A 56,651-nucleotide genomic window follows, 5' to 3' on the forward strand; every position below is an offset into this window, starting at 1 on the left:
CCGCACTCCTGTCGCAACGAGCCGGTCGGATCTGTTTCCGAAGCTCGTCGCCATGCAGAAGCTGGTCGGCGCGCGAAATTTCGTGGTGACGAAGGCCGCCGCTTCCGGTTTCCCCAACAAGAAGAAGATGACCTGCGAGCTGGAAAACTGGGGCATGAATGCCGCAGAGCAGAGCACGCAGTTCATCCGCGCGGTCGGTGATATTCTTCTCGATCATATCGAGACGTCGCTGTTGCCGGTTATCTGGCGCAACAAGAACGCCGGCGGCTTTGCCGATCTTCCGGATGTTCCGGCGTTGCTGCGCCGGATCGAAAACGACACGTTGCCCTATGCGGGGCTGGCCATGCCGGTGCGGCTCGGCACCATCGGCAATGGTTACATCGTTTTCTGCGGCACCAATCTCGTCCTCGACAACGAGGTCGTCATCGAGCAGCACATCAAATGCTGCGAGATCATGGTGGACATGCTGGCGCTCGACGAGCGCAAGGCGGCACCCTCGGAAGCACTGAGCGAGAGGGAAATCGCCTGCCTGCAACTGGCGGGTGACGGCCGTATCAGTGAAGAGATCGCGGTCAAGCTCGGGCTTTCCGTGCACACGGTCAATGCCTATCTCGGTTCCGCGACGATCAAGCTCGATTCCGTCAACCGTATTCAGGCAATCGCCAAGGCTATCCGGCTCGGCTATATCCATTGATTGCGGACGGGGTTTTCCCGTCCTGCAAATCCGGCCATCTCAAGGGTCGTTGACCGTGGTATTCCTGCCGACGGGGCATGATTCATGTGCCTTATTTCGCGTTTTTTAACAGTTGCCAACTAGAACTGTCGCAGGTTTGGCTTTGGGGAACTGTTTCATGCACAACCGGCTCTTTAAGACCGTTGCGAGTAAGGTCGTCGCACTGACGATTGGCTTGATCATGCTCAGCGTGGCGGCAGTTGGTTTTTCCACCTACATGCGCCTGAAGGACAATATCATCACCACCGCGCTGCGCGATACCAACAGTGCGATGCGCGGCATGGCGATCCTCTACGAGATGAAGGTCGGTGGCGTCACCCTCGACATGGGTGATGGACCGCTGAAGAGCGTCAGCCGCGCCAGTATCGGGACGCTGCGCGATAACGACCTTGTTGACCGCACCGCGGCTGGAAACGGCGGCATCGCCACAATTTTTGAAACCAAGGCCGGTGAATATGTCCGTATCACCACCAATCTGAAAAACGAGAAGGGCGAACGGGCGGCAGGCACCAAGCTTGCCACCGATCATCCAGCTTTCGAAAAAGTCAGCAAGGGCGAAGCATATTTCGGCCCGGCCACGCTTTTCGGCGTCAATTACATGACCGGTTACATGCCGGTTACCAACAAGACCGGAGCCACCGTCGGCATTCTTTTCGTCGGCGTTCCCATGGCCGTCTACGAAGCCCAGATATTCGGCCTGCGCGACCTGATGTTGATCTGCGGCGCGCTGGCCATGGTCGGTGTCGGGCTGCTCGCCTATTTCGTTATCAGGCGCACGCTGCAGCCGCTGGGTAAGCTGACCGATGCGGTGAAGTCTCTTTCTGAGGGTGATCTCGAAACGCCAATCCCCTATGCCACCAACACCAACGAATTCGGCAACATCGCCCGCGCGCTGGTGATCTTCCGCGAGAACGCGCTTGAGAAACTCGCCATCGAAGGACGAAGCGCCGATGAACGCTCCGTGGCGGAATCCGAACGTCATCGTAACGACGCTGAAAAGCAGGAGCTGGACAGCCAGATCGAATTCGCGGTCAGCGAGATCGCATCCGGTCTCGGCAGGCTCTCGCGTGGCGATCTGAGCCGTACGATCGAGACACCTTTCGCCGGCCGTCTGGACCGTCTGCGCACGGATTTCAACGGTTCCCTGCTCAATCTGCGCGATGCGCTGGGACAGATCCGTGAGCGGACGCTGATCATCCAGCATAGCGGCTTTGAAATCGAGCAGTCCTCGGTTGACCTGTCGAAGCGCACCGAAAATCAGGCAGCCTCGCTGGAAGAGACCGCCGCCGCCGTCGAGGAAATCACCGCGACGGTCAGATCGTCGGCCGAGCGGGCGCGGGAGGCCAATGAGGCCGTCCGCATTACCAAGCAGAGCGCCGACAGTTCCGGCTCTGTTGTCAGCAATGCCGTTGATGCCATGGGACGCATCGAAGGCGCTTCCCGCAAGATCGAGCAGATCATTGAGGTCATCGACGATATCGCCTTCCAGACCAATCTCCTCGCCTTGAATGCCGGCATCGAGGCGGCGCGTGCGGGTGAGGCGGGCAAGGGTTTTGCCGTGGTGGCGCAGGAAGTGCGTGAACTGGCGCAACGTTCCGCCGATGCAGCGCGTGAAATCAAGCAGCTCATCAACCAGTCGACGCACGAAGTCAGCACCGGCTCGAAACTGGTTCAGGAGGCGGGCACGGTTCTTTCCGCCATCAGCCAGCAGATCGTCACCGTCAGCCAGCATGTCGAAACCATCGCAACGGCAACGCAGGACCAGTCTTCCGCGCTTCACAACGTCAACGGTTCCGTCAACCAGATGGACCAGATGACGCAGCAGAATGCGGCCCTTGCCGAACAATCGAGTGCGGCGAGCCGGGTGCTGTCCGGCGAGGTGGAGGCCTTGCTCGATCTCGTCCAGCGTTTCCAGATGGAGCAGGGTTCGGTGGCGGGCAGGGATCGATTGAACCGGGCCGCCTGATATCCCCAATTTGCAAAATCAAAAACTCCCGGATCGCAAGGTCCGGGAGTTTTTTATTCCGCGGCTGCCCGTGCCGTGCTGGAGACCTGGTTGATATAGGCGCGCAGCGCCGCCGGTTTGACCGGTTTGTGTTGAACGGAAATACCGTATTTTTCGGCATCGCTGCGAACTTCGGGACTGCGATCCGCTGTCACCAGCAGGGCAGGGATCGACTTGCCGTAGAAAGTCCGGATGAGGCGGATGGCGCTGATGCCGTCACCATCATCGAGATGGTAGTCGGCGATGATGACATCAGGCGCTGCGGTGAGTTTCAGGAAGGGCTCTTCCAGAGTTGCCACCGAACCTGCGGGCAGAACCTCACAGCCCCATCCCGTCAGCAACAGTGTCATGCCCTCAAGGATTTTCGGCTCATTGTCGATGCACAGGACCCGCACCCCCTGAAGGCGGTCGCTCGCCGCCGCATTGCTGACCGCGCCACCCGATTTGGCCGGCGCAACGCGGTCTGATTCACGCGGCAGATGAATGCGGAAGGTCGTACCCTTGCCGGGCGTCGAAATCAGCTGCACGGGATGGTGCAGCATGCGCGACAGCCGGTCGACGATGGAAAGGCCGAGCCCGAGGCCGGAGGCCGTTTTTGCTCCCTCGTCCAGCCGGGCGAATTCCTTGAAGACGGTGCGGAATTTGGATGCGGGAATGCCGATGCCGGAATCCGTCACCTGAATGACGACTTCGCCGCCCCGGCGGCGGGCACCGACCACCACCTTGCCTTTCAGCGTATATTTGATGGCGTTCGACACCAGATTTTGCACCAGCCGCCGCAGGAGATTGGGGTCGGAACGGACCGTGAGCGAGGTGGGCATGACCACGAGGTCGAGGTTCTTTTCCTGCGCCATCGGTGCGAAATCGGTTTCGATGCGTTTCAGCAGCTCATTCAGCGGCACCGATGTCATGCGCGCCTTCATCGAACCCGTGTCGAGGCGGGAAATATCGAGAACAGCGCCGAGAATGGTTTCGACCGATTCCAGCGCTGAATCAATATTGTGGACGAGGTCGCTTTCTCCCGAAGCGCCAAGCCGTTCGACAAGCGAGGAGGAATAGAGGCGCGCGGCATTGAGCGGCTGGAGAATGTCGTGACCGGCGGCGGCGAAAAACCGTGTCTTGCCGATATTCGCCTCGTCGGCGGATGCCCTTGCCTCCGCCAGTTCGCGGTTGACGCGGGTAAGCTCGACGGTTCGTTCCGCCACTCGCTGCTCCAGCGTCTCGTTGGCCTGCTTCAGCGCCTGATCGCTCGCTACCCGCTGCGTAATGTCGGTGAAGGTGGCGACGATGCCTTTGTCCGGCATGGTGTTGGACCGCACCTCGATAATGCGCTCACCGCCGGCCAGCACCAACGAGAAGGGCAGGTCCATGGTCAGGAAACTGGTGATCAGCTCGTCCGTATCTCCGGCCGGCATGTCGCCGCGCTCCTGCAGCATGGAGACGATATCCGTCAGCGGCACGCCCACCTGGCCGAATTGTTCCGGCAGATCCAGCAGGGTGCGGAAGCGCCGGTTCCAGATGGTCAGCTGCTGCGAGCTGTCGAAAACGGCGATGCCCTGATCCATCTGCGCCAGCGCCGTTTGCAGCATGTCCTGATTATATTGCAGAGCTTCGCTCGCCTGATCGAGCAGCCAGGCGGTGTCTGCGCTGGTATCCTCCGCCTTCTGGAGAATGATCGACAGCACAAGGCGGGCCGAGGAGGAGCCGATGGCGCTGCCCAGCAATTGTTCGGAAAAATGGATCAGCGCCATATCCGCCGGCTGGTCGTCATTGAGCTTCCGGCCCGCCGTCTTCTCATAGGTCGCGAGCGAACGCAGCATGCGCTCTTCGCCGAGATAACGGGCGATTGCGCTTTTGAGGTCGCCGACGCTGACACGGGTTTTCCAGCCGCGCGTGGCGAATTGTGATTTCGAGTGACGCTTGACGAAAATGCCCGACTGGATGCGCTCCACCGGACGCGGGTTGCGCGACAGCGAGCCGAGCACGAAGGCCATGCTGTTGACGAGGAGGCTGAGGATGACCGCATTTACGAAAGGATCGGCTTCGGGACCGTTGAAGACGGTGCTGCCGGAAAACAGGAAACCGAGAATATTCGCAGCTACCTCGGAATTATCAGGCCCGCCGAAGCTCGGCAAAAACAGCAGATAGGCCCAGACAATAAAGCCTGAACTGAGGCCGGCAATTGCGCCGCGGGCATTGGCGCGCCGCCAGAACAGGCCGCCGAAAAGGGCAGGGGCCATCTGGGCGATGGCGGCGAATGCCAGGAAGCCGATGGAGGCAAGCCCCGTCGCGCTGTCGGCGGCGCGATAATAAAAATAACCCAGCAGCATCACCGCGAAGATCGCCGTCCTGCGGATATTGAGCAGCGTTTTGGCGAAATTGTCCCGGTGCGGCGAGCGGTTCAACAGCTTCTGCCGCAGAAAGATCGGCATGACGATGTCGTTGGAAATCATGATCGACAGCGCCACCGAAGCAACGATAACCATTGCGGTCGCCGCCGAAAATCCGCCGATGAAGGTGATAAGGGATACGACCGGCATCTGATGCGTAAGCGGCAGTTGCAGGACGTAGAGATCGGCGCTGCCGTTTGCGCCGAGCGTCAGAATGCCGGCGAGCGCGATCGGCAGCACAAAGATGTTGATGGCGATGAGATAGAGCGGCAGCAGGAAACCTGCCATGCGCAACTCTTCCGGCGTGCGGTTTTCCACCACGGTGACGTGGAACTGGCGCGGCAGCAGGATGATGGCGAAGCCGGACAGCAGGGTCATGACGATCCAGCGGCTGACGGGCGTGTGATAGGATATGGCCCGCATGGCCTGTTCATTCTCCGTGGCGAGCCGCCACAGATGCACAGGCCCGTCGAAAAGGACGAACAGCACGTAAAAGCCGACGGTGCACATGGCGACCAGCTTGACCAGCGATTCCATCGAAATCGCCAGAATGAGCCCGTCCTGATGTTCTGTCGCGTCGGTGTGGCGGGTCCCGAACATGACGGCGAAACCGGCCATGACGATGGTGACGACCAGCGGTAGATCGAGGAAATAGAGATTGCCGCTGCCGATGCCGTAGTCACCGGGATCGACCATCGTCGCCACCGAATTGGAAACGGCTTTCAGCTGCAGGGCGATATAGGGAATGGCGCCAACGAGCGCGATGATGGCGACGATCATCGCCACGGTGGAGTTCTTGCCGTAACGGGCGGCGATGAAATCCGCAACCGATGTCAGCTTCTCGGTTTTGGCGAGCTCGACGATGCGGCGAATGATCGGCATGCCGATGGTGAAGGCAAGGATCGGCCCGGTATAGATGCCCAGGAACTCCAGCCCCTTGTCCGCCGCAAGCCCGACGCCGCCGAAATAGGTCCAGGAGGTGCAATAGATCGCCAGGCTGAGCGCATAAACGAACGGCCGCCCCTTTTTCGGGGCGTTTCTTTTCCGGCTGTTTCTATCCCCGAAGCTTGCAACCGCAAACAGCAGCAGGACATAAGCGAAGGCCGAACCGAATATGATCCACCCAGGAAGCACGCATCCTCCCCATGCAAGAATTCCCTGATATGAGCATAGGCGAATTCCATGCCGTTGAGAATGAGTGCGGTCTGATCATAAAGTTCAAGACGAGCGTGCAAAAAAGCTAACAAATGCAATCTTGACGAATTCCAAATGCGAAGGGGAATCTGTATGGTTGAGCGCGTAGGGACAGTCACATAGCTTCAGCTTTCGAAGCAGGAGAGAGGGACAATCTGGATGCTAAACGAATTTAAAACCTTCATTGCCCGCGGCAATGTCATGGATCTGGCCGTCGGTGTCATCATCGGTGCGGCTTTCAGCAAGATCGTCGATTCCGTCGTCAACGATCTCATCATGCCGATCGTCGGCGCAATTTTCGGCGGCTTCGATTTCTCGAACTACTTCCTGCCGCTGAGTTCGGGCGTCACCGCCCCCTCGCTTGCCGCTGCCCGTGATCAGGGTGCCGTCTTTGCTTATGGCAACTTTCTGACCGTTCTCATCAACTTCCTCATCCTCGCCTGGATTATTTTCCTGATGGTCAAGGGCGTCAACAGGCTTCGTGCCTCGGTCGAAACAAAGAAGGCCGAGGAAAAGACGGAAGCGGCTCCGCCGCCGGAAGATGTCAAGCTTCTCACCGAAATCCGCGATCTGCTCAAGACTCGCTGAGACCGAGATTATCCCCGGCCCGATTTTGCTGGCTCACGCGGACAGCAATCTCCTGCCGGGGATCGATCCATAAAGAAAATCCATCTTCGCCTCACGGAATATCATGCATATGGCCCGTTCGATGCGCTAGAAAGCACCAAACGGAGTGTCTTTAATGTCCATCTTGAACAGTCTGAGTGCACGCTCTCTGGCGGCCCCGCAGAGCGGCATCGTCGAACTCGTCAACTATGCCCGGGGACGGGACAATCTCCTGCCGCTCTGGGTTGGCGAAGGCGATCTACCCAGCCCGGGCTTCATCAATCAGGGTGCGATTGATGGGCTGAACAACGGTGAGACTTTCTACACATGGCAGCGCGGCATTCCAGAACTGCGTCAGGCGCTCAGCCGTTACTATGAGCGGCACTTCTCAGCGTCGCTGCCGCCGGAGCATTTTTATGCTACTGGTTCCGGCATGCAGGCGATTGTGCTTGCCGTGCAGGCGCTGACCTCGCCCGGCGACGAGATGGTGTATCTCTCGCCAACCTGGCCCAACATCGTCGCCGCCATCGGTGTGGCGGGTGCAAAGGCGGTTCCGGTCGGCATCGATTTCCGCGACGGTCGCTGGGATCTTGATATCGGCAGACTGGAAAGCGCCATCACCGGCAAGACGAAGGCGCTTTTCATCAACACGCCTTCCAACCCGACCGGCTGGACAGCAACACTCGACAATCTCCGCGATGTTCTCGCGCTTGCCCGCAAACACGATCTGTGGATCGTCGCGGACGAGATTTACGCGCTTTACCACTATGCCGGCACCCGTGCCCCGTCGTTCCTCGACATCATGGAGCCGGACGACAAGATCGTCTTCGCCAATTCCTTCTCGAAGAACTGGTCCATGACCGGCTGGCGTGTCGGCTGGCTTGTCGTGCCGCCGGCCATCGGTCAGGTCATCGAAAACCTCATTCAATATTCCACGTCAGGCGTGGCGCCATTCATGCAGCGCGGCGCAGTTGCGGCTCTCGACCACGGCGACGGTTTCATCCGGCAAAACTACGAACGCGCTTTGGCATCGCGCGATATTCTCTGCGATGCGCTGATCGCGACGAACCGGGTGGAAACGCTTAAACCCGACGGCGCTCTTTATGCCTTCCTCAAGATTGACGGTGTGACGGACAGCCGCGCTACCGCGTTTGATATTGTCGATAAAACCGGTGTCGGCCTCGCACCCGGCACGGCCTTCGGCCCGGGGGGCGAACTGTTTCTGCGCGCCTGCTTCCTGCGCAACCCAAAGCAGATTGAAGATGCGGCCGACCGGCTGGCATCTTACATCCTCAGCAGATAGGTTTCGATCTTCCTGCAGTGTTTGCCTGTCGCGTTGCTATTCCACCACGACAGGCGCATTGCTCAAAAAATCACAGTGAAGCTCCAAAACTACAACCCCACGGCGTAACCATCGACGTGCGGGCTTTTCTGTGATATGCGCCTTCTGTTCCTTTTATGAGAACATTTTCATCTAATAAATAAAAAGCACTTCATTGCGCTAACCAATCGTAAGCCACCTTTTCAGAGGGCTGAGGGCTGGGTCGCGTATTTGCTGTGCAAGTAATCAATGATGAAGAATTATTGGCTTTGATGGGCTCAAGAAAAGCAAACAGGGAAGTAAAGTCATGGCTGTTCTGGTCACGGGTGGAGCAGGTTACATAGGAAGCCACATGGTGTGGGCGCTGCTCGATGCCGGGGAAGAGGTCGTTGTTGTCGACCGGCTTTCCACGGGGTCGCGCTGGGCCGTTGCACCGGCTGCGCGCTTCTATCTGGGGGATGCGGCCGATCGCGCCTTGCTCGACCAGATTTTCGAAGAAAACCAGATTGAGACCATTTTCCACTTTGCCGGCTCCCTGAGCGTTCCTGAATCGATCAGCCGGCCGCTGGAATATTACGAAAACAACACCGGCACGACCCGCGCCCTTGTCGCGGCAGCGGTCGCCCATGGCGTTCGCAATTTCATCTTTTCGTCGACAGCCGCGGTCTATGGAAACCAGCCCTTTGACGGCCCGGTGCCTGAAACGGCGATCCTGAGCCCCGAAAACCCCTATGGCCTGTCGAAACTCGCCTCTGAAATCATGCTGCGCGACGTCGTGCAGGCACATGATTTCAACTATGTGGCGCTGCGTTACTTCAATGTCGCCGGAGCCGACCCGCAGGGCCGCGCCGGACCTTCGCCGACGGGCGTGGCAAACCTCATCAAGGTCGCCTGCGAGGCCGCAACCGGCCGGCGTGATCGGGTGGAGGTCTACGGAACGGACTATCCGACCGCCGATGGCACGGGTGTTCGCGACTATATCCACGTCAGCGATCTCATCGACGCGCATATGCTGGCCATGGCGCATCTGCGCGCTGGTGGCGGCACCCGAACCCTGAATTGTGGTTATGGCGTCGGTTATTCGGTGCTGGACGTGCTGCACGCGGTGCAGCAGGAATCGGAGCACGATTTCCCGGTTATCCATTGTCCGCGCCGGCCGGGTGATATTGCGGCCATGGTAGCGGATTCCACCCGTATTCAGTCGGAGCTGGGTTGGCGTCCGCGTTTCAACGATCTGGCGATCATCGTTCGCACTGCTCTTCAGTGGGAAGCAAAGCGCCAGGCGCAGCAAAGCGGCAGAATCCCCCCGGTCCGGCGCAAGCTGGCGGCGATAGGCTGAGCAGGTTCCGCGTCAGCGGACACTGTTTTTCTTGGCGGAAGGATAGACGACAGGCCGATCCGAAGCGCTGGCGACGGGCAGCCATCGCTCCCTGTCAAAAAAACGGCGCGTTAGCTTCAGCCCCGGCGACTGTTGGTTCGCGAGCAAAATCACGTTCATGCGATGCGGCGCGGTCGGCTCCGGCTTGACGGAGACCGAAATGCCGAAATGTTGCGCCTGATAGGCCTGCATCCCGCGTGCCGGCTCAAGCATGGCGGCAAGGTCAGCCCAGCGGGTTTGCCCGATAATCAGGGCCAATGCCTCGTCAAGCTTCACCCTGACGGCGGCACCGTCAGGCGTCTCAGGCGCTACGGCCTTCATTCGGATGGATTTGATCTCGCCAGAAGCCTCCCCCCTGATCTCAAGGAACAGCGATGCCCGCTCTGCAGGCGTTGCCGCATTCCCTTCGGCAAGATCGGCCATGCATTCGAAATTGCGGATATTCACTGGGCTGGCGTGCCAGCCTTGTCGGTTGGAAAAACCCTCTGTGGTGAAACGGTCACAGAGGTCCTTGCCTGAAAGTACGAAATCGCGTGCGAAGGATGCCCTGTCGCCAGCTTTCTCGAATTTCAGTAGATGAGGCGGCAGATAGACCTTCCTGGCGGCGAGCTTTTGCCGTTTGACGGGCTTCACTTTGGGCGGCGGCTCGGCGGAATAGATGGCAGGCGCCAGATTGAAATAGGTCAGCAGGCTCCTGAGGTGTTTTTTGTCATTGGCAAGCAGCACCGTCGCCAATATGGCCAGACAGACGGCCAGCACTGTAAACAGCAACGCGCCATGGCTTACTCTTTTTTGCAGGCTTGCGTCCATCGCAGGACCCTATGGCTACCGGGGCAGGGCGGCAGCCTTTTTTGATATGGATTTTCGGGCCGTTTTCAGCCCTGTGAATATGGATGTAAGCGGAAGCTCAAAAATAATATCATGCAATCCACCGCCGGAATCTCCGGCGGTGCGTAACGTTATTCAGATGTATTTTTACCTGTGTCCTGCCCGCCGGCGCTGCTTTCATCGTCTGCGACCGGAATGGCGTAGGAGCCATTCAGCCAGCGGGCGAGATCGAGCGAGCGGCAGCGATCCGAACAAAACGGATAATCGTCGCGCGTCGAGGGCCGCCCGCATTCCGGGCAAGGCTGGGATTTGCGAAGCGGCGTGACGTTTCCGGCGCCTTCGGTGGAGGATTTTGCCATGGTCTATCCCTCGAGCCAGCCCGACGTCACCTCAAATCCTTCACCGGACAAAAGTGACATGGTCTCGTAAAGCGGCAGGCCCACGACGTTGGTGTAGGAACCGGTCAGTTTCTGCACGAATGCGCCGGCAATGCCCTGAATGCCATAGGCGCCCGCTTTGCCGCGCCATTGCCCCGACGCGATATAGGCGTCGATTTCTCGCGTCGAGAGCCGTTTGAAGCGCACCTTGGTTTCCACCACCTTCTGGCGAATTTTGCCGCCGGGGATCACGAGGCAGATGCCGGTATAGACCCAATGGCTGCGTCCGGAGAGAAGATGCAGCGATGCGGAGGCGTCTTCGGTATATTCCGCCTTACCGACGATACGACGGCCCACGGCCACGACGGTGTCGGACCCGAGAACATACGCGTCCTTCCACGTCTGCTCGCCCTTGAGCGCGGCATACGCCGCTTCAGCCTTCTGCAGCGACAGACGACGACACAGCGTGCGCGGATGCTCGAGCTTGGCGGGCGTCTCGTCGATATCCATCGGCATCAGGCGTGCCGGCTCGATGCCGATCTGATGCAACAGTTCCAGACGCCGCGGTGAGCCGGAAGCCAGAACGAGCTTTTGTTTCGAGTTTGTCATTGCGCTGCCCGGGCGTCCGATGCCGAAAACGGATTACTTGAAGCGATAGGTGATGCGGCCCTTGGTCAGGTCGTAAGGCGTCATTTCAACCAGCACCTTGTCGCCTGCCAGAACGCGGATACGGTTCTTGCGCATGCGGCCGGCGGTATGGGCGATGATTTCGTGTTCGTTCTCAAGCTTCACGCGGAATGTTGCGTTCGGCAGCAATTCGGTTACGATGCCCGGGAATTCAAGGACTTCTTCTTTTGTCATGTAAGGGTTTTCTTCCTGTTGATAGTGCCGGACATGTCCTGTCCGGGAAAATTGCGCGGAAACTACACAATCCCGGCACATTTGTGAACCTCTAAAGCATCGGCTTGAAAATCAGTACCGATTTTCACGAAGCAGGGGCGTTTTTCACTCTTTTGAAACCGTATCCGCCACCGGCTGCGGCCTTCCCGGCAGTCGTTCCGCAATCAGCCTGGCAAGATGGTCCCGCACCTCGCGATAGGCATTGAGGATTTGTTCGCGGGTGCCTGTTATCACCGTTGGGTCCATGGTCGGCCAATAGACCACATCGAGCGAATTCGAGCGCGTCAGTTCCAGCGCGGCATGATGGGCTTCGGGTGTCAATGTAATGATCAGATCGAAAAAATCATCCTCGATCTCGTCCAGCGTGCGCGGCCTGTGCTTGCCGAGCGAAAATCCCTGTTCCTCCAGCACCGCATCCACGAAGGGGTCGCGCTCTCCAGCCTTGACCCCGGCCGACTGTATATAGATGCCGGGCGCCACCAGCCGTTTGGCGATGACTTCCGCCATGGGGGAACGGATGGAGTTCATGCCGCACATGAAGAGGACCGATTTCGGCGCTCGTCCCTCATTTGGCGCTGCGGCAGGATTGCTCATTTCTAACCCCGCCAATAAAGCACGCAGACAAGGGTGAAGAGCCGGCGCGCCGTGTCGAAATCCACCTTGATCTTGCCGGAAAGCCGGTCCATCAGGGTTTGCGAACCGTCATTGTGGATGCCGCGCCGGCCCATGTCGATCGCCTCGATCTGGCTCGGCGTAGAGGAGCGTATCGCCTCGTAATAGCTCTCGCAGATCAGGAAATAATCCTTGATGATGCGGCGAAACGGCGTCAGCGACAGTATATGGGTCGAGACATCCTTCTCGTCTTCCGTCTTGATCGAAAAAACCAGCTTGGCATCAACAAGCGAAATATGCAGCCGGTATGGCCCGCCCTCATGGCCAAACGGCTCGAAGGTATTTTCCTCGATCAGGTCGAAAATGGCCACGGCGCGTTCATGCTCCACATCAGGCGTGGACCGGCCGATGCTGTCGTCCAGAACCACGTCGCAGAGCCGGAAATCGCCTGAAGCCATCTGTTAACTTTCCGGGTTGAGGCGAATGGCGACCGAACGCGCATGCGCATCCAGCCCTTCCGAGCGGGCAAGGGTGATTGCCGCCGGGGCAAGCTGGCGCAACTGCTCGGGGCCGAGACGCAGGATCGAGGTGCGCTTGACGAAGTCCAGCACCGAAAGCCCGGAGGAGAAACGCGCCGAGCGTGCTGTCGGCAGAACATGGTTGGAGCCGCCGACATAATCGCCGATCACTTCCGGGGTATGACGCCCGACGAAGATCGCGCCCGCATTGCGGATGTGGGCCATCAACGCGTCCGGATCGTCAACGGCCAGTTCGAGGTGTTCGGCGGCGATGCGGTTGGCAAGCGGAATGGCGTCGGTGAGCTTTTCAACCAGAATGATCGCGCCGAAATCGGCCCAGCTTGCTGCCGCCGTCTCGGCGCGCGACAGGCGTTTCAGCTGCCGCTCGACGGCCGCTTCCACCGCCTTGCCGAGTTCGGCATGGTCAGTGATGAGGATGGATTGCGCGCCGCGATCATGCTCCGCCTGTGCCAGAAGATCGGCTGCCAGCCAGTCCGGATCATTGTCCCTGTCGGCAATGACGAGCACTTCGGAAGGTCCGGCGATCATGTCGATACCAACAGTGCCGAAGACCTGTCGTTTGGCGGCCGCCACATAGGCATTGCCGGGGCCGACGATCTTGGCGACCGGCGCGATGGTTTCCGTGCCATAGGCAAGGGCTGCGACGGCCTGCGCGCCGCCGATGCGATAGATTTCCTCGACACCGGCGATACGCGCCGCAGCAAGAACCGCGGGGTTTATCACCCCGCCATTCGCCGGCACGACCATGACGATGCGCTCGACGCCGGCAACCTTTGCCGGTACGGCATTCATCAGGACGGAGCTAGGATAGCTGGCGGTACCACCAGGCACATAGAGACCAACAGCCTCGATGGCCGTCCAGCGCGAGCCGAGACCCACGCCAATATCGTCTTCGTAAATGTCGTCCTTCGGCATCTGCCGCGCATGGTGTTTTTCGATACGCCGGGCCGCGAGATCGAGGGCTTCGATAACGCTTTTGTCGACCGCCGAATAGGCGGCATCGATTTCGTCCGCCGTCACCCGCATCGAGACCTTGGTAAAATCGATGCCGTCGAATTTCTGGGAATAATGGGCAAGGGCCGCATCGCCACGCTGGCGGACATCGTTGATGATGTCGCGAACCGTCGCGTTGACGTCTTCGGAAACTTCTCTCTTGGTCGTCAGGAAGGCAGCGAATTTCTGTTCGAAATCAGCCGATGCCTGCTCCAGCCAGATTGCCACGCCACTACCCTTTCATTGTCCCCGCGGACGATCCCCGCGAGGTGCACGAACTCGCCGCGCAATAATCGCGGCTCTGGTATGTGGCATAAATCGAAACGGTCACGAAAGGCAACCGTTGCGACGGCGTGAAGCGCTTATTCGCTATCGGGATGATGTGGTTTGGCGGCGGTTTCCCAGGCGCCGCTCACATCGGTCAACTGCGCCTCGATGCATTCGACGTCGAGCGCAATCGCCCCACCGCCCGACAGCGTCAGTTCAACGGCTCCATCGGGTCCTTCGCCATTCTGCACGAAGCGGATGGCGAGAAGCGACAGAACCTGTTCCTTATCGGTGCGGTTGATACCATACGAGCGGACGGCCGAGACCCGCTTCAGGAAAACGACGCTGCGGCAGCGCTCCGGCGGCAGGTTCTTCTTGTCGGCGCTTTCCCACACGAAACGATTGGCGGAAAGCGTGAATTGGCCATGCTTCGGCTCGAAGGCAACGTCTTTCAGTTTAAAGACGCTGTCTTGCATATGCGTCGAGATGACGGAGAGATCTTCAGTATCCAGCGCGAGCAATTTCAGGCCGCTCATCTTTTTCTTCCTTTTCCGCGGGCCACGGGCCGCAATGTCTATTTCTTGTACAGGAAATAGGCAGTCGAGGCCCGCTGTGCAACGGGTAGGAAACGGATGAGCGGCAATGAAAGGATCAATCGCTGACGCGCTCGACTAGCGCACCGCAGCGGGTGAGCTTTTCTTCCAGACGCTCGAAGCCGCGATCAAGATGGTAGACGCGCGAAACCATGGTCTCGCCTTCCGCCACCAGACCGGCAATGACCAGCGATACCGAGGCGCGCAGATCGGTTGCCATGACGGGCGCGCCCTTCAAGCGGGAGACACCCTCGATGCGGGCCATCTGACCGGAGAGCGAAATCTTCGCGCCGAGACGGGCCAGTTCCTGCACATGCATGAAGCGGTTTTCGAAGATGGTTTCGGTAATGTGGGAAACGCCCTGCGAGCGGGTCATCAGAGCCATGAACTGCGCCTGCAGATCGGTGGGGAAGCCGGGGAAAGGCTCGGTGACGATATCGACCGGCTGGATGCCGTTGCCGTTGCGCACGACGCGAAGACCGGTCTCCGTGTCACTGATCGACACGCCGGCAAGCCGCAGTGTGTCCAGCGCGTTGTCCAGCAGCGAAGAGCGGGTGCCTTCCAGCACCACGTCACCGCCTGCCATGGCAACCGCCATGGCATAAGTGCCGGTCTCGATACGATCAGGCAGCACCCGGTGGCGCGCGCCGGAGAGCGAGGTGACGCCCTCGATGGTGATAGTGGAGGTGCCGGCGCCTTCGATCTTCGCGCCCATGGCGGTCAGGCACTGCGCCAGATCGACCACTTCCGGTTCGCGGGCCGCATTGTGAATGACTGTCGTGCCGCGGGCAAGGCTCGCTGCCATCAGCATCACATGCGTTGCACCAACGGAGACTTTCGGGAAGGTATAAACCGCGCCGATCAGGCCGCCCTTGGGGGCCGTGGCATTGATGTAACCGCCGTCGATTTCCATCGTCGCACCCAGTGCCTGCAGGCCCTCGATGAACAGATCGACCGGACGTGTGCCGATGGCACAGCCGCCCGGCAGGGAAACGCGGGCGCGGCCTTCACGGGCAAGCAGCGGGCCGATGACCCAGAAGCTGGCGCGCATCTTGGAAACCAGCTCATAGGGTGCCGTGGTGTCTACAACAGTGCGGCAGGTGAAGTGCACGGTGCGTGAATAGGCTTCGCCCTGGCTTTCGCGGCGGCCATTGACGGAAATATCGACGCCATGATTGCCGAGAATACGGATGAGCTGCTCAACGTCGGCCAGATGCGGCACGTTTTCGAGCGTCAGCGTGTCGCTGGTCAGAAGCGATGCGATCATCAACGGCAAGGCGGCGTTTTTTGCGCCGGAGATGGGAATGATGCCGTTTAGCTTGTTGCCACCCGTAATTCTGATGCGATCCATGCGTCCCTACGGGCCTGTGCCCGCCTTTCTTATCATGCCTTGCGGAAAGGCGCGTCCTTAGACGAATTTCCGCGGCGTTTCAATTTATGCTGATGAATTCTCTATGAGGATGATTCGTCCGTTTTTGCGGCAGGCAGACCGATTGTATCGTCCGCATCGCCGGCGCGGCGTGCACGAACCTGCTGTTTGCGCTTGAGAAGGTTTTCACGAAGCTTCTTGGCCGCCCGCGCCTTGCGTTCCGCTTCGCGCTGCCGTGCCTTTTCGCCCGGCCCAGCTTGCTGGCCACCGGTCGCCGTCACGGCGGACGATTCTGCGACAGCGCCCGCGCAAACCGTTGCCTTCGCCTGTTTGTCATGATGTTCGTTCATAAATTCAGCAATATCCGAAAAATGCGTTTTTCAACAGGGGGCACGCTTTTTTGCCCCGCTTGATGAAGAATATCGTTTTGCGACTTGCGCTCGTCAAAAACCTATGGCAATAGGCCGCCACGCTTGATGCTGAAGCAAACGCTTCGGCACCGGATGCTGCTATAGCTCAGGGGTAGAGCACTCCCTTGGTAAGGGAGAGGCCGAGAGTTCAAATCTCTCTAGCAGCACCATTTTCTCCGAAAAATCAGATATTTGAATATAGGCCGACGACGGTTTCCGTACAGGTTTGCGCGCAACTTTCGTGCTTTTTCCTCCGTTGTGCCGATAGGCCCGGCAAACGGGAAAACCGCGCTCCTTTCGAAGCGCGGTTTCCATATCCGAATATTCTGTTGCTGCCAGAGCGGGACGAAACCGCCCGTAGCCAACGGGCGCCGCTTACTGGCGGAATAGCGACAGGATATTTTCGGAGCTGGTGTTGGCGATGGAGAGTGACTGGATGGCCAGCTGCTGCTGCGTCTGGAGAGCCTTGAGCCGGGTGGATTCTTCATTCATGTCGGCGTCAACGAGGCGGCCGATGCCCTTGTCGATGGAGTCGGTCAGCTTCGAGACGAAGTCTTCCTGCAGATCGAGACGCATCTTGATGGAGCCGAGATCGGCGCTTGCGCTGATAAGCGACTCCAGCTTCGTGTTGACGAACTGGATCATGTTGTCGAGACCGTCATTTTCCGTCAGCGGCTGGCCTTTGGCATCCGTCAGCCCGCTAAGGTCCTTAGTGATGTCGAGGTCGATCAGCGAGTAGTCGAGCTTCTGCGCCATCTGCGACGTTGCCGCAGCGGTTTCGAGATAGATATTGTTGTTGGAGGAGCCACCGGTGCCGATCGTCGTCACCGTGGTGCCTGCAGGTGTTGGCACCGTATTGTTAGCCTTCACGTAAAGTGCTTCGCCGGCGGCGTTTTCACCGATCTTGAAGTAGGTGCCGTTGTTTTTTGCGGTTGTTGCCGCAGCAACGGTTACGAGGCCGGTTGTTGCGTCTGCAGCGGAAACCGTGGTTGTCGTGCCGGATGGGAAACCCAGAAGCTGAGCTTGGGTAAATACTTGTGCGGTATATGGCGTGGTTGTCGCAGCACCGGCGGGCGTTGTGGTCGTGATTTCGAATTCACGCAGAACACCGGTGTCGGAGTAATAAGCAGAGCTGTCGAGAATGCCGTTTTTCGTCGCGCCGGTCGACGTATCGAAAAGCGCGGTCTTGTTGTCGACCTGAATGTTGATGGTCTTGACGGCGACGTTACCTGCGCCATCACGGACGAAGGAACCGACGATCTGTTTGGTGACCGGCGTCAGGTTGCCGGAAGCGTCGCTGATCTTGCCTTTCAGCCAGTTTTCACCGGAGAAGGAGGCGGATTCGCCGATGCTCTTCAGCTGGTCCTGAAGCTGGCGGATTTCTTCCTGGATCTTGGCCTTGTCGACGCCTGCTTCGCGGGCGGCAACCAGCTTCTTGCTGATTTCCTTGACGACATCGACGGTGGTTTCCATGGCGGAATAAGCGGTGTCGACCTTGGCGGCGCCGAGGCCGAGGGCGTCCTGTACGGCGGAAAGCGCGCCATTGTCGGAACGCATGGTGGTCGCGATCGACCAGTAGGCGGCGTTGTCGGATGCGGTCTTGACGCGCAGGCCGGAAGAGACACGCGACTGCGTTTCTTCCATGTTGCTGCCGATGGCGCGAAGGGTCTGAAGGGCGGCCATTGCCGCGACGTTCGTCAAAATGCTGGTCATAATTATTTGCCCCTTGATTGGCTTAAATGAAAAGGGACATTCCGGATTGCCGCCGGGAACGATCGAGCGGCTTGATGCCTGTTAACCTCTTTTTCGTCTTGGTTAACCAATCGTTTCGATGACTAGGTTTTAGGCGGCGAATGGTTAACAAAGCCTAAATTGCTATTAATAAAAATTAGGAAATAATAATTTCGCTTAACCATAACGAAAAAAGCCGCGCTCAAGGCGCGGCTTCCTTTTTTGATGTCGCTTGCGATTAACGGAAGAGCGAGAGAATGCTCTGCGAGTCGTTGTTGGCGATCGACAGCGCCTGAACAGCCAGCTGCTGCTGGGTCTGAAGAGCCTTGAGGCGAGTGGATTCTTCGTTCATTTCAGCGTCCACGAGACGGCCGATGCCCTTGTCAAGCGAGTCGGTCAGCTTGTTGACGAAGTTTTCCTGCAGTTCGATACGCATCTTGACCGAGCCGAGGTCGGCGGAGGCCGAGATCATGCTCTGGAGCTGTTTGTCCACGAAGGAAACCATAGCATCCAGAGCCTGCTCGGCAGTCAGGGTCACACCGGTCGGGCCGGCGAGATCCTTGGTGATGTCGAGCGACGTCAGGGAATAAGCGAGTAGGTCCGCAGTGGCCGCAGCGCCCTGATCGAGGTATACGGCGACGCCGCCGACAGAGCCAATCGAGGTGTTTACGATCGGAGCCGTTGGACCATCGGTGGTGGCGGGTGCGCCGGCAGCGGCAGAAACGATCTTGACATATTTGTCGTCGCCAATCTTCAGGTATGTACCTGTAGCAGCAATCGGGGAGCCCGCGGCTGCGTTTTTGATGACCGCCAGGCCGTTTGCCATCACTTCATAGTTGGCGGTAGCAGCGCCATTTCCAGGGGAACTGCCCTTCAGCTGCGCTTCAGTATAGGTCTCGGCTGCTACGACCTTGGTCGTTGCCGCAGCAGCAGTGGCACCGGCTGTCAGTTTGAAGAGATCGTAGGTGCCGGACTTGGAATAATATGCATAGGAATCGAGAATGCCTTGCTTGTCTTTTGCGGCACCAGAAGACGTATCGAACAGGACGGTGTCGGCAGTCAGTGCGACATTGATCGTCTTGACGGACACGTTCCCACCGGAGTCACGGATAAATGAGCCAACGACCTGCTTGGTGACGTTGGCCAGGTTGCCCGTGCCATCGCTGATCTTCGCCTGCAGCCAGTTTTCGCCGGAGAAGGACGAGGAGCTGGAAATCGACTTCAGCTGATCCTGCAGCTGGGAGATTTCTTCCTGGATCTTGGACTTGTCGACGCCGGGTTCGCGGGCGGCAACCAGCTTGTTCTTGATTTCCTTGACGACGTCGATGGAGGATTCCATGCCGGAATAGGCAGTATCAACCTTTGCAGCGCCGAGGCCAAGGGCATCCTGTACGGCGGAAAGAGCGCCATTGTCGGAACGCATGGTGGTCGCGATCGACCAGTATGCGGCGTTGTCGGAAGCTTCGCCGACGCGCTGGCCGGAGGAGACGCGGTCCTGCGTCGTTTCCATGTTCTGGCCGATGGAGCGCAGGGTCTGGAGCGCAGACATGGCTGCGACGTTGGTAAGAATGCTTGTCATGATAAATTTGCCCCTTGAATGGCTGATTAGAAAAGGGACATTCCGGTTTCACCGGGAACAGCGCGCAGCGTCATGCCTGCTAACCGGCTGATTTTTAAAGGTTAGCTCGCCGTTTCGATGGTTCTAGCTAACCGCTTCATGGTTAATAAATACTTAAAGTAGTAAAAGCATAAGGTAAAATTTTTACGTGTAAATCATCTAAAAAAGTCAAAAATAATATTACCGCACCCGTCTCCGGATGCGGCGTTCGAAATGGCGATACGCTATGGCTGATGCTTCGCCAGTTTTTCAATTGGATAATCTCGAGGTGCGCTCAATCTTGCCGTCAACGAAAAACGGCAGACTAGCGAACTTCAGTTCCTTTCGAAGGAATGGTGAACGAAAAAAGCCGCGCTCAAGGCGCGGCTTCCTTTTTTGATGTCGCTTGCGATTAACGGAAGAGCGAGAGAATGCTCTGCGAGTCGTTGTTGGCGATCGACAGCGCCTGAACAGCCAGCTGCTGCTGGGTCTGAAGAGCCTTGAGCATGGTGGATTCTTCGTTCATTTCAGCGTCCACGAGACGGCCGATGCCCTTGTCGAGCGAGTCGGTCAGCTTGTTGACGAAGTTTTCCTGCAGTTCGATACGCATCTTGACCGAGCCGAGGTCGGCAGCGGCGGATGTCATGCTCTGGAGCTGCTTGTCGACGAACGAAACCATGGCGTCGAGGGACTGCTCGGCGGTCAGGGTCACGCCGGTCGGGCCGACGAGATCCTTGGTGATGTCGAGCGACGTCAGCGAGTAGTTCAGGGCTTTAGCGAGCTGGTTGTTGGCGCCGGTTTCAAGATAGACGTTCTTGCCATCCTTCGTCGTGCCGATTGCCACGGTGCCAGCCGTAACCTGTGCCGTATCAACGGTGGAGGCGTTGCCAGTGGTGCCGTCACCCATAACCTTGACGAACTGGTCGTCACCGATTTTCAGATAAGCGCCGTTCTCGGCTGCCGAAGCATTGGCGACGACGACCAGGCCGGTTGTCGCGTCCGCGACGGCGGTAACCGGAGTAGCAGCAGCAGCGGGCGTCAGGCCCTTAAGCTGCGCTTCGGTGAAGACCATTGCAGCCTTTACTGTGGTGGCCTTGGCGGCGCCAACACCCGTCGTGATTTCGAAGTTCTTGTAAGCGCCGGTCGAGGAATAGGAAGCGAAGGAATCGAGGATGCCCTGCTTGTCTTTTGCGGCGCCGGAAGACGTGTCGAACAGAACGGTGTCATTGCTGAGGGCAACGTTGATGGTCTTGACGGAAACGTTGCCGCCGGAATCACGGATGAACGAACCAACAACCTGCTTGGTGACGTCGGTCAGCTTGCCCGTGCCATCGCTGACTTTCGCCTGCAGCCAGTTTTCACCGGAGAAGGACGAGGAGCTGGAGATGGACTTCAGCTGATCCTGCAGCTGGGAGATTTCTTCCTGGATCTTGGACTTGTCGACGCCGGGTTCGCGGGCGGCAACCAGCTTGTTCTTGATTTCCTTGACGACGTCGATGGAGGATTCCATGCCGGAATAGGCAGTATCAACCTTTGCAGCGCCGAGGCCAAGGGCATCCTGTACGGCGGAAAGAGCGCCATTGTCGGAACGCATGGTGGTCGCGATCGACCAGTATGCGGCGTTGTCGGAAGCTTCGCCGACGCGCTGGCCGGAGGAGACGCGGTCCTGCGTCGTTTCCATGTTCTGGCCGATGGAGCGCAGGGTCTGGAGCGCAGACATGGCTGCGACGTTGGTAAGAATGCTTGTCATGATAAATTTGCCCCTTGAATGGCTGATTAGAAAAGGGACATTCCGGTTTCACCGGGAACAGCGCGCAGCGTCATGCCTGCTAACCGGCTGATTTTTAAAGGTTAGCTCGCCGTTTCGATGGCTCTAGCTAACCGCCTTATAGTTAATGAAGACCTAAGGATTCTCACATCTCAGAATAAAATCTTAATATGCGAATAGTCTGAAAATATCAGAATGAAAAAAGCCGCGCTCGAGGCGCGGCTTTCCGATTTGAATGATGTCGCTTGCGATTAACGGAAGAGCGAAAGAATGCTCTGCGAGTCGTTGTTGGCGATCGACAGTGCCTGAACAGCCAGCTGCTGCTGGGTCTGAAGAGCCTTGAGCATGGTGGATTCTTCGTTCATTTCAGCGTCCACGAGACGGCCGATGCCCTTGTCGAGCGAGTCGGTCAGCTTGTTGACGAAGTTTTCCTGCAGTTCGATGCGCATCTTGACCGAGCCGAGGTCGGCAGCGGCGGATGTCATGCTCTGGAGCTGCTTGTCGACGAAGGAGATCATGGTGTCGAGGGACTGCTCGGCGGTCTGGGTCACACCGGTCGGGCCGACGAGATCCTTGGTGATGTCGAGCGACGTCAGGGAGTAAGCAAGCTTGTCTGCGGTGCTTGCAGCGCCCTGATCGAGGTATACGGCGACGCCGCCGACAGAGCCAATCGAGGTGTTTACGATCGGAGCCGTCGGGCCGTCGGAAGCGGCCGGAGCGCCAGCAGCTGCCGAGATGATTTTTACATACTTGTCGTCGCCGACTTTAAGGTATGTGCCGGTTGCGGCAATCGGGGAACCTGCGGCTGCGTTTTTGATGACCGCCAGGCCGTTTGCCATCACTTCATAGTCGGCGACAGCAGCGCCATTTCCAAGGGCGCTCGCCTTCAGCTGCGCTTCAGTATAGGTCTCGGCTGCTACGACCTTGGTCGTTGCTGTAGCGGCGGTAGCACCGGCAGTCAGTTTGAAGAGATCGTAGGTGCCGGACTTGGAATAATATGCGAAGGTATCAAGGATACCGGTCTTGTTCGCGGCGGTGCCCGAAGAGGTATCGAACAGGACAGTGTCGGCGGTCAGTGCGACATTGATCGTCTTGACGGAAACATTGCCGCCAGCGTCGCGGATGAACGAACCAACAACCTGCTTGGTGACATCGGTCAGGTTACCGGCGCCATCGCTGATCTTCGCCTGCAGCCAGTTTTCGCCGGAGAAGGACGAGGAGCTGGAAATCGACTTCAGCTGATCCTGCAGCTGGGAGATTTCTTCCTGGATCTTCGACTTGTCGACGCCGGGTTCGCGGGCGGCAACCAGCTTGTTCTTGATTTCCTTGACGACGTCGATGGAGGATTCCATGCCGGAATAGGCAGTATCAACCTTGGCAGCGCCGAGGCCGAGAGCGTCCTGTACGGCGGAAAGAGCGCCATTGTCGGAACGCATGGTGGTCGCGATCGACCAGTAAGCGGCGTTGTCGGAAGCTTCGCCGACGCGCTGGCCGGAGGAGACGCGGTCCTGCGTCGTTTCCATGTTCTGGCCGATGGAGCGCAGGGTCTGGAGCGCAGACATGGCTGCGACGTTGGTAAGAATGCTTGTCATGATAAATTTGCCCCTTGAATGGCTGATTAGAAAAGGGACATTCCGGTTTCACCGGGAACAGCGCGCAGCGTCATGCCTGCTAACCGGCTGATTTTTAAAGGTTAGCTCACCGTTTCGATGGCTCTAGCTAACCTTCATATAGTTAATTAACATCTAATGACTCTCTAAAAAAGTGCATTCAGAGTAATTGATCTTCAACCTTTGCGCGTGCGCGCGTGTAACCGCAAATGCTTAAAAAACAATAAAGCCGCACCCGTTTGCGGATGCGGCTTTGGTAGAGGAACAATACGCTCGGGTCAGCCTCCGTTGCGTTTGCCTTTTCACCTGATTGAAAGACGGTCAGCCCCCGCTTGCGATCCTGTGTCTCATGTCATTCCGGCCAGCGGCTATCCGCTTGTCCATACGCAAAATCTGACAGCCGATGCTTGCCAATTTCCTAATTTCAGAGGGCATACGGCCCTTCGTTCAAATCGTGGTAAATGCTTTGAAAGCAGGGATGGTAAACGAAACATTGCGGTTTGCGGACCACTCCATAAAGCAAAACCGCGCCCTTTCGGGCGCGGCTCGGTTTTTGTAATTTCGGTCCGATTAACGGAAGAGCGACAGGATGTTCTGCGAGTCGCTGTTGGCGATCGACAGGGCCTGAATTGCCAGCTGCTGCTGCGTCTGCAGAGCCTTGAGGCGGGTGGACTCTTCGTTCATGTCGGCGTCAACCAGGCGGCCGATACCCTTTTCCATCGTATCGGACAGCTTGGAGACGAAGTCTTCCTGCAGGGAGATACGCGAAGAAAGAGCACCGAGCTTTGCAGCGGCGGAGTTCATGCCTTCCAACTGACCATCGACATGCGAGATCAGGCTGTCCAGTACGTCTTCGTTAGTCGCCGTGGCGGCAAGGCCGAGACCGGTCTTGATGGTGTCGAGCTTGGTGATGTCGACCTTGGCGACCGAAGTGTCCGTTACGAACACGGCAGCCGTCGTGGTCAGAGCGGTCGGTGTGCCAGCGAGCGCAGTACCGGTTGCGTCCGTTACTTCCAGGAACTTGTTCGGTTCAACTTCCTTGAAGAACTTCGGAGTAGCGGCACCGTCCGTCCAGACGCTGTCCGATACCTTGGAAGCGGTCGCAGCAGCGGGCGGGGTCGTCGTTGCGGTGTAGTACTTGCCGTCCGTCCACTGGGCAACGGTTGCCTTCGTAGCGTTCTTGTCGAGAAGGCCCTGGTTTTTGCCGCTGGAGTCGACCAGCACGTTCGTGCCGTCAAGCTTGATATCCACAGCCTGCGTCTGGACGTTGCCGGAAGCGTCACGGGTGAACGAGCCAACGATCTGCTTGTCGATCGATACGCCGACTGCCAGATCAGCAGCAGCAGCACCGGCCTTGCCGATCGAGCCCTTCAGCCAGTTTTCACCGGAGAACGATGCGGAAGAGGTGATGGACGTCAGCTGATCCTGAAGCTGGGTGATTTCAGCCTGGATCTTTGCCTTGTCGGCGGTGGATTCCTTGGCGGTTACCAGCTTCTGCTTGATCTGGTCAACGACCTTGATCGCAGATTCCATACCTGCGTAGGCAGTGTCGATCTTTGCAGCGCCGAGGCCCAGAGCGTCGGAAACGGAGCCGAGAGCTGCATTGTCGGAGCGCATCGTGGTCGCGATCGACCAGTAAGCAGCGTTGTCGGAAGCGGTAGCGACCTTCATACCCGAAGAAATACGGCCCTGTGTGGTTTCCATGTTGCTGCCGATAGAACGCAGCGTCTGGAGAGCAGCCATAGAGGAGGCGTTGGTGAGAATGCTTGCCATAATATATTGTCCCTTGTTTTTACGAGATACTGGAATTGGGGACATTCCGGACTTCGTATTACCGGTCACAACGTTTCGGCTTCATGCCACTCGGTTCAGAGTTACTTGTCTCTTGAAACCAAACCCGCTGTGTGTAGGGAGAATTTCGCAGCGAAAAATTGCGTAATTATTAATTTGAGCATTAAGAACTACTGGAAAATACTTATGGTTACTGCGAAGTGTATTTAAATGGTAAGTTTTTAATTTAAAATTATAGTTATTCGACCCCTAGCAAAATTGGTAACCAAAGCCTTAAAACGCGAAAACCCCGCTGCCGTGGGGCTGCGGGGTTAACAAACAGGATTAACGAAGTTTATTTCGGCACAGATGCCGTCAGTTGAACGATCTGACGAGGCTGCCGACGAGCAGGTTCCAGCCGTCGATCAGCACGAAAAACAGGATTTTGAACGGCAGGGAAATGGAGGTGGGCGGCAGCATCATCATGCCCATGGCCATGGTGATGGTGGCGACGATCAGATCGATGACCAGAAACGGCAGGATGATCAGGAAACCGATCTCGAAACCGCGCCGGATTTCCGACAGCATGAAGGCCGGAACGAGCACGCGGTAGTCGACGACATTGTCGGTCATCACTTCCTGGCCGCGCTCGCGGGCGATATCCACGAACAGCTTCAGGTCCTTGTCACGCGTATTGGCGTTCATGAAGGTGCGGAAGGGTTCGGCGATGCGCCCGATCGCCTGCTGCTCGTTGATCTGGTTCTGCAAGAGCGGCTGCACGCCGTCGGTCCAGGCTTTGTCGAAGGTGGGCGACATGACGTAGAAGGTCATGAACATCGCCATCGACAGCAGGATCATGTTGGACGGGGTAGAGGCCAGTCCCATGCCGGAGCGCAGGATCGAAAAGGCGATCACGAAGCGCGGAAAGCTCGTGACCATGATCAGGATGCCCGGCGCGACGGAGAGAACCGTCAGAAGGCCGAAAGTGCGGATGATCCATGCCGCGACGGATCCGTCTATCTGCGTATTGAACAGATCAGACGGGAATTGCTGGGCGTTGGCAAGGCCCGGCAAGGCGAGGAGGACGGCGATGGTTACAAGAAATCGAATCATTCGATGACAAAGGTCCGGAACATGACCTTGGATACGCGCCCTTTCGAGCGCAGGTCAACTCGTTCCTGAAGGTCATCCTTAAGATATTGAAAGCCGCGCGGCCCTTCCAGCTGCTGAAGGGAAACGGTGCGCACATAGGCCATGATATCCTGATGGATATCCTCCGCCAGCCCGACTTCCACCGGCCCCTTGAACATCAGCGCCACTTCCAGCCGCACCCAGTTGGTCGAAGGGTAGGCGAGGTTGGTGGTGATGGGATCAAGCTGGACGATACCGTTCGCTTCGGCGGAGATTTTCTCGATGCCCTCGGCGCCCTTGCCCTTTTCAGCCGAAGCGGCCGGCGCGTGTGCTGCGGCTTCCGCGCCGGCGAGCTTGGGGGCGATCATGCCGCCCACCAGCCAGCCGCCGCCCGCACCGAGCAACGTCAGGATCACCACGCCGACGATCGTCATGACAACCGGGGAGGACTTTTTCTTGCTCTCAGCCTGTTCGTTTTCCATGGTCAGTCCCGCTCCCGAAAACCGGCGTCAGAGTGGCGAGAACAGGTCGACGACCTGCTGACCGACCGGGGGTTGCTGCACTTCCGTCAGGCGGCCACGACCGCCGTAGGAGATGCGTGCCTCGGCAATGCGCTCGTAAGAGATCATGTTCTGCGCATCGACATCCTGCGGCCTGACGATACCGCCGACATTGAGGATGCGGATTTCATGGTTGACGCGCACTTCCTGCGAACCGCTGATGATGAGGTTGCCGTTTTCCAGAATACCCGTGACGACGGCGGCCACCATCAGCGTCAGCTTTTCGGAACGCTTGGTCTTGCCCTTGGCCTGGGTGTCGGTGTCGGAGCCGTATTTGATGTTGGAGTCCGCTTCCGGCGTCCAGCCGAAGATTTCCGCCTTGGCCTTCCAGTTCAGACCGCTGGAATTGGTGCGGTTACGCTCGGTCTCGTTGTCGAAATCGGCCTTGTCGTTGATCTGGATGTTGACGGTCAGAATGTCGCCGATGTTCAGCGCGCGCAGATCCTTGAACAAGGCGCCCTGGCTGTCGCTCCACAGCGAATAGCCGCTGGCCATATGTTTCGGCTGCTTGGGATACATGCCCATCTGCGGCGTCTGGCTGAATTGCAGGCCGCTGCCGATCGGGCTCATCGCCGGTGCGTTGCCGATTTCCTTCAGGGTCTGGTTGTTCTGGCAGCCAGCAAGCAGGGCAAGCGGCAGGAGGAGGGCCGGAAGACGACGCGTGCTCATGAAGGATCCTTCGAAGTGTTTTTGTCGGTTGCCTGCGACATGATGCCGGCGACGGTTGCGGCTTTCTGCGCATCCATCTCGCTGAGGATGAGGCCGGATTGGCGCGGCGGCAGCTGCATGATGATGGCGGCCGCAATCTCCACATGCATCTTCTCGAGCTGGGGTGCGGCGGCATCCGGCTTCATCGTCTTGTAGACATCGACGAGATTGGCTTTTGCCTGGGCTAGGAAATGTTCGCGGCGCGCCAGCCAGTCCTCATATTCCGCCTTGCGGTCTTCCAGCACGGAGATGCGCTCATTGACGTCGGCCTGAAGCTTTTCAAGCTCCTGCTTCTGCATCAGGTACCGCTGGTCGCGGGCCGCATCGGCGATATTGGTGCAGAATTTCTGGATTTCATCCTGCGTGCTGAGTTCCGAGACCACGTTCTGCTGGCTTTCGGCAGAAGCGGCCGGCAACAGCAAAAGCAGCGAGGCGACGGCCGCGAACCGGGCAAGACCATTCGGAAAAGCTTTGTTTTTAAGATGGTCCATCATTGCAGCACAAGCTCCGCCTGAAGGGCGCCGGCGGATTTGATGCCTTGCAGGATGGATATGATGCCATCCGCCTTGAGCCCGATGCTGTTGAGACCGGCAACCAGGGTGCGAAGGTCAGGACCTTCGACGATGGCGACCTTGCTGCCTTCCTGCAGCGCCATGATATCCGTCTGCGGCTGCACGGCGGTCTGGCCGCGCGAGAAGGGCGCCGGCTGGATGACCTGCGGTGATTCCGTCACCTGCACGGTCAGTGTTCCATAGCTGACGGCAACGCGGGAGATGCGCACATCCGCGCCGATGACGATCGTGCCGGTGCGTTCGTTGATTACGACCTTGGCGGGCGTATCCGTCTCCACCGTCAGGTTCTCGATTTCCGCCATCAGCCGGGTGAGGTCTGCGGTGCGGGGTTTCTGCACCGCGATTTCCTGCGAATCGCGCGGCTCGGCGATACCATCGCCGTAACGGGCGCGGGCAAAGGCGTTGACAACGTCTGCAACACGCACCGCAGTCGAAAAATCGGGATTGCGCAGCTGAAGGACCAGATTGACTGAATCCTTGAATTTGGACGGCAATTCGCGCTCGATGATCGCGCCGTTCGGCACGCGGGCAGAGGTGGTCACACCCTGAGTCAGCGTCGCTGCATCGCCCTGCGCCGAAAAGCCGTTGACGATCAGTGCGCCCTGCGCGACCGCATAGATCTGCCCGTCAGCACCGGAAAGCGAAGTCATGATCAGCGTGCCGCCGCGCAGCGAGGTGGCGTCGCCGAGAGAACTGACCGTCACGTCCACACGGCTGCCGGGGCTGGCGAAGGGCGGCAGATTGGCCGTCACCATCACCGCGGCGATGTTCTTGGCGTTCGACTGGCCGCCCTGCGTGGTGATGCCGAGGTTCTGCAGCATCGCGCGCATGGATTGTTCGGTGAATGGCGAGGAGCGCAGGCTGTCGCCCGTGCCCTGCACGCCAACGACGAGACCGTATCCGATCAGCTGGTTGTCGCGTCCGGCCTGCAGCGATGCGATATCCTTGATACGGGATGTATCGGCATGGGCCGCAGGTACGGGAAGGAACGGCTGGGCCGAAAACAGAATGGCCGCGGCCAGGATACGAAGCAATCTCATTTCGCCATCACCTGAATGGTTCCGTCTTTCATGACAGTGCCGCTGACCATCACGCCGGAATCGATGTTGCGCACCCGCACCACTTCACCAAGCGAGCCGTCCGTCATCGGCGTTCCCGACGCCATCAGCGTCATGTTGCCGATGGTGAAGACGAGCTTGACGCTGGTGCCGCGCACGACCAGAGACGCTTCGCGCAGTGCGGCGACCGGGATCGTGCGGCCGGGAAGCAGGGTCTGCTTGGAGATCATGCCTTCGACTTCGCTGATATCGGTCGCGTAACCTGAGGAAATATTGGGATTGGTCACTTCCACCGGCTTCACCTGGTCGGACGAGATGGTCTCGCCCGGATAGATGGTGCGTGTGGGAACCAGCGCCATCGGCGCCTGCGCGAGAGCCGGCGCCATGGCAACCAATGAAAAGGCAGACGCCAGGCACATACGGACGAGCACCGTTCTGCAGCTGTTATTGTTTCGGCCAAACCTCATGTCCGCCTGCCTTTCCGTTCTTATTTCAGGTTCTTACTGACAATCGATGCCATTTCGTCAGCGGTGGTGATGACCTTGGAATTCATCTCATAGGCGCGCTGCGCCGTGATCAGGTCGGTGATTTCCTTGACGGCATCGACGTTCGAGCCTTCAAGATAGGACTGCTTGATGTAGCCGTAGCTCGGATCATCAGGCACACCGATGACCGCGTCGCCGGAAGCCGGCGTCTGGGCAAAGAGGTTGTCACCGAGCGGCTTCAGGCCCGCTTCGTTGGCGAAGTTGGCGATGGTCAGCTGGCCAAGTTCGGTGAAGTCAGCGGCGTTGCCGATACGGGCCGTCACCTGACCCGTGCGGGTAACGGTGATGTCCTGCGCGTCCGTCGGGATATTGATGTTTGGAATCACGTTGTAGCCGTCGACCGTCACCAGATTGCCGTCGGCATTCTTGTTGAAGGCGCCGGCGCGGCTGTAGAGCGTCGAACCGTCGGCCGCCTCGATCTGGAACCAGCCCTGGCCGATGATCGCCACGTCGAGCTTGTTGCCGGTTTCGATCAGGTTGCCCTGGGTGTGGATGTTACGCACGGCCGAAGTCTGCACGCCGAGACCGATATTGGCGCCTTCCGGCACGATGGCCTGGTTGGCGCGGTTCGGCACGCCCTGCATGCGCTCGGTCTGGTAGAGCAGATCGGTGAACTCCGCACGCGCGCGCTTGTAGCCGGTGGTGTTGATGTTGGCGATGTTGTTGGCGATGACTTCCAGATTGGTCTGCTGGGCGTCCATACCGGTGGCGGCGATTGCAAGAGCTCTCATATCAATATTCCCGCTGGGCTAGATCTGCATCTTGGTAATGTCGAGATAGGCCGACACGATCTTGTCGCGCAGCGCGATGGCGGTCTGCAGCGATTGCTCGGCCGAAAGCACGGCATCGACCACTTCACGCGTGTTCGCCTTGCCCTGAATGCCTTCGAAGGAGGCGACTTCCGCCTTCTTCAGGTTGTTCATCGCATCCAGCGATACGTTGCCGAGAACGCTTGCGAAGCTTGCGCCCGTCTGCTGGGCCGGCGTCGTCTGCTGGCTGCCGAAAACGCTTTCCGTCAGCGAGGAGATGTCGCTTGCGCCGCGCGTGAGCGAAAGAGAACCGAGTTGCTTGATGCCGTCGATCATTGTGATGCCTTCAGAAGGTCGATGGTGGAAGCGACGAGGTCGCGTGTCTGGCGGATGACCTGAAGGTTGGCGTCATAGCTGCGGTTGGCTTCGCGCATGTCGGCCATTTCAATCAGGATGTTGACGTTCGGCATCTTCACCATGCCGTTGGTGTCGGCGGCCGGATTGCCGGGGTCGTATTCGTTGACGAAGTCACCACGGTCGACGCCGAGCTTCTTCACCGTCACGCGCTCCACGCCGCTTGCGCGGTCCAGCTCCTGACCGAAGGTGACCGTCTTGCGGCGATAGGGGTCCGCGCCGGGGGTGTCGCCGGTCGATCTGGCGTTGGCGATGTTTTCGGACACGACGCGCAGTCGGGTGGACTGCACTTCCAGGCCGCTGCCCGCGATCTTGCTCGCCGCACTCAAGGGATCCATGGCTTACCTCTTTACCGTCATCAGCATCATGCGATGGAAGGATTTGACGAGATTGGCGTTCAGGTCGTACTGCCGCTTGATCTCGCCGGTCTTGGTCATTTCTTCAGCAAGCGCGACCGAATTGCCTGACTCCTGCATGCCGATCTCGTTATTGATCGGGTTGTCGCGCACGGCGATAGTTTCGCTGAGGTCGCTTGCACCGAAATGGGCGGGATGGGTCTTCGCCATGCCGACCTGCTGGCTGGTGGCCTGCATGACCGCTTCGAAAGGGTTGACATCCTTGGCGTGGAACTTGGGGGTGTTGGCGTTGGCGATGTTGGTCGCCACGACTTCCTGCCTCACGCTCAGCCATTCCGCTTGGCGGGATGCCAGATCGAACAGTTGAATCGGTTGCATAGACTTCTCCATCTCGTATGGCCCGAACCTACGGGGCTAATCTTGCGTCAGACTTGCGGAGAAGGGCGAAGGCACCGAACGGCGGAAAAACCGCAATTTGTGAAACAAAAAAGGCGCGCCGGCAGATGCGGCGCGCCTTTTTTGAGGGAAGAAAAAACCGTCTATTTTTCAGGACGATAGGTTTTTCCGGAAGAAGTCTCGATCTGCCATTCACCGCCGCGCTGCTCGATCTTGGTCAGAAGCGCATTATCGGGCAGCGTGGAGCCGACCCGCACCATATACATGCCTGATCCATCCTCGATCAGCGCGCGACCGTTGGAAACATGCAGCAGACGGAATGAGGTCTGGCCGGGGAAGGGCTGATCTTCCACACCGGCGGCGAGATCGTTCTGCTTTTCCTTGCCGCTGGCGTTGACTGTCGCCGTCGTCAGCATGTCCGGCAGTTCGCCCGGCGGCGGCATGTCTTCCTTGTTGCGGTTGGTCATGGCCATCGGCGAAACGCTGAAGACCTCCCGGGGGCCTGTGTGAGGCAGGTCGCGTGTACGGTCACCGCCCGCCACCTTTATCCCAAACTTGTCTTCGTTGAAGAACACGTACCAGGGAAAAAATGCGGCGGCAGCGGCAAGCCCTATTCCCGTCCAGGCCAGAATGCGGTCGAGCGTGAAGAAAGGCGGCTGAGGCCGTGCGTCCTCGACGTCGCCATTGTCGATTTTTTTCTTTTTCACGGCGTCAGCCTCTCATTCTCGGGTTTACCTGCGGCTGATTATTCTGCGCTCCGCCCCGTAGCGCCGTCGCCAGATCGGCATAGGCGTCCTGCGCTGCCGGTTCGTTTGGAAGCTGTTTCAGCGTTTCGTAGATGATCGGGACCTGCTTTATCGCCATGTCGAGATCAGGATCGGTGCCGGGCCGGTAACCGCCGATGAGGCGCAGATCCCGCGTTTCCTCGAAGCGATGCACCAGCGCCTTCAGGCGCGAGACCAGTTTTTCCTGATCTGGTGTCCATGCCTTCTTGGCGAGACGCGAGATCGAGGCGAGCGGATTGATTGGCGGATAACGGCCTTCTTCGGCAAGGCTGCGGTCCAGCACGATATGGCCGTCGAGAATGCCACGGGTCGAATCGGCGATCGGATCGTTGTGATTGTCGCCATCCACCAGAATGGAGACGATGGCGGTGATGGTGCCGGTGCCTTCGGCGCCCGGTCCCGCCCGCTCCAGAAGGCGCGGCAGCTCAGTGAAGACCGAGGCCGGGTAACCGCGCGCCACCGGCGGCTCGCCGGAGGCGACCGCCACTTCGCGGATCGCATGGGCGAAACGAGTGACGCTGTCGATGATGAGAAGGACGTTGTCGCCCTTGTCGCGGAAGTGCTCGGCAATGGTGACGGCGGAAAGCGGGGCCATCTTGCGCAGCATCGGGCTTTCATCGCTGGTGGCGACCACGGCGATGGACTTGCTCATATTCTCGCCCATCGTGTCTTCGATGAATTCGCGCACTTCACGTCCGCGTTCGCCGACCAGCGCAATCACCACCTTGTCGAAGGCGTCAGCCTTGGCGAGCATCGACAGCAGCGTGGATTTGCCGACGCCCGAGCCGGCGAAAATGCCGAGACGCTGGCCGAGGCACAAGGGCGAGAAAATATCGATTGCCCGCACGCCGGTCTTGAAAGCCGTCTCCACCCGCTTGCGCGTCATCGATGGCGGCGCATTGTTGGAGATCGACCGGCGCTCTGTACCGGAGGAAAGCGGCCCCTGGCCGTCGATGGGTTCGCCAAGCGCATTGATGGTGCGCCCACACCAGCTGTCGTCAGGCGCAACACGGAAAGCGCCCTTGCGGATGACGGTGTCGTGGATGCCGATCGGTTCACCGGGTTCGATGGGGCAGACATAGCAGATGTCCGGCTCAACGCGCACCACTTCACCGAGATGGATGCCGGTCGCACTGCGGTGGGCGACGAACTCGCCGAGCCTAACATGCCGCGACAGGCCGGACACCGTATAGTGTCCTGCGGCAATGGTGCGGACATGGCCGCCCGGCGCCACCGAAAACTCCGGATCGGCATAGTGTCCGGCGAGGCTCGCCAGTTGCGCGAGCTTCGGTGAAATGGCCTCAGCCGAGAGCATGGGGTCCGGCATTGTCATACATCAGTTCCTTAACGCGCGCCGCCAAGCGTCTTGATGCCTTCGCCGAAGGTGGATTCGGTGTCGCGCATCAGCGAGGAAATGCTCTCAAAGGCCCGGTTGACCTGAATGAGCTGCGTCATCTGGGAAATGCCGTTGACGTTTGACTGTTCGAGATAACCCTGAACGACGCCGACCTCGTGATCATTGACGACCGGTGTCGGCTGGGCAACGGGCTTCACGCCGCTATTGGGATGGCGCAGGAAACCTTGCGAGAAATCCGCCTTGAAGATGCCGAGCGTGGCGACGATGTTTTCGTTCTGCCTGATGGCACCGTCGAGGCCGACGGTGATCGGTCCGCCATTCGGATTGAGCTGGATGGGACCGCCGCCGGAGTCAAGAACGGGATAACCGTTCGAGGAGATCAGCGCGCCGTCCGGGCGCATGGTGAAACGGCCGTCACGGCTGAGAATCGGGCCATCAGGCGTGTCCATCGAGAACCAGGCGTCGCCCTTGATGGCAAAATCAAAGGAATTGCCGGTCTGCTCGAAAGCACCCTGGCGAGTGGAGAGATAGTCGTTGCCCTGTGAAACGAAGGCCACCTTGGCATTCATGTCATTGTGGTTCTTGGCGACCATTTCGTCGAATTTCACTTCGGAGCCACGGAAGCCGACCGTGTTCACATTCGCCATATTATCGGAAATGGTGGTGAGACGGCGCTCCAGCGCGATCTGCGAGGACAGGGCGACATATAGTCCGGATTGCATATCATTTGCCTCCGAGTTTCAGGGAGTTGATGGAAATCAGCAGGTCCGGGGAAATACCGTAGCCGCTGGAGGAGCCGAAAACGGCCAGGGGGTCGTAGGTCGTCGAGGGGTTTTGCATTTCCCACATGATGGTGAAACGCTCGAGCAGCTTGCCGACCTTCTCAGGATCCTGCAGATCCTTGATCTTGATGGATTTTTCGATGAGAGCGGCCTGTTTCTCGACACTCGCAGCGGCAAATTCGTCGGGCAGGTTGAAGGCTGTGCGGAACACCTGCGCGAGCGCATCGTCGGCCAGGAAATCCATGCCTGATTTGATCGTCGGCGCCTTGCGCTCGAAATAAAGGGCAAGCCGGACACCGTTATTGTCATCGCCGGCTGTCTGTTCCAGCGTCTGGCGGGTATATTTCTCGATGGTGCCCGATTGTGCCGCCTCAGTCGCGGTCGCAGCTTTTCCCAGCTCCGCAAAATTCAGCGATTTCGCCAGATCCGCGTAACGATTGTCGGAAAGCTTGTTGGCGAAGGCATTCTTGTCCGACGTGCCTTCGGTCAGCACCTTGCGGATGAAGGCTTTCGCATAGGCCATATCTTCGAGGCCGTGAGCTTTCAGCGCGTAATTATAAAGGCGTGTATCGGCCATGAAGTCGTCGATGGATTTCACATCGCCGATTTTTGCGCGGTAATATTCGGTTTCGCGCGCCACGTCGGGCTGCTTCGACACGCGCTCAAGCGACTTGCCGATGTCCTGACTGATCAGTCTGTAGCTGGTGTAGGTGGAAGTCACTGAACCGCCGCTCTCGTTTTGATCCGATTTCAAGGCGCACGTCCGCCTTTGCCGGCATATTGCCGTAGCTTGCTTGTGCGAAACTGATTGCCGGAGAAGCATGAAAGAGGCGCAGCGGACAGGTTCACGCAAGCCACATTTTCTAGAGATGTCGGCATGGAACACTGTTCGGGCGTGGTCGATCAATGAATATTGTAATTGGACTTATAATCACCTTCGGCTGCATCATCGGCGGCTACATGGCGATGGGCGGCCATCTGGACGTCCTCATTCAGCCGTTCGAACTGTTGATTATCGGCGGAGCGGGGCTTGGCGGCTTCATCATGGCGAACCCGATGAAGGTCGTGAAAGATTCGGGCAAGGCGCTCGGCGAGGCCTTCAAACACTCGGTTCCGAAGGAGCGCAACTATCTCGACGTGCTCGGTGTGCTTTATTCGCTGATGCGCGACCTGCGCACGAAATCGCGCAACGAGATCGAAGCCCATATCGACAATCCGGAAGAATCCTCGATCTTCCAGTCGGCGCCTTCGGTTCTGAAGAACAAGGAACTGACCTCGTTCATCTGCGATTACGTCCGCCTCATCATCATCGGCAATGCCCGCAGTCATGAGATCGAGGCGCTGATGGATGAGGAAATCGAGACCATCCTCAATGACAAGCTGAAACCTTACCACGCGATCACCACCATGGGGGATTCCTTCCCCGCCATCGGTATCGTCGCGGCGGTTCTCGGCGTCATCAAGGCCATGGGCAAGATCAACGAATCGCCCGAAGTGCTGGGCGGCCTCATCGGCGCCGCACTCGTCGGCACCATGCTCGGCATCATCCTGTCCTACTCGATCTGCAACCCGCTCGCGTCGCAGGTCAAGATCGTGCGCTCCAAGCAGCACCGCCTCTATATCATCGTCAAGCAGACACTGATCGCCTACATGAACGGCTCGGTGCCGCAGGTCGCGCTTGAATATGGCCGTAAGACCATCTCCAACTACGAGCGGCCGTCCATCGACGCCGTCGAGCAGGAGATGATGAATCCCGGCGGCGAAAACAAGGCGGCATGACCATGGCAAAAGCTGCAGCGCAAAGAGCCCCCGCCATCGACACGGCCCTGCTCGCGCAACTCACCGGCGGGCTTTCCGATCGCAAGACGATCGCCAGGATCGGCTCCGATATCGGCCACCTCTACAGCGAATTCCTGCCTGATATCTTTCACAGCGAGACCGGCATCGCGATCGACGTCGAATATATCGGTTCCGAATCGGGGCTGATGACCGATCTCATCGCCAATGTCGGACAGAACGTCTCGATTGCCGATTGTTCGCTGCGCAACTGGTGCCCCAATTTCATGATGGCGGTCGGCAACGGCTTCGTCATCGCGCTCATGGAGCGCATGCTGGGTGCGGCGCCAGACACCATCGGCGACCCGGACGAACGCAGCCTGTCGGATATCGAGCTTGACCTTGCGGCCATGGTTCTCGGCCGTATCGCGGGTGTCCTGCGTTCGGGCGTCAACGCGCCGGGCGGCTTCGAGGCGACAATCGACCCGCCGTTCAGCGCCAATGGGAAGAGCGCCTTCGACGAGATGATCGCCGGTCTTTACGGCGTCACCATCCGCATGAAGATCGATATCGGCAAGGTTTCGTCCGAGTTTTCTCTCATCGTGCCGCAGCGGCCCCTGCTCAAGACCTCCATCGTCGCGCCAAAGGCTTCGGCCCAGGCGCTGAAGAAGCAGGAGGAATGGATGGAGATGATCTCGCAGCAGGTGAAGAGATCGCAGGTAACGCTCGAGGCGCGCATCAAGCTTGAAACGCTGACGCTGCGGACAATTTCCAAACTGGTGGCCGGCGATGTCATTCCGTTTCAGGATCTGAAGCAGGACGATATCGGCGTCGAGGTCAGCGCCAACGGCTCCAAACTTTATAATTGCGAATTCGGCAAGTCCGGTGACCGCTACATGGTTCGGGTGAAGAACAATGTCAGCACGGACGACGAGATTTTGCGACATCTGATGGGTTAAATCCTGCCCGCCCTTTTGGGTTCTGGGCAGGCTGACGCAAGTTTCAAAGGGAATAATCAGCGCATGGCTACGAAGAAAACACCTGTGACCGATGATGCGGAGCTGCCGTCGCTGGAAGATGCCGGCGACCTCGACCAGGCTATCGGCGATCTGCGTGGCGTCCTCAAGACGGATGCGGAAGGTTCGCTGTCCGATTTTGGCGACTTCGGCGATTTCGGAAGCACGGAAGATGCTTCCATTGATACCGATCTTTCCGCCTTCGGTGGCGGAGCGGCCGGTTTTGCGATGGACGATTTCACTGCGGCCCCGCAGGTCGCGGGTCTGAAGGCGCCGCTCGGCAGCGGATTGTCCGAAAACATGGAAATGATCATGGACATCCCGATCGATGTCCAGATCGTTCTCGGCACCAGCCGTATGCTGGTTTCGGGCCTGATGAACCTCGAAGAGGGTGCGACGATTGCGCTTGACCGCAAGATCGGCGAGCCGGTCGAAATCATGGTGAATGGCCGCCGTATTGCGCGCGGTGAGATAACGGTACTTGAAGACGACGATACGCGCTTCGGCGTAAAATTGATTGAAGTAATGAGTACCAGAAAAGCCTGATCCCTGTGGGGACGGAGAGGAAAGACCATGATGGACTTCGAGGATTTCGGTAACCCGCTGGCAGGGAAGCCGTTGTCTCAGACCGACAAGGCGGCCGCGGTGCTGCTTGCCATGGGCAAGGGCGTCGCCGGCAAGCTGCTGAAGTTTTTCACGCAGCACGAATTGCAGATGATCATTTCCTCGGCTCAGACCCTGCGTGTCATTCCTCCCGACGAACTTGCCCAGATCGTCGCGGAGTTCGAAGACCTGTTCACCGAAGGAACGGGTCTGATGGACAATGCCAAGGCAATCGAAAGCATTCTCGAAGAAGGTCTGACCCCTGAAGAGGTGGACAGCCTTCTCGGCCGCCGTGCGGCCTTCCAGGCCTATGAAGCGTCGATCTGGGATCGCCTGCAGGAAGCCGAGCCGGAATTCGTCGGCAAGTTCCTGCTGCGCGAGCACCCCCAGACCATCGCCTACATCCTCTCCATGCTGCCCTCGTCGTTTGGCGCCAAGGTTCTTCTGACCATTCCCGAAGAGCAGCGCGCCGATATCATGAACCGCACGGTGAACATGAAGGAAGTGAGCCAGACGGCCGCCCAGATCATCGAGAAGCGTGTGGTCAACCTCATCAACGAGATCGAAGCGGAACGTAATGCAGGCGGCTCCACCAAGGTTGCCGATCTGATGAACGAGCTGGAGAAGCCGCAGGTCGATACGCTGCTCAGCTCGCTCGAAACGTTGAGCAAGGAAGCAGCAAACAAGGTCAAGCCGAAGCTCTTCCTCTTCGACGACCTCATGTTCATGCCGCAGCGCAGCCGCGTCATGCTGCTCAACGATGTTTCTGCCGATGTTCTGACGATGGCGCTGCGCGGCGCCACGATGGAAATCAAGGAATGTGTGCTGTCCAGCATCAGCCCGCGCCAGCGCCGCATGATCGAATCGGATCTCGCCGTACCGCAGGCCTCGATCAACACCCGCGAAGTGGCAATCGCCCGCCGCGCGGTGGCCCAGGAGGCTATCCGTCTGGCCAATTCCGGCCAGATCCAGCTGAAGGAAGCCGGAGCGGACGAACAATCGGCCGCTGCCTAAGCGGAAGCCGGTTGATAACTTACCCTTCGGGCAGAGCCGGCCATTGCGATGGCCGGTCTCGGGCGCTAGTTTCGGGATGACGGCCTGCCGGGATCGGCGGGCCTTTTTTTGATCCCGGGAACGTGCCTTGGCAGACGATGAGGACAAGGACAGTAAAACAGAAGCCCCGACGGAGAAAAAGCTCCGCGATGCGGCTGAGAAGGGCAATCTTCCCTTCTCTCGGGAAGTGCCGATCTTTGCCTCGTCGCTCGCATTTTACTGTTATCTGGTCTTCTTTCTGCCCGATGGCGCCGGCCGTCTTGGCGTCACGCTGAAAGACCTGTTCGGCCAGCCCGACCAGTGGGACCTCAGTACCCGGCCGGATGCCCTGTCGTTGCTTTATTTCCTCGGCACTTCCATGGCCTATCTGCTCATGCCGGCCATGATCATGTTCATCATCTTCGGCCTTGCCTCGTCGTTTCTCCAGAACCTGCCGTCGCCAGTGCTTGAGAGGGTGCGCCCGCAATGGTCGCGCATCTCGCCCGCGAAGGGGTTCACGCGCATCTACTCCAAGCAGGGCTTCGTGGAATTCGGCAAATCGCTGTTCAAGATATTGATCGTATCAATCATCATGTTCATGTCGCTGCGCGGCGATTTCTACGGCCTGATCGACCTGATGTTTTCCGATCCGCAAGTGATTTTCGTCAAGGTTGTCGAACTCGTCAAAAAAATGATGGTCGTGATCCTGTTTTCGACCGCATTGCTAGCCGCCGTCGACCTTTTGTGGACCCGCCACCACTGGTTCAGCCAGCTGAAGATGACGAAGCATGAGGTGAAGGAAGAGTATAAGCAATCGCAGGGCGACCCGGTGGTTAAATCCCGCCAGCGCTCAATCGCCCGAGATCGCGCCCGCCGTCGCATGATCAACAACGTGCCGCGCGCAACACTTGTCATCGCCAACCCGACACACTTTGCGGTGGCGCTGCGTTACGTGCGCGAAGAAGGCGATGCGCCTATCGTCGTCGCCAAGGGCCAGGACCTTATCGCATTGAAAATCCGCGAGATTGCGGAAGCAAACAATATCCCCGTTTTTGAAGATCCGCCGCTCGCACGCTCCATGTTTGCGCAAGTCTCGATCGATAGTGTGATTCCACCAGCCTTTTACAAGGCTGTGGCTGAGCTCGTTCATCGGGTTTACGCCATGAAGTCATCGAAAATACGGGTTCAATAAAACCAATGAAAAAATCCGCCTATTCTGAACAGCGGGAAATGATCGTCGCAGAGGCGATCAACCCGATCGCCACCGAACTACGATTGCTAGACCCGGCAGACCTGATTTCGCTGCTCAGATTCGAGTGCTATGGCAGCATCGCCGACCTCGTCTCTTCAGCCGCGGAGCTTTATTATCATCCCGGCACGATCAATTTCGGTGCGGGTGGCGAATACAAGCTCGAATGGGAAGGCGCCCCGGAGATCGTTCTTGATCTCGAAATCAAACCGAAGGGCGCCACGGTTTATGCGCAATTGATCCTCGCCAATGAACATGCGGCGGTCGAGATCAATCATGTTTCGTTTCAGAATCCTTCGGAAAACCCGGATGAGAACACCGAGTTCCTGCGCAGAAGCCTGATGGCGGCCCGATTCGTTCCGGCCCATCAGGGCGAAGCGGCCTGAACCACACCACCGATATTGTCATCGATTGATCGTTGCGACCGCTAAAATGGCGGCCGCGACGGTTTTGTTTTATCGCTTTTTCGCCCGACCTTGCCTGAAGCCTGCCGCTTTATGCAAAACCGCTCTGGGGAAGCGAGGAACGCCTTGCAAATCAGCGTTGTTGTTTGGTACCTATCGAATTAACGATTTGTTAACGAACGGCAGGTCGCGGTGGCTCATTTTAACCATCGCCGATGCGCATGATGCTCCTGCTCGTTTTCGGCGCTGCGCCGGATTTTTTCTTATATTTTGAATTGGGTGGAACCCATGACCAGCATTATGACCAATGCGGCGGCAATGGCCGCGCTGCAAACCTTGCGCATGATCGACAAGAGCCTTGAGACAACGCAGGCGCGTGTCTCCTCCGGTTACCGTGTCGAGACGGCGGCGGATAACGCGGCCTATTGGTCTATCTCAACGACCATGCGGTCCGACAACACGGCGCTTTCGGCCGTACAGGATGCGCTGGGTCTTGGCGCCGCCAAGGTCGACACTGCCTTCGAGGCCGTTGAAAGCGCCATCGAGACGGTCAAGTCTCTGAAGGCGAAGCTGGTCGCCGCCTATGGTGTGGGCAGCAACCGAACGAAGATCCAGGAAGAAATCAAGCAGCTTCAGGATCAGCTGAGAAGCATTTCCGAATCGGCCTCCTTCTCCGGCGAAAACTGGCTTCAGGCGAAAATCGGCGATGGCAAGACGCCGGCGGCCGAAGAGCCGATCATCAAGAAGATCGTTGCTTCGTTTACCCGCACCGCTGCAGGCGCGGTGGGCGTAACGACGGTCGACTATTCGCTCGACAAGAGCACCGTACTGTTCGATCTGAGCGGCGGAAAATTCGGCATTCTCGACACCGAGGCCCGCTTCCTCCGCAAGAACGAGACGACCGTCACCACCCGCACGACGGATACGCCCGCATCACCCGCACTCCCCACGGTCACCGACAAGAATTATGTGGTCGCTACGCTGAATGACAGCGAAGTGGCTGCTTTGGCTGGCTTCAGTCTCAAGGCAACAGGCATCTACACCAATGCTGGCAGTACCCAGGGATATTTGAAGATCGGTGACGGCGTCTGGGTGAAACTCACCTCCACGGATCCCGCAAGTGCCGCCGCTCCAACCACCGACAGCACCACTCCGGTCGCAACGACGACATCGCCGAACACCAACTGGTACTACGACGTTTCCGCGGCAGTCGATCCCGACACCCGCAAACTCGGTATCTCGGTATCGACGCTCGACATCAACAAGTTGACCGACCTCGCCCAGAAAATGGGAACGATGACCGGAGAGCAATATACCGAAGCCAACGTGCTGGATGCGATGATGTCCTTTGTCGACGGACAGCTTGAAGCGATGACCAGCGCGGCATCCAGCCTTGGTTCGCTGCAGAGCCGCATCGACATGCAGGAAAACTTCGTCTCGAGCCTGATGGACGTGATCGACAAGGGCATCGGCCGTCTCGTCGATGCGGATATGAACGAGGAATCGACCAGGCTGAAGGCGCTGCAGACGCAGCAGCAGCTGGGCATCCAGTCGCTTTCGATCGCCAATGCCAATGCGGAAAATATCCTCCAGCTCTTCAAATAATGGGTCTGGCCCGGCGTGGGCAGGTGCGAAGACAAGGCGCGGGCTTCCGGAACAGACCGCCTTCATCCTCGCACAAGTTTGAACACCTAACGTCAGGGCAATATCGGCTGGATCGCATGGCGTGATCCGGCCGGAATAATCGAAGAGACGGGCAGGGTAGCAAGGATGACGATGGTGCCGCCAAACGGCTTAAATCGCAGGCAAAGAAACATGTCTCGCCTCTCTGGCCAGTTTTGCCGGGGGCGTGCATGAGCGCCTCCATTGCAAGATATCTCAAGGATTTCGGTGACAGCCAGCCCGCCGGGTTGGCGTTTGGCGATCCGCTGGCGGATGCCGAGGGCATGTCCGGTTTAGGCGATGTCGCCAGCGGTTTCGATGAATTCGAGACCGTCGACGTCGAAAGCGAAAAGCAGGCTGCCTATGCCCGTGGCCGCGACGATGCGACCCGGGAAGTCACCGAGAAGATGCAGGCCGAGCGGGACGCGTTATTGGCTTCCCATGCGGCCGAACTGGAGGCCCTGCGTTCCGTCTATCTCGAAGAAATCGCGGTTTTCCTGTCCCGCGGGCTGCGCGAAGGCATCGATGCGATCGCGGCCAATCTCAGCGAACAGACTGCCGGTATCCTTGCCCCGGTTCTGACGGAAGAGCTGTCGCTCAAGGCGGTTTCGGCGCTGGCGGATGTCGTGCGCGCTTCCATGCCGGATGGCGAGGCTGTCACGATTGTCGTCAAAGGTCCCAGAGATTTGTTTGAGCATTTGAAGGCCCAACCGGGCTTCGAAGAAGAAACGATGAAATTTACCGAGACCACGGACATCGACCTTTCCGTCGAACTGGGTGAAAGCGTGTTCGTGACCCGCATGTCGGCCTGGGCGTCCAGTCTTCGCAAGGTGATGAAATGAGTGAAGGCGAAAATCACCACCACGGCAAAAACGAGATCATCATCGTCAAACGCCACAAAGGCGGGCACGATGGCGCCCATGGCGGCGCGTGGAAAATCGCTTACGCCGACTTCATGACGGCCATGATGGCGTTCTTCCTCGTCATGTGGCTGGTCAATGCCGCCAACGAGGAAACCAAGGCCTCGGTTGCCAGCTATTTCAATCCGATAAAACTGTCCGATGAAAAACCCTCGTCCAAGGGGCTGGAAAAGCCCGTGGACAAGGAAGAGGGTGTTGAGAAAAAGGACCAGTCGAATATCAAGGCGGAAAAGGTAACCCAGGGCTCTGCCGCGGCGACGGGCGAGGACTTGACGTCCCAGACTGGCGAACAGTCGAATTTCTCGGAAGCCGACTTCTTCGAGAACCCCTATTCCGTGCTGGCGGAAATTGCCCAGCAGGTCGGGCAGCAGGCCAATGTCAGCGCCAAGGGTGAGGGCGGTGCAGCTGATTCCGGCCCGGCGACGGGCGCAAGCGGCGGCGAGGCCTATCGCGATCCCTTCGATCCCGATTTCTGGACCCAGCAGGTGAAGATCACCCGCGCTGACCAGCAGCAGAACCCGACGGAGCCGCAGCAGACGGCGGAGAAGCAGCAGGATGCGGCCAAGGACGCCGAAGCGGTGTTAGCCGCAGCATCTCAAAAGCCCGCTGATCCTTCGCAAGATGGCAAGCCGATGGAAGTTGCGGCCGTTGTGCCGCAGCAGCGCCCGGATGCCATCGAGCAGGCAGCACTTGTAAAACCGCAGCCGGATGAGAAGCAGGCGACTGACGCCGAATGGCAAAAAGCCGACACGCTGCGCGAAGAGATCGAGAAGCAGATTTCAGGCATTACCGGCAAGCTCTCCGAAGGCCTGGTGGTGACGCCGGCCGAAGGCGGATTGCTGCTGACCATTTCCGACCAGTCGGAGACGCCGATGTTCAACGTCGGCTCGGCCGTGCCTCGCGGCGAAATGGTTCTGGCCATGGAAAAGATCGGTAAATTGCTTCAGGAGCGGGGTGGCAGCGTGGTGATCCGCGGCCATACCGATGGGCGGCAGTTCAAGGGCGAGGCCAATGACAACTGGCGACTTTCGATGGATCGTGCGCACAGCGCCTATTACATGCTGGTGCGCGGTGGTCTCTCCGAAGAGCGGGTGAAGCAGGTTTCGGGTTTTGCCGATCGCAGATTGCAGGTGCCGGCAGACCCTCTGGCGGATGCCAATCGCCGTATCGAAATCCTGCTTGAGGCCGATCGGGGGTGAGTGTGACGAAATCCTCGAAACGCTGGCTTTTTCTCGCGGCGACGCTTTGCGGTCTCGGTGCCGAGCCGATCAAGGCATTCTCGCAATCGCAAGACAGCCTCATGCCCTATGCCATGTTGCGCTCTCTGCAATTCGTGCAGGATTCGGTCGCCATGGGCGACCATTCGGCAACGGAAATGCAGCGGTTCCTGCTCCAGACGATCGATGAGCGGCTTAAAAGCGCGCCGTCGGCGATCTTCAAGGATCCGCGTAATGTCGATGCGGCGCTTGTCTATGCCATGAGCGGCGGCAATCCGGCGACGCTGGAATTGCTGGTCGCGCGCGATGTGGATGGCAATTTCGACAGCCGCGTCGCCGATATCCTGCGCAAATACCTCTCGGGCAAGGGCACACTGGTGGCGCAGAGCATTGCAGCTATGGTGCCTGAATATCGCGGCACGCGGATCGGTGCCTACCTGGCACTGATCGGCGGCAATGTGACGATCCCGCGTGATCCGCTGGCCGCACTCGGTTTTTACGACATAGCCCGGCTGGAAGCACCCGGCACCATCGTGGAGGAGGCGGCCCTTCGCCGCTCGCTGGCAATTGCGGTTGAAGACGGCGATGCGGCGCGCGGTGTCGATTATGCGCAGCGCTATGCGCGGCGCTTCCTGCATTCGCCCTATGCCAGCCAGTTTGCGGATCTTCTGGTCTCGCTGGTGATCAAGCGCGCCGATTCCATTGGGGAAGAGACGATCCAGGAAACATTCGCCATGATGGACACGGAAAGGCAGAAGGAAGCCTATCTGCGTCTCTCCCGTCTTGCGGCGATCAGCGGCAAGGACGGGCTGGCGCGTATGGCGGCGCTGAAAGCGAAAGCTCTGTCTCCCGCCCTGCCGGACCAGCCGGAAGTGCAGGCAAATCTTTATGAAAGCCTTTCCAACATCGGCACGCCCGATGTGGTGAGCGCAATCGAGACAATCGTGCAAATCCCCGAAGGACAGCTTTCAGATCGCGACAGGGCGCTGCGGGATGCGGCAAGGACGATCGCCGAGCAGGTGGTCCGCCCACCCTCGTTGCAGCCGGGGCTTCCTGGCACCGAGGCCGGCGCTGCGATTACCCAGCAGGACGCCAGACAGAACCCATCCTCGAATGGGACAGCTGGCACTGAAGAAAAGAGCATATGGCGGGTTGAAACCCACAAGGCTGACGATGAGGGCGAGGATGTGCGGCAACTCGTAACGAGCGGCCGCAGCAAGCTTGATGAAATCGACAGCCTGTTGAAGAAAGGCGAGGGGGCACCATGATCGACGGAACCGTCAACGCGATAGTGAATGCACCATATAATGATCCACGCGCCGGCAGCGCCGGGGTGAGGGACGACGCCAAGGGCGGAAGTTTCGGCGAGGCGCTGTCCACCATTCGCGACGAGCGCCCAACGCAGGCACCGCATTCGCGGCATCAGCAGGAAGCAGGTTCGGCTGAGGAGCAGCACGCGCAGCCCGAAGGTGGCGAAGAAGAAGCAAAGACGCCGGTCAAGCGGCCTTCGACCTTCCTGAATGTAATCGGCAACGACCATTCCGCAGAAGGCCGCAGCCATGAGACGGCAGGCGAGCTTCAGAACGCTGGGAAACCGGCGCGCACACCGGCTGAAAACGGCAAGACCGGCAAGAAGCTCAAGGACGACGCCGACAAGGATACGGAAACGACGGCGGATGCCATTGATCCAAAACTGGCGGATATGAATACGATCGCGACCAATGTCGGCGATATCGCAACAGCCAAGACACCGCTTGAGGAAATCGCGCAGGCGATCGCCGGCAAGTCCGATCCGGTCAAGTCCGACAGGACCGAGACCGTCCGTGGCAAAACGGAGCCTTCGCCCAAGGACATGCCGACACGAGCCGAGCTTGCTGGCAATGAGGCCGAATCCGACTCGGATAGCGAAAACGGCGCTTCGGCATTCCGCTTCGCCTCCGCGCGTTCAGGCACGTCCCGCGCACTCGATATGAGCACGGTCCAGCGCGAAGGCCGCGTTGAATTCGATGCCCGGGAAAGCACCGGCAAGGCGGCCGATACCATAACTGTTCTCGATTCACGGCGGTTCATCGGCCTGGCGCCATCGACCAACGCATCGGCACTGACCGGTCTCATCGCTAATGATCCGGAATGGGTCAGTGCCATGCAGCCCGGTTCGTCGCTGTCCAACGCCGCTGCCCAGAGCAGTACCGGCAAGGTCGTCCATACGTTGAAGCTGCATATGACGCCGATCGAGCTTGGATCGGTGACGATGTCGCTGCGCCTGGCCGGTGACGAGCTCGCCGTTCACATGACGGTGGAGAGCGTTGCGGCCTATAAAAAGCTTCAGGAAGACAGCAAGAGCATTCTTGATGGCCTGAAAGCGCAGGGTCTGACGGTCGATAACATCACCATCAGCATCGCTTCTTCCGACAAGAGTGACCAAACGGGCACACAAGGCAACAATCAGCAAAATCAGCAGGCGCAGCAACAGGGCCAGCAGGCCGCCACAGGCCGCAACCGTGACGAGTCCGGCGCACGGGACGGCCGACAGGGCAATGGTGATAATTTGGGGGTGCATAATGAAGGCATGGATGGCGCTCTCGGCTCTGGCCGTTCTTCTGCTGACAATGGCGTCTACCTCTGAAAAAGCCTCGGCTTCGGCAACATCAGGTGTCTGTGAAAGGGAAATCCAGTCCGCCGCCCGCAAATATGGCGTGCCGGAGGGAATTCTCTATTCCGTTGGCCTGACTGAGACGGGCCGCAAGGGGCGGCTCGATCCCAATGCTATGAATATTGAAGGAAAACCGGTATTTGCGGCATCCACGGAGGAGGCATTGACCACTTTCGAGGCGGCGAAGCGCAATGGCGCCAAGCTGATCGATCTCGGATGCATGCAGATAAACCACTATTTCCATGGCGAAAACTTCACATCGGCGCGCGAAATGTTCGATCCGCGCCGCAATGTCGAATATGCCGCCATGTTCCTGCGCAATCTCCACAACAGGCATGAAACCTGGACCATGGCGGTCGCCCGTTACCATGCCGGCCCCAATAACGATCCGGCGCAGAAGAAATATGTCTGTCGGGTGATCGCCAATCTGGTGGCGACGGGCTACGGGAAATGGACCGTCAACGCGAAAAATTTCTGCGACGGATAACAATCTTTGGTTGTTTTCGGGTGTCCCGAGACTCGTCATGATAAATGTGGCCAGAGATTGATCGAAAAAAGGCGCTGCAAGCGGTTTTTTTGTGATTTTGAAATTTTTACACAAAAATTTTGTGCCATATATGGTTAACAACCACTATATATAGATCAAATCGGCACAAAATAGTTAATCAATTATTAATAACTATCGATGATTTCCTACAGTTGTCGCTGAATCCCCCGATTCTTATCAATGCCTCATTGGAAAACACCACACTGATTCGGAGGCGGACGAATGATCGTAGTGGTTGATGAGCGCGAGCTCGTTAAAGACGGCTATACATCTCTATTTGGGCGTGAGGGCATCCCCTCAACCGGGTTCGATCCGGTTGAATTCGGGGAGTGGGTCTCGACGGCTGCGGACAGCGATCTGGCGGCCGTGGAGGCCTTCCTGATCGGCCAGGGCGACCGGAGCTTCTCTTTGCCGAAGGCGATCAGGGATCGCACGACGGCGCCGGTCATCGCGGTCAGCGATCAGCCCTCGCTGGAATCGACGCTGGCGCTGTTTGACAGCGGCGTCGACGATGTCGTGCGCAAGCCGGTTCACCCCCGTGAAATCCTGGCGCGTGCGGCGGCGATCCGTCGCCGGCTGCAAGTCATCTCCAACTTCACCGATGCCGGACCTATCCGGGTTTTCTCCGATGGCCGTGATCCGGAAGTCGGTGGTGAAGTATTCCCCTTGCCGCGCCGCGAGCGCCGCATCCTGGAATATTTGATCGCCAATCGCGGACGCCGCGTTTCCAAGACGCAGATTTTCAATGCCATCTACGGCATCTTCGATGATGACGTCGAAGAGAATGTCGTTGAAAGCCACATCAGCAAGCTGCGTAAGAAGCTGCGCAAGAAGCTCGGTTACGATCCGGTCGATTCCAAGCGGTTCCTCGGCTACAGCATTGATTGGCAATGATCTTCATTGACCCGCGTGGTCTTTTTCAAGCGCGGTATTTCAGACAGCTTCACGCAAGCCAAACGCTTTACCTTATCCCTGAAGATGACCACGAGGGTTTTTGAATGAGTATTTTCGGCACTATGCGAACCGGTGTGTCCGGCATGAATGCACAGGCGAACAAGCTGGGCACCGTGGGCGACAACATCGCCAACGCAAGCACCACCGGCTACAAGCGCGCATCGACGTCGTTCTCCTCGCTCGTTCTGCCCTCCTCGTCGGGCAGCTACGCCTCTGGCGGCGTGCAGTCCAACGTTCGCTACAGCATTTCGGAGCAGGGCAACCTCTCCTACACCACCTCGAGCACCGATCTTGCCATTCAGGGCAACGGCTTCTTCGTGGTTCAGGATGGTGCAGGCACGCCTTATCTTACACGCGCCGGTTCCTTCGTGAAAAATGCCGAAGGTTATCTGGAAAACGCAGCGGGCTTCCAGCTGATGGGTTACCCCTACGGCTCCAACCCGCCGGCTGCCGTCGTTAACGGCTTTACCGGTCTCGAGGCTATCAACGTCAACAATTTCGGTCTGACGGCATCGCCCTCGACGCAGGGCAGCTTCCCGGCCAACCTGAACCGTGATGATCCGATCGTGCCGGGGGCATCGCTTCCGAGCACCAATTCCGCGACTGCGACGGTTGGTAGCAAGACGTCGTTGACGGCATTCGATAGCGGCGGTGCTAAGGTTCTCTACGATTTCTACTACACCAAGACCGGTGCTAACACCTGGGAAGTGGCAGTTTATCGTCAAGATCAGTCGACTAACGGCGGTTTCCCCTATACGGCGACAGCACCGGCTACCCTTGTTCAGGCAAAAGTGGATCTGACCTTTGATCCTGCCACCAACAAGCTTACGACCGCCTCGCCCAAGTCCATCACCATCAATGACGGTAACAGCGGTGTGGCGCAGTCGATCAATATCGACCTGTCGGAAATGACGCAGTTCTCCTCGAAGTTCACGCCCGGCACGGCGATCCTGAACGGTAATGGTCCGAGCCAGATCAAGGATGTCGAAATCGGCAAGGACGGCGTGGTGACGGCAGTCTATCAGGATGGCGGCCGCCGCAACATCTATCAGCTGGCAGTGGCCACGGTGCCAAGCGTCGACAACCTCAGCCCGCAGAACGGCAACGTTTATCTGCCCAGCAACGAGTCGGGTGTCGTCACCATCGGCTTCCCGCAGACGGGTAGCTTCGGCTACATCCAGAAGGGCGCGCTGGAAGGTTCGAACGTCGATATCGCCAGCGAACTCACCGACATGATTGAATCCCAGCGTATCTATACTGCGAATTCGAAAGTCTTCCAGACCGGGTCGGATTTGATGGATGTCCTGATCAATCTGAAGAGATAAGAATTCTCACGAGGACAAATGAATGTCGCTCACGTCAGCAATGAATACTGCGCAGTCGATTTTCAATAATACAGGTAAGCAGACAGACGTTACTTCGAAAAATATTGCCAATGTCGGCAATGCGAATTACGTCAAGCGAACCGCCATTCTCGGCACGACCATGGCCGGAGCGAGTATCGTCTCCAATGGCCGTGCCCAGAATGAAAGTCTTCTCAGGCAGACGATCTCCAGCGCCTCGCTGGCCACCGGTCAGAACACCGTTCTGACCGGCCTTGAGGAGATGAAGAGCATTTTCGGCGGCAACAATTATGAAAGTTCGCCGTCTACCTACATGAAGGAATTGCTGAAGAGCCTGAGCGGTTACGCCGCCAAGCCGAGCAATGCTGCCCTTGCGGCGACGGCTGTGACCTCGGCTGCGGATGTCGCCAGTTCCCTAAACAAGGCGTCTTCCGAATTGCAGGCGATGCGTCTGCGTGCCGACAAGGAAATCTCCCTTCAGGTCGACAAGCTGAACGGCCTGCTTGCAAAATTCGAGGAAGCCAATAACGAGGTGAAGGCGCAGACGGCGATCGGCGGTGATCCGAGTGATGCCCTTGATCAGCGCGAGACCTTGTTGAAGGACATTTCGTCCATCATGGGCATCAATGTCGTCAATCGTCCAAACAACGATGTGGCGCTTTACACGACGGAAGGCGCGACCCTGTTTGAGGTCGTGCCGCGCAAGGTCACCTTCAAGGCACAGCCGGGCTACGATGCGACGACCACGGGCAATGCGATCTACGTAGACGGCGTGGCGCTCAAGGCCGGCAACGGCAGCAACACGACAGCGGAAGGGTCGCTGCAGGGTCTGATGCAGGTTCGCGACGATCTGGCGCCGACCATGCAAAGCCAGCTCGACGAAATCGCCCGCGGCCTGATCAGCATGTTTGCCGAAAAGCCGATCACGCAGCCGGCGCCGCCCGCGACGCCCCTGACGGCAAAGCCTGGTCTGTTCACATGGGCGGGAGCAACGGCAACAAGCGAGATTCCTCCCGCTGGCGTTATCGTTCCGGGACTTGCTGCCAGCATTAACGTCAACTCCGCGTTAATTATTTCGAAAGGTGGAAACCCGGAATTGTTGCGCGACGGCGGCATCAACGGTACCGCTTATATTGTCAATACCACAGCGACGGGTGGAACCGGCTTTTCCAACCTGATCGACAGCTATGTGACCGCATTCGACGCGCCCATGAGTTTTGCCGCGTCGACACGTATCGATACGAATACCAGCATCCTGAAATACGGCACCAACTCAATGGGTTGGCTCGAACAGGAACGGTCCGGTGCGACTTCGGCGAATGAAGCGAAAAGCGCGCTATATGAGCGCTCCGCCGCCTCCTATTCGAACAACACGGCGGTGAGCCTGGATGAGGAGCTGTCGCTGCTCATGGATATCGAGCAGTCTTACAAGGCAGCCACCAAGCTGGTGACCACAGTCGATGAAATGCTCAAGTCCTTGATGGACATGGTGAGGTAAAAGATGAAAACGTCCTTCATTTCATCGCTGGCGATGCAAAACAGCATGCGCAGCACCATCCTCAAGGCCCAGCTTGAGATGACCAAGCTCAATACCGAACTGACGACGGGCAAGCATGCGGATCTCGGCGTCACGCTCGGCGCCAATACGGCCCGCAGCCTCGATCTCAATCGGGATGTGGAGCGGATTTCTTCGCTTGTCACGGTCAATTCCTTTGCCACGCAACGTCTTGAATCGTCGCAGACGGCATTGGATGGCATGGCAAAGGCTGCCCAGGAGATCCTCGGCGTTCTGGTGCCGAATACGAGCAGCGCGCAGCCCACGCTTGCCACCGTCAACCAGAAAATTACCAATGCGCTCAACAATTTCACCAGCTTCGCGAACACCGCTGTCGATGGCGAATATCTGTTTTCCGGTACGAATACGGATGTGAAGCCGGTCGATGACTATTTCGCCGATGGCTCGACGCTGAAGACCGCTTATAATGATGAGCTGAACCATTTCATGGCGACGCAGACGCCGCCGGTGGGCAGCATCGCCAACCTGTCCAAGGATCAGGTCAACGCTTTCATGACCCATATGGAAGGCGTATTCAACGGCACGACGACGGTCACCAATCCCCCGCATGGCAGTCTCACCGCCGGTCAGAATGTTGATTTCTGGACGACGTTCGGCTCCAAGGCCAGCGACACCAACATGACGAGCCGGATCAGCCAGAACGAAGTGATCGAGACATCGACCAACAGCAATTCGCAGGGCATGCGTTATTTCGCGATGACGGCAATGACGGCGATGACCTTCCTCGACGACAAGGTTCCGAGCAGCGTTCGTGAAGCTGTCGCCACCCGCGCGGTTACGACGATCGGTACCGCGATCGATGGTTTGAACCAGCAGGCCAGCGGCCTCGGCCTCTCGCAGGAACGCGTCAAAAAGTCGAACGACTCTTTGGCCGCGCAGAAGAAGATCATCGAGACGCATCTGCTGGATATCGAAGGTATCGATACCTACGAAGCGAAGACCCGTCTCGACCTGCTGCAGCAGCAGATCGAAATCGCCTACAGCCTGACATCGCGTCTGCAAAAAATGAGTCTGGTGAACTACCTCTGATGAACAGGGGTGGCGGCAGATAAAGGATACATGAATGTACCAGTTTTCCTACGCCGAAATCATGGAGGATGGTGTCGCAGACGCGAAAGATCGCGAGCGACAGGCGTTGACCAAATCGATCGAACTGCTTGTGGAGGCAAAGGATAGTTCTTCCCAGCGCCATACGATCGAAGCACTTTTTTACACTCGGCGGGTTTGGATCCGCTTCATTGAGGACCTCAAGCAGCCGGATAACCAACTGGCTATGGAACTGAGGGCCAATCTGATCTCGATCGCGATCTGGATTTTGAAAGAGTGCGAACTGATCCGGAAACGTCAGTCGACGAATTTCCAGGGCATAATTGACGTGACAACCATCATCAGGGATGGACTGAAATGAAAAGTACACTTCGAATCTCGCTGAAATCTGGCGAAAAGATTTTCATCAACGGCGCGGTCTTGCGGGTGGATCGCAAGGTGGCGCTCGAATTCCTGAACGATGTCACGTTCCTGCTTGAAAACCACGTGTTGCAGCCGGAGCAGGCGACAACGCCGCTGAGGCAGCTTTATTTCATCGCACAGATGATCCTCATCAACCCGGAAGGGCGTGAACAGTCGACGAACATGTTCCGCAAGTCCGTGAGCATGCTGCTGAACTGCTTCCAGCATGATGAGATATTGGCGGAACTCAAGCGGATCGACGGGCTGGTTGCTTCGGGCAAGGCTTTTGAGGCGCTGAAGGCTATTCGCGGTCTTTATCCGACCGAGGAAAAAATCCTCAACAATCAGGAAATGACCCCCGCAACGATCGAACAGATTCGCAAGGAGATCGCACCATGGCGGTAGATGCAGTCACGTCGGCAGCCTCCAATCCCTGGGCTAATGCCGGGGCGAGCAGCAACGACAAGAGCGCGGCCTCGCTGAATTACGACAGCTTCCTGAAGCTTCTCATCGCCCAGATGAAGAACCAGGATCCGACCAGCCCGATGGATGCCGGCCAGCAGATGTCGCAGCTGGCAAGCTTCTCGCAGGTTGAGCAGACGATCAAGACGAACACCCATCTGAAGAGCATGCTGCAGGCGGAAGCCCTCACACGCGCTTCCGATCTGGTCGGCAAGACGGTCAAGAGCGCCGATGACAAGGTCACCGGTGTGGTGAAGGAAGTCGAGGTCTATTCGGACGGCGTTGTCGCCATTACCGAAGCTGGTGACAAAGTGCTGCTGCAGGCGGGTGTGAGCTTCTCGAACGGCCCGATCGCGACTACACCTGATGGCGATACCGATTCGGATAAGCCTGCCGGTTCGTGATAATGTAGGGGCGGTATGACACCGCCCTTCTGGAATAAAGGATGCGACGATGAACGAGGCCGATGCGCTTGATATCATGCAGGCAGCAGTCTGGACTGTTCTCGTCGCGGCCGGTCCGGCCGTTCTGGCTGCCATGATCGTTGGTGTCGCCATTGCCTTCATACAGGCCCTGACCCAGGTTCAGGAAATGACGCTGACGTTTGTTCCTAAAATCGTGACGATCATGCTCGTCCTTGGCATTGCCGCCCCCTTTGTGGGTGCGCAGATCGGCCTTTTTTCCAATCTCGTCTTTTCGCGCATCCAGTCCGGCTTCTGACATTTGTGCGCTGCGGATGCCACCCTCGCGCAAGCTTCAGCGGCTAGTGATAGGCTGAAGCATCGGACCGAATTGCGCGCGTAATTTCGAAAAGCCGATGCCGCGAACCGTGCGGCGGCTTTTCCGTCGCCCTTCTCATGAAGAGACAGGACGATTTTATGGCGCAACCACCAGTCATCTCCTTGCCCAAAGTAAGTCCGAGCATGCGTGATGTCGGTTTCGCATTGGGCATCATTTCGATCCTTTGCGTCCTGTTCCTGCCCATTCCGGTCTTTCTGGTGGATATCGGACTGGCGTTTTCGATCGCACTTTCCGTCCTTATCCTCATGGTGGCGCTCTGGATTCAGCGCCCGCTGGATTTCTCGTCTTTTCCGACCGTGTTGCTGATCGCGACGATGATCCGCCTGTCGCTGAACATTGCGACGACGCGTGTCATCCTTTCACATGGCAATGAGGGAGCGACGGCGGCGGGTGGCGTGATCGCCGGTTTCTCCAGCCTCGTGATGTCCGGCGACTTCGTCATCGGTCTGATCGTCTTTCTGATTCTGATCACCGTCAACTTCATCGTCATCACCAAGGGTGCGACGCGTATCGCCGAAGTCGGCGCGCGCTTCACGCTCGATGCCATCCCCGGCAAGCAGATGTCGATCGATGCGGATCTGTCCGCCGGTATCATCGATGAAAAGGAAGCGCAGCGCCGCCGCCGTGAGCTGGAAGAGGAAAGCTCGTTCTTCGGTTCGATGGACGGTGCCTCGAAATTCGTGCGTGGCGACGCGATCGCCGGTCTGATCATCACCGCGATCAATGTTTTCGGCGGCATCATCATCGGTTATTTCCGCCACGGCATGCCGATTGGTGAGGCGGCCGACGTTTTCGTCAAGCTTTCGGTCGGTGACGGTATCGTCTCGCAGATCCCGGCCCTTATCGTCTCGCTGGCGGCGGGCCTTTTGGTGTCTCGCGGCGGCACAGCCGGCTCCACGGATCAGGCCGTCGTCAATCAGCTGAGCGGTTATCCCCGCGCTTTGATGGTTTCGGCCATGTTGATGGGGCTTCTTGCGATCATTCCGGGTCTGCCCTTCCTGCCCTTCATGTTCCTGGGCGGCATCATGGCTTTCGGCAGCTGGTATATTCCGCGCCAGGCCGAGGCCGAAAGCGCCCTGCTGCGCCAGGAAGAAGCGAACAAGGTTTTCCAGACCAGCGAAGCGGAGAAGGATTCGGTCAAGCAGGTGCTGAAGACGTCCGAAATCGAACTGGCGCTGGGCAAGCAGGTTTCGACACGGCTTCTCGGCGCACATCAGGAACTGGCCTTCCGCGTCGGCAAGATGCGCAAGAAATTCGCAAGCCAGTACGGTTTCGTCGTGCCGGAGATCAAGGTCTCCGACGACATCATGATCCCGGAAAAAGCTTACCAGATCCGCGTCCACGGCACGACCATCGCATCGAGCAATCTGCGTGTCGGCGATGTTCTTGTCGTGACCGGGGCAGGGCGCAAGCCGAGCATTCCGGGCGACGAAATCCGCGAACCCGCCTTCGGCATGCCGGCCGTCTCGATCCTTGAGACCTTTACCGAGGATCTGAAGCGCGAAGGCTTCCACCCCATTGATAACGTCTCGGTGGTGCTGACGCATCTGAGTGAAGTCATCCGAAACAACCTGCCGCAGCTCCTGTCCTACAAGGACGTCAAAATCCTCATCGACCGGCTTGATCCCGAATACAAGAAGCTGGCCGACGAAATCTGCTCGTCGCACATGTCCTATTCCGGCCTGCAGGCGGTTCTGAAACTGCTGCTTGCCGAACGCGTGTCGATCCGCAACCTGCATCTCATTCTGGAAGCCGTGGCCGAACTTGCCCCGCATGTGCGCAAGACCGAGCAGATCGTCGAACATGTGCGGGTACGCATGTCGCAGCAGCTCTGCGGCGATCTTGCCGACAATGGCGTGCTGCGCGTCCTGCGCCTCGGCAACAAGTGGGACATGGTCTTCCATCAGGCGCTGAAGCGCGATCAAAAGGGCGAGATCGTTGAATTCGACATCGATCCGCGCCATCTCGAAGAGTTTTCCGAGCAGGCGTCGAAAGTTATCCGTGAATTCATGGATCGCGGACTGCCCTTTGTCCTTGTAACCTCGCCGGAAACGCGGTCCTATGTGCGCATGATTATCGAGCGACTCTTTGCGACCCTGCCGGTTCTTTCACATGTGGAACTGGCGAAGGGGCTGGAGATCAAGATCCTGGGCGCCATTTCATGATAACCGACCCGCAAGGGACAATTATCGCATTGTTCCTTGCCATCTGCCGTATCGGCGCCTGTTTCATGACCATGCCGGGCTTTTCCAGCTCGCGTATTTCGCCGCAGATCCGCATGTTGCTGTGCGTCGCGGTGTCCATGGCGCTTCTGCCGATCCTTTGGGATACGATCTACCCGAAAATCTCCGGTGCAAGCCAGGGTACGGTGGTCGGCATCATCGCCTCGGAGATCGCCATCGGCGCGATGTATGGCTTGATCGCGCGATTTTATACGCTCGGTTTTCAGTTCACCGGCGCGCTCATCGGCAACTCCATCGGCCTCAGCGCTCCGGGTGGTGCGGATGTCATCGAGGACGTGCAGGAAAACCAGATATCCAACTTTATCACCTTCGGTGGTTTGTTGGTGCTGTTCATGCTGGA

General features: G+C 58.3%; 56 protein-coding genes, 1 tRNA gene and 1 pseudogene (2 of these 58 only partly in view). 28 read left to right on the forward strand and 30 right to left on the reverse strand.

Going from position 1 to position 56,651, the window contains the following annotated elements:
* Together visR and JZX89_RS17055 are read left to right on the forward strand one after the other, a co-directional pair.
* Positions 1-694: the 3' portion of a transcriptional regulator VisR gene (gene visR / locus JZX89_RS17050; protein WP_174375240.1), read on the forward strand. The gene continues 8 nt to the left of window position 1, outside the view; only the last 694 of its 702 coding nucleotides appear in the window; its start codon lies beyond the left edge, outside the window; it ends in the stop codon at positions 692-694.
* A 157-nt stretch (positions 695-851) separates the two neighbouring features.
* Positions 852-2,699, forward strand: a complete 1,848-nt coding sequence (locus JZX89_RS17055; protein WP_207134828.1) for a methyl-accepting chemotaxis protein — start codon at positions 852-854, stop codon at positions 2,697-2,699.
* A 53-nt stretch (positions 2,700-2,752) separates the two neighbouring features.
* Here the strand turns inward: JZX89_RS17055 and JZX89_RS17060 are convergent, their stop codons facing one another.
* Positions 2,753-6,262, reverse strand: coding sequence for a PAS-domain containing protein (locus tag JZX89_RS17060; protein ID WP_174375238.1), 3,510 nt, complete (start codon positions 6,260-6,262; stop codon positions 2,753-2,755).
* 219 nt (positions 6,263-6,481) lie between these two features.
* On the opposite strand from JZX89_RS17060, the gene mscL reads away from it, so the two are divergent.
* From mscL to galE, 3 genes are all read left to right on the forward strand, one after another.
* Positions 6,482-6,910: a large conductance mechanosensitive channel protein MscL gene (mscL, locus tag JZX89_RS17065; protein WP_142841089.1), complete on the forward strand. Its 429-nt coding sequence runs from the start codon at positions 6,482-6,484 to the stop codon at positions 6,908-6,910.
* A gap of 154 nt (positions 6,911-7,064) precedes the next feature.
* A complete protein-coding gene (locus tag JZX89_RS17070) occupies positions 7,065-8,231 on the forward strand; it encodes a pyridoxal phosphate-dependent aminotransferase (protein WP_149898547.1) in 1,167 nt (388 codons plus the stop codon).
* A 325-nt stretch (positions 8,232-8,556) separates the two neighbouring features.
* The gene (galE, locus tag JZX89_RS17075; protein ID WP_207134829.1) at positions 8,557-9,588 is read left to right on the forward strand and encodes a UDP-glucose 4-epimerase GalE; all 1,032 of its coding nucleotides are present in this window, start codon (positions 8,557-8,559) and stop codon (positions 9,586-9,588) included.
* Positions 9,589-9,600: 12 nt separating this feature from the next.
* Here the strand turns inward: galE and JZX89_RS17080 are convergent, their stop codons facing one another.
* The 10 genes from JZX89_RS17080 to JZX89_RS17125 all read right to left on the reverse strand — a co-directional run bounded on the left by JZX89_RS17080 (position 9,601) and on the right by JZX89_RS17125 (position 16,455).
* Complete coding sequence (locus JZX89_RS17080) at positions 9,601-10,437, reverse strand: DUF6030 family protein (protein ID WP_207134830.1); 837 nt, start codon at positions 10,435-10,437, stop codon at positions 9,601-9,603.
* 149 nt (positions 10,438-10,586) lie between these two features.
* The gene (gene yacG, locus JZX89_RS17085; protein WP_207134831.1) at positions 10,587-10,814 is read right to left on the reverse strand and encodes a DNA gyrase inhibitor YacG; all 228 of its coding nucleotides are present in this window, start codon (positions 10,812-10,814) and stop codon (positions 10,587-10,589) included.
* 3 nt (positions 10,815-10,817) lie between these two features.
* A complete protein-coding gene (locus tag JZX89_RS17090) occupies positions 10,818-11,441 on the reverse strand; it encodes a Maf-like protein (protein ID WP_207134832.1) in 624 nt (207 codons plus the stop codon).
* Positions 11,442-11,474: 33 nt separating this feature from the next.
* Complete coding sequence (gene infA, locus JZX89_RS17095; protein ID WP_004432473.1) at positions 11,475-11,693, reverse strand: translation initiation factor IF-1; 219 nt, start codon at positions 11,691-11,693, stop codon at positions 11,475-11,477.
* A 144-nt stretch (positions 11,694-11,837) separates the two neighbouring features.
* Positions 11,838-12,326: an arsenate-mycothiol transferase ArsC gene (locus tag JZX89_RS17100; protein WP_149898551.1), complete on the reverse strand. Its 489-nt coding sequence runs from the start codon at positions 12,324-12,326 to the stop codon at positions 11,838-11,840.
* A gap of 2 nt (positions 12,327-12,328) precedes the next feature.
* Positions 12,329-12,802, reverse strand: coding sequence for a UPF0262 family protein (locus tag JZX89_RS17105; RefSeq protein ID WP_003493818.1), 474 nt, complete (start codon positions 12,800-12,802; stop codon positions 12,329-12,331).
* A 3-nt stretch (positions 12,803-12,805) separates the two neighbouring features.
* Entirely contained in the window at positions 12,806-14,104 is a 1,299-nt protein-coding gene (gene hisD / locus JZX89_RS17110; RefSeq protein ID WP_207134833.1) for a histidinol dehydrogenase, read from the reverse strand.
* A gap of 134 nt (positions 14,105-14,238) precedes the next feature.
* The gene (locus JZX89_RS17115) at positions 14,239-14,679 is read right to left on the reverse strand and encodes a DUF2948 family protein (protein WP_046800569.1); all 441 of its coding nucleotides are present in this window, start codon (positions 14,677-14,679) and stop codon (positions 14,239-14,241) included.
* Between the two features lie 115 nt (positions 14,680-14,794).
* Complete coding sequence (gene murA, locus JZX89_RS17120; protein WP_174375233.1) at positions 14,795-16,087, reverse strand: UDP-N-acetylglucosamine 1-carboxyvinyltransferase; 1,293 nt, start codon at positions 16,085-16,087, stop codon at positions 14,795-14,797.
* 101 nt (positions 16,088-16,188) lie between these two features.
* Positions 16,189-16,455 carry a hypothetical protein gene (locus JZX89_RS17125; protein WP_207134834.1) on the reverse strand — a complete coding sequence of 89 codons (267 nt, stop codon included), beginning with the start codon at positions 16,453-16,455 and terminating at the stop codon, positions 16,189-16,191.
* A gap of 155 nt (positions 16,456-16,610) precedes the next feature.
* On the opposite strand from JZX89_RS17125, the gene JZX89_RS17130 reads away from it, so the two are divergent.
* Positions 16,611-16,685 (forward strand) — tRNA-Thr (locus tag JZX89_RS17130).
* Between the two features lie 205 nt (positions 16,686-16,890).
* Here the strand turns inward: JZX89_RS17130 and JZX89_RS17135 are convergent.
* The 19 genes and pseudogenes from JZX89_RS17135 to JZX89_RS17225 form a co-directional block, all read right to left on the reverse strand.
* Positions 16,891-18,228, reverse strand: a complete 1,338-nt coding sequence (locus tag JZX89_RS17135; RefSeq protein WP_207134835.1) for a flagellin N-terminal helical domain-containing protein — start codon at positions 18,226-18,228, stop codon at positions 16,891-16,893.
* 256 nt (positions 18,229-18,484) lie between these two features.
* Positions 18,485-19,825, reverse strand: a complete 1,341-nt coding sequence (locus JZX89_RS17140; RefSeq protein WP_207134836.1) for a flagellin N-terminal helical domain-containing protein — start codon at positions 19,823-19,825, stop codon at positions 18,485-18,487.
* 430 nt (positions 19,826-20,255) lie between these two features.
* Positions 20,256-21,593 (reverse strand): flagellin N-terminal helical domain-containing protein, encoded by a 1,338-nt coding sequence (locus JZX89_RS17145; RefSeq protein ID WP_207134837.1) that lies wholly within the window; start codon positions 21,591-21,593, stop codon positions 20,256-20,258.
* Positions 21,594-21,862: 269 nt separating this feature from the next.
* Positions 21,863-23,203 carry a flagellin N-terminal helical domain-containing protein gene (locus JZX89_RS17150; protein WP_207134838.1) on the reverse strand — a complete coding sequence of 447 codons (1,341 nt, stop codon included), beginning with the start codon at positions 23,201-23,203 and terminating at the stop codon, positions 21,863-21,865.
* A gap of 588 nt (positions 23,204-23,791) precedes the next feature.
* Positions 23,792-24,994: a flagellin N-terminal helical domain-containing protein gene (locus tag JZX89_RS17155; protein ID WP_153513167.1), complete on the reverse strand. Its 1,203-nt coding sequence runs from the start codon at positions 24,992-24,994 to the stop codon at positions 23,792-23,794.
* 372 nt (positions 24,995-25,366) lie between these two features.
* A complete protein-coding gene (fliP, locus tag JZX89_RS17160; RefSeq protein WP_052817083.1) occupies positions 25,367-26,104 on the reverse strand; it encodes a flagellar type III secretion system pore protein FliP in 738 nt (245 codons plus the stop codon).
* On the reverse strand, positions 26,101-26,604 hold the full coding sequence (locus JZX89_RS17165; protein WP_149898555.1) for a flagellar basal body-associated FliL family protein: 504 nt from the start codon (positions 26,602-26,604) through the stop codon (positions 26,101-26,103). The genes fliP and JZX89_RS17165 overlap by 4 nt, the downstream gene beginning before the upstream one ends.
* Before the next feature lie 27 nt (positions 26,605-26,631).
* Positions 26,632-27,351 (reverse strand): flagellar basal body L-ring protein FlgH, encoded by a 720-nt coding sequence (gene flgH, locus JZX89_RS17170; protein WP_046800576.1) that lies wholly within the window; start codon positions 27,349-27,351, stop codon positions 26,632-26,634.
* Positions 27,348-27,884 (reverse strand): MotE family protein, encoded by a 537-nt coding sequence (locus tag JZX89_RS17175; protein WP_207134839.1) that lies wholly within the window; start codon positions 27,882-27,884, stop codon positions 27,348-27,350. Before JZX89_RS17175 ends, flgH begins: the two co-directional genes overlap by 4 nt.
* Positions 27,881-28,936, reverse strand: a pseudogene (locus tag JZX89_RS17180) (flagellar basal body P-ring protein FlgI); the annotation flags it as partial. The pseudogene JZX89_RS17180 and the gene JZX89_RS17175, both read right to left, overlap by 4 nt.
* A gap of 62 nt (positions 28,937-28,998) precedes the next feature.
* Positions 28,999-29,487 (reverse strand): flagellar basal body P-ring formation chaperone FlgA, encoded by a 489-nt coding sequence (gene flgA / locus JZX89_RS17185; RefSeq protein ID WP_153513169.1) that lies wholly within the window; start codon positions 29,485-29,487, stop codon positions 28,999-29,001.
* Between the two features lie 20 nt (positions 29,488-29,507).
* Positions 29,508-30,296: a flagellar basal-body rod protein FlgG gene (gene flgG, locus JZX89_RS17190; protein WP_003503427.1), complete on the reverse strand. Its 789-nt coding sequence runs from the start codon at positions 30,294-30,296 to the stop codon at positions 29,508-29,510.
* 18 nt (positions 30,297-30,314) lie between these two features.
* A complete protein-coding gene (gene fliE / locus JZX89_RS17195) occupies positions 30,315-30,650 on the reverse strand; it encodes a flagellar hook-basal body complex protein FliE (RefSeq protein WP_149898559.1) in 336 nt (111 codons plus the stop codon).
* Complete coding sequence (flgC, locus tag JZX89_RS17200) at positions 30,647-31,066, reverse strand: flagellar basal body rod protein FlgC (protein WP_149898560.1); 420 nt, start codon at positions 31,064-31,066, stop codon at positions 30,647-30,649. Before flgC ends, fliE begins: the two co-directional genes overlap by 4 nt.
* Before the next feature lie 3 nt (positions 31,067-31,069).
* The gene (gene flgB, locus JZX89_RS17205; protein ID WP_149898561.1) at positions 31,070-31,462 is read right to left on the reverse strand and encodes a flagellar basal body rod protein FlgB; all 393 of its coding nucleotides are present in this window, start codon (positions 31,460-31,462) and stop codon (positions 31,070-31,072) included.
* Positions 31,463-31,623: 161 nt separating this feature from the next.
* Complete coding sequence (locus JZX89_RS17210) at positions 31,624-32,187, reverse strand: hypothetical protein (protein ID WP_149898562.1); 564 nt, start codon at positions 32,185-32,187, stop codon at positions 31,624-31,626.
* Between the two features lie 4 nt (positions 32,188-32,191).
* Complete coding sequence (gene fliI, locus JZX89_RS17215) at positions 32,192-33,598, reverse strand: flagellar protein export ATPase FliI (RefSeq protein ID WP_149898563.1); 1,407 nt, start codon at positions 33,596-33,598, stop codon at positions 32,192-32,194.
* Positions 33,599-33,609: 11 nt separating this feature from the next.
* Positions 33,610-34,344 carry a flagellar basal-body rod protein FlgF gene (flgF, locus tag JZX89_RS17220; protein ID WP_149898564.1) on the reverse strand — a complete coding sequence of 245 codons (735 nt, stop codon included), beginning with the start codon at positions 34,342-34,344 and terminating at the stop codon, positions 33,610-33,612.
* Position 34,345: 1 nt separating this feature from the next.
* Positions 34,346-35,125, reverse strand: coding sequence for a DUF1217 domain-containing protein (locus tag JZX89_RS17225; RefSeq protein ID WP_149898997.1), 780 nt, complete (start codon positions 35,123-35,125; stop codon positions 34,346-34,348).
* Between the two features lie 185 nt (positions 35,126-35,310).
* On the opposite strand from JZX89_RS17225, the gene motA reads away from it, so the two are divergent.
* From motA to fliR, 22 genes are all read left to right on the forward strand, one after another.
* Entirely contained in the window at positions 35,311-36,183 is an 873-nt protein-coding gene (motA, locus tag JZX89_RS17230) for a flagellar motor stator protein MotA (protein WP_149898565.1), read from the forward strand.
* A complete protein-coding gene (locus JZX89_RS17235; protein WP_207134840.1) occupies positions 36,180-37,139 on the forward strand; it encodes a FliM/FliN family flagellar motor switch protein in 960 nt (319 codons plus the stop codon). The genes motA and JZX89_RS17235 overlap by 4 nt, the downstream gene beginning before the upstream one ends.
* Before the next feature lie 63 nt (positions 37,140-37,202).
* Positions 37,203-37,742 (forward strand): flagellar motor switch protein FliN, encoded by a 540-nt coding sequence (fliN, locus tag JZX89_RS17240; RefSeq protein WP_149898567.1) that lies wholly within the window; start codon positions 37,203-37,205, stop codon positions 37,740-37,742.
* A 27-nt stretch (positions 37,743-37,769) separates the two neighbouring features.
* On the forward strand, positions 37,770-38,813 hold the full coding sequence (gene fliG, locus JZX89_RS17245) for a flagellar motor switch protein FliG (protein ID WP_149898568.1): 1,044 nt from the start codon (positions 37,770-37,772) through the stop codon (positions 38,811-38,813).
* A gap of 127 nt (positions 38,814-38,940) precedes the next feature.
* On the forward strand, positions 38,941-40,023 hold the full coding sequence (gene flhB, locus JZX89_RS17250) for a flagellar biosynthesis protein FlhB (protein ID WP_149898569.1): 1,083 nt from the start codon (positions 38,941-38,943) through the stop codon (positions 40,021-40,023).
* 5 nt (positions 40,024-40,028) lie between these two features.
* Positions 40,029-40,466 (forward strand): BspJ family T4SS effector nucleomodulin, encoded by a 438-nt coding sequence (locus tag JZX89_RS17255; RefSeq protein WP_046800591.1) that lies wholly within the window; start codon positions 40,029-40,031, stop codon positions 40,464-40,466.
* Positions 40,467-40,772: 306 nt separating this feature from the next.
* Complete coding sequence (locus JZX89_RS17260) at positions 40,773-42,089, forward strand: flagellin N-terminal helical domain-containing protein (protein WP_149898570.1); 1,317 nt, start codon at positions 40,773-40,775, stop codon at positions 42,087-42,089.
* 248 nt (positions 42,090-42,337) lie between these two features.
* The gene (locus JZX89_RS17265; RefSeq protein ID WP_207134841.1) at positions 42,338-42,988 is read left to right on the forward strand and encodes a hypothetical protein; all 651 of its coding nucleotides are present in this window, start codon (positions 42,338-42,340) and stop codon (positions 42,986-42,988) included.
* The gene (locus JZX89_RS17270) at positions 42,985-44,265 is read left to right on the forward strand and encodes a MotB family protein (protein ID WP_153513177.1); all 1,281 of its coding nucleotides are present in this window, start codon (positions 42,985-42,987) and stop codon (positions 44,263-44,265) included. Before JZX89_RS17265 ends, JZX89_RS17270 begins: the two co-directional genes overlap by 4 nt.
* Positions 44,262-45,551: a chemotaxis protein MotC gene (gene motC, locus JZX89_RS17275; RefSeq protein WP_207134842.1), complete on the forward strand. Its 1,290-nt coding sequence runs from the start codon at positions 44,262-44,264 to the stop codon at positions 45,549-45,551. The genes JZX89_RS17270 and motC overlap by 4 nt, the downstream gene beginning before the upstream one ends.
* Positions 45,548-46,909, forward strand: a complete 1,362-nt coding sequence (gene fliK, locus JZX89_RS17280; RefSeq protein WP_207134843.1) for a flagellar hook-length control protein FliK — start codon at positions 45,548-45,550, stop codon at positions 46,907-46,909. Before motC ends, fliK begins: the two co-directional genes overlap by 4 nt.
* A complete protein-coding gene (locus tag JZX89_RS17285; RefSeq protein WP_153514118.1) occupies positions 46,857-47,423 on the forward strand; it encodes a lytic transglycosylase domain-containing protein in 567 nt (188 codons plus the stop codon). The genes fliK and JZX89_RS17285 overlap by 53 nt, the downstream gene beginning before the upstream one ends.
* A 282-nt stretch (positions 47,424-47,705) precedes the next feature.
* Positions 47,706-48,377: a transcriptional activator Rem gene (rem, locus tag JZX89_RS17290; RefSeq protein ID WP_149898575.1), complete on the forward strand. Its 672-nt coding sequence runs from the start codon at positions 47,706-47,708 to the stop codon at positions 48,375-48,377.
* Positions 48,378-48,481: 104 nt separating this feature from the next.
* Positions 48,482-49,762 (forward strand): flagellar hook protein FlgE, encoded by a 1,281-nt coding sequence (locus tag JZX89_RS17295; RefSeq protein ID WP_149898576.1) that lies wholly within the window; start codon positions 48,482-48,484, stop codon positions 49,760-49,762.
* A 22-nt stretch (positions 49,763-49,784) separates the two neighbouring features.
* Entirely contained in the window at positions 49,785-51,278 is a 1,494-nt protein-coding gene (gene flgK / locus JZX89_RS17300; RefSeq protein WP_149898577.1) for a flagellar hook-associated protein FlgK, read from the forward strand.
* A 3-nt stretch (positions 51,279-51,281) separates the two neighbouring features.
* Positions 51,282-52,385: a flagellar hook-associated family protein gene (locus JZX89_RS17305; RefSeq protein ID WP_207134844.1), complete on the forward strand. Its 1,104-nt coding sequence runs from the start codon at positions 51,282-51,284 to the stop codon at positions 52,383-52,385.
* A gap of 34 nt (positions 52,386-52,419) precedes the next feature.
* Positions 52,420-52,764, forward strand: coding sequence for a flagellar biosynthesis regulator FlaF (gene flaF / locus JZX89_RS17310; protein WP_045021979.1), 345 nt, complete (start codon positions 52,420-52,422; stop codon positions 52,762-52,764).
* Entirely contained in the window at positions 52,761-53,210 is a 450-nt protein-coding gene (flbT, locus tag JZX89_RS17315; RefSeq protein WP_046800601.1) for a flagellar biosynthesis repressor FlbT, read from the forward strand. The genes flaF and flbT overlap by 4 nt, the downstream gene beginning before the upstream one ends.
* Positions 53,201-53,671, forward strand: coding sequence for a flagellar hook assembly protein FlgD (flgD, locus tag JZX89_RS17320; protein ID WP_149898579.1), 471 nt, complete (start codon positions 53,201-53,203; stop codon positions 53,669-53,671). The genes flbT and flgD overlap by 10 nt, the downstream gene beginning before the upstream one ends.
* 49 nt (positions 53,672-53,720) lie before the next feature.
* Positions 53,721-53,987: a flagellar biosynthesis protein FliQ gene (gene fliQ, locus JZX89_RS17325; protein ID WP_046800603.1), complete on the forward strand. Its 267-nt coding sequence runs from the start codon at positions 53,721-53,723 to the stop codon at positions 53,985-53,987.
* Positions 53,988-54,145: 158 nt separating this feature from the next.
* Positions 54,146-56,233 carry a flagellar biosynthesis protein FlhA gene (gene flhA / locus JZX89_RS17330; protein ID WP_153513181.1) on the forward strand — a complete coding sequence of 696 codons (2,088 nt, stop codon included), beginning with the start codon at positions 54,146-54,148 and terminating at the stop codon, positions 56,231-56,233.
* Positions 56,230-56,651 carry the 5' portion of a flagellar biosynthetic protein FliR gene (gene fliR / locus JZX89_RS17335; RefSeq protein ID WP_149898581.1) on the forward strand. The gene runs 334 nt beyond the window's last position, so 422 of the gene's 756 nt are visible here — the first part of the coding sequence; the start codon lies at positions 56,230-56,232; its stop codon lies off the right edge, out of view. The genes flhA and fliR overlap by 4 nt, the downstream gene beginning before the upstream one ends.

The organism is Agrobacterium burrii, assembly GCF_017313405.1.
GTDB lineage: Bacteria > Pseudomonadota > Alphaproteobacteria > Rhizobiales > Rhizobiaceae > Agrobacterium > Agrobacterium burrii.

Excerpts from the sequence above, each read along its gene's own strand:
- JZX89_RS17105 (WP_003493818.1), bottom strand. The coding sequence starts at position 12,802 with ATGGCTTCAGGCGATTTCCGGCTCTGCGACGTGGTTCTGGACGACAGC.
- flgB (WP_149898561.1), bottom strand. The coding sequence starts at position 31,462 with ATGCAACCGATTCAACTGTTCGATCTGGCATCCCGCCAAGCGGAATGG.
- fliI (WP_149898563.1), bottom strand. The coding sequence starts at position 33,598 with ATGACAATGCCGGACCCCATGCTCTCGGCTGAGGCCATTTCACCGAAG.
- JZX89_RS17115 (WP_046800569.1), bottom strand. The coding sequence starts at position 14,679 with ATGAGCGGCCTGAAATTGCTCGCGCTGGATACTGAAGATCTCTCCGTC.
- JZX89_RS17145 (WP_207134837.1), bottom strand. The coding sequence starts at position 21,593 with ATGACAAGCATTCTTACCAACGTCGCAGCCATGTCTGCGCTCCAGACC.
- flgD (WP_149898579.1), top strand. The coding sequence starts at position 53,201 with ATGGCGGTAGATGCAGTCACGTCGGCAGCCTCCAATCCCTGGGCTAAT.
- JZX89_RS17285 (WP_153514118.1), top strand. The coding sequence starts at position 46,857 with ATGGCGCTCTCGGCTCTGGCCGTTCTTCTGCTGACAATGGCGTCTACC.
- fliG (WP_149898568.1), top strand. The coding sequence starts at position 37,770 with ATGATGGACTTCGAGGATTTCGGTAACCCGCTGGCAGGGAAGCCGTTG.
- JZX89_RS17100 (WP_149898551.1), bottom strand. The coding sequence starts at position 12,326 with ATGAGCAATCCTGCCGCAGCGCCAAATGAGGGACGAGCGCCGAAATCG.
- JZX89_RS17125 (WP_207134834.1), bottom strand. The coding sequence starts at position 16,455 with ATGAACGAACATCATGACAAACAGGCGAAGGCAACGGTTTGCGCGGGC.
- flgC (WP_149898560.1), bottom strand. The coding sequence starts at position 31,066 with ATGGATCCCTTGAGTGCGGCGAGCAAGATCGCGGGCAGCGGCCTGGAA.
- JZX89_RS17140 (WP_207134836.1), bottom strand. The coding sequence starts at position 19,825 with ATGACAAGCATTCTTACCAACGTCGCAGCCATGTCTGCGCTCCAGACC.
- JZX89_RS17135 (WP_207134835.1), bottom strand. The coding sequence starts at position 18,228 with ATGACCAGCATTTTGACGAACGTCGCGGCAATGGCCGCCCTTCAGACC.
- JZX89_RS17305 (WP_207134844.1), top strand. The coding sequence starts at position 51,282 with ATGAAAACGTCCTTCATTTCATCGCTGGCGATGCAAAACAGCATGCGC.
- murA (WP_174375233.1), bottom strand. The coding sequence starts at position 16,087 with ATGGATCGCATCAGAATTACGGGTGGCAACAAGCTAAACGGCATCATT.
- JZX89_RS17090 (WP_207134832.1), bottom strand. The coding sequence starts at position 11,441 with ATGACAAACTCGAAACAAAAGCTCGTTCTGGCTTCCGGCTCACCGCGG.
- flgH (WP_046800576.1), bottom strand. The coding sequence starts at position 27,351 with ATGAGCACGCGTCGTCTTCCGGCCCTCCTCCTGCCGCTTGCCCTGCTT.
- infA (WP_004432473.1), bottom strand. The coding sequence starts at position 11,693 with ATGACAAAAGAAGAAGTCCTTGAATTCCCGGGCATCGTAACCGAATTG.
- fliP (WP_052817083.1), bottom strand. The coding sequence starts at position 26,104 with ATGATTCGATTTCTTGTAACCATCGCCGTCCTCCTCGCCTTGCCGGGC.
- flaF (WP_045021979.1), top strand. The coding sequence starts at position 52,420 with ATGTACCAGTTTTCCTACGCCGAAATCATGGAGGATGGTGTCGCAGAC.
- JZX89_RS17270 (WP_153513177.1), top strand. The coding sequence starts at position 42,985 with ATGAGTGAAGGCGAAAATCACCACCACGGCAAAAACGAGATCATCATC.
- rem (WP_149898575.1), top strand. The coding sequence starts at position 47,706 with ATGATCGTAGTGGTTGATGAGCGCGAGCTCGTTAAAGACGGCTATACA.
- JZX89_RS17080 (WP_207134830.1), bottom strand. The coding sequence starts at position 10,437 with ATGGACGCAAGCCTGCAAAAAAGAGTAAGCCATGGCGCGTTGCTGTTT.
- flgG (WP_003503427.1), bottom strand. The coding sequence starts at position 30,296 with ATGAGAGCTCTTGCAATCGCCGCCACCGGTATGGACGCCCAGCAGACC.
- fliQ (WP_046800603.1), top strand. The coding sequence starts at position 53,721 with ATGAACGAGGCCGATGCGCTTGATATCATGCAGGCAGCAGTCTGGACT.
- JZX89_RS17175 (WP_207134839.1), bottom strand. The coding sequence starts at position 27,884 with ATGATGGACCATCTTAAAAACAAAGCTTTTCCGAATGGTCTTGCCCGG.
- JZX89_RS17165 (WP_149898555.1), bottom strand. The coding sequence starts at position 26,604 with ATGGAAAACGAACAGGCTGAGAGCAAGAAAAAGTCCTCCCCGGTTGTC.
- fliK (WP_207134843.1), top strand. The coding sequence starts at position 45,548 with ATGATCGACGGAACCGTCAACGCGATAGTGAATGCACCATATAATGAT.
- flhA (WP_153513181.1), top strand. The coding sequence starts at position 54,146 with ATGGCGCAACCACCAGTCATCTCCTTGCCCAAAGTAAGTCCGAGCATG.
- flgA (WP_153513169.1), bottom strand. The coding sequence starts at position 29,487 with ATGAGGTTTGGCCGAAACAATAACAGCTGCAGAACGGTGCTCGTCCGT.
- JZX89_RS17295 (WP_149898576.1), top strand. The coding sequence starts at position 48,482 with ATGAGTATTTTCGGCACTATGCGAACCGGTGTGTCCGGCATGAATGCA.
- mscL (WP_142841089.1), top strand. The coding sequence starts at position 6,482 with ATGCTAAACGAATTTAAAACCTTCATTGCCCGCGGCAATGTCATGGAT.
- fliE (WP_149898559.1), bottom strand. The coding sequence starts at position 30,650 with ATGATCGACGGCATCAAGCAACTCGGTTCTCTTTCGCTCACGCGCGGC.
- JZX89_RS17155 (WP_153513167.1), bottom strand. The coding sequence starts at position 24,994 with ATGGCAAGCATTCTCACCAACGCCTCCTCTATGGCTGCTCTCCAGACG.
- yacG (WP_207134831.1), bottom strand. The coding sequence starts at position 10,814 with ATGGCAAAATCCTCCACCGAAGGCGCCGGAAACGTCACGCCGCTTCGC.
- JZX89_RS17055 (WP_207134828.1), top strand. The coding sequence starts at position 852 with ATGCACAACCGGCTCTTTAAGACCGTTGCGAGTAAGGTCGTCGCACTG.
- galE (WP_207134829.1), top strand. The coding sequence starts at position 8,557 with ATGGCTGTTCTGGTCACGGGTGGAGCAGGTTACATAGGAAGCCACATG.
- flgK (WP_149898577.1), top strand. The coding sequence starts at position 49,785 with ATGTCGCTCACGTCAGCAATGAATACTGCGCAGTCGATTTTCAATAAT.
- JZX89_RS17070 (WP_149898547.1), top strand. The coding sequence starts at position 7,065 with ATGTCCATCTTGAACAGTCTGAGTGCACGCTCTCTGGCGGCCCCGCAG.
- JZX89_RS17260 (WP_149898570.1), top strand. The coding sequence starts at position 40,773 with ATGACCAGCATTATGACCAATGCGGCGGCAATGGCCGCGCTGCAAACC.
- JZX89_RS17150 (WP_207134838.1), bottom strand. The coding sequence starts at position 23,203 with ATGACAAGCATTCTTACCAACGTCGCAGCCATGTCTGCGCTCCAGACC.
- JZX89_RS17235 (WP_207134840.1), top strand. The coding sequence starts at position 36,180 with ATGACCATGGCAAAAGCTGCAGCGCAAAGAGCCCCCGCCATCGACACG.
- motA (WP_149898565.1), top strand. The coding sequence starts at position 35,311 with ATGAATATTGTAATTGGACTTATAATCACCTTCGGCTGCATCATCGGC.
- flbT (WP_046800601.1), top strand. The coding sequence starts at position 52,761 with ATGAAAAGTACACTTCGAATCTCGCTGAAATCTGGCGAAAAGATTTTC.
- fliN (WP_149898567.1), top strand. The coding sequence starts at position 37,203 with ATGGCTACGAAGAAAACACCTGTGACCGATGATGCGGAGCTGCCGTCG.
- JZX89_RS17255 (WP_046800591.1), top strand. The coding sequence starts at position 40,029 with ATGAAAAAATCCGCCTATTCTGAACAGCGGGAAATGATCGTCGCAGAG.
- JZX89_RS17265 (WP_207134841.1), top strand. The coding sequence starts at position 42,338 with ATGAGCGCCTCCATTGCAAGATATCTCAAGGATTTCGGTGACAGCCAG.
- flgF (WP_149898564.1), bottom strand. The coding sequence starts at position 34,344 with ATGCAATCCGGACTATATGTCGCCCTGTCCTCGCAGATCGCGCTGGAG.